The 56,933-nt window shown below is 53.0% G+C and carries 51 protein-coding genes, 4 tRNA genes and 2 pseudogenes (1 of these 57 only partly in view); 20 read left to right on the top strand and 37 right to left on the bottom strand.

Translation table 11 applies throughout. From position 1 onward, the window contains the following. Window positions 1-162 precede the first annotated feature (162 nt). The 15 genes from FDX09_RS07735 to cydA all read right to left on the bottom strand — a co-directional run bounded on the left by FDX09_RS07735 (window position 163) and on the right by cydA (window position 9,956). A tRNA-Lys gene (locus tag FDX09_RS07735) sits at window positions 163-238 on the bottom strand. Window positions 239-384: 146 nt separating this feature from the next. Further along, a tRNA-Lys gene (locus FDX09_RS07730) sits at window positions 385-460 on the bottom strand. A 3-nt stretch (window positions 461-463) separates the two neighbouring features. Further along, window positions 464-539 (bottom strand) — tRNA-Val (locus tag FDX09_RS07725). A 137-nt stretch (window positions 540-676) separates the two neighbouring features. Further along, a tRNA-Lys gene (locus FDX09_RS07720) sits at window positions 677-752 on the bottom strand. 165 nt (window positions 753-917) lie between these two features. Then, window positions 918-1,706, bottom strand: a complete 789-nt coding sequence (gene cpoB / locus FDX09_RS07715) for a cell division protein CpoB (protein WP_038638952.1) — start codon at window positions 1,704-1,706, stop codon at window positions 918-920. A gap of 9 nt (window positions 1,707-1,715) precedes the next feature. After that, entirely contained in the window at window positions 1,716-2,234 is a 519-nt protein-coding gene (gene pal, locus FDX09_RS07710; RefSeq protein ID WP_006685431.1) for a peptidoglycan-associated lipoprotein Pal, read from the bottom strand. Between the two features lie 34 nt (window positions 2,235-2,268). Further along, window positions 2,269-3,561 carry a Tol-Pal system beta propeller repeat protein TolB gene (tolB, locus tag FDX09_RS07705; RefSeq protein WP_038638949.1) on the bottom strand — a complete coding sequence of 431 codons (1,293 nt, stop codon included), beginning with the start codon at window positions 3,559-3,561 and terminating at the stop codon, window positions 2,269-2,271. Between the two features lie 128 nt (window positions 3,562-3,689). Then, the gene (tolA, locus tag FDX09_RS07700) at window positions 3,690-4,946 is read right to left on the bottom strand and encodes a cell envelope integrity protein TolA (protein ID WP_038638946.1); all 1,257 of its coding nucleotides are present in this window, start codon (window positions 4,944-4,946) and stop codon (window positions 3,690-3,692) included. Window positions 4,947-5,010: 64 nt separating this feature from the next. Beyond that, window positions 5,011-5,439 carry a colicin uptake protein TolR gene (tolR, locus tag FDX09_RS07695; RefSeq protein WP_003022978.1) on the bottom strand — a complete coding sequence of 143 codons (429 nt, stop codon included), beginning with the start codon at window positions 5,437-5,439 and terminating at the stop codon, window positions 5,011-5,013. 3 nt (window positions 5,440-5,442) lie between these two features. Continuing rightward, window positions 5,443-6,135, bottom strand: a complete 693-nt coding sequence (tolQ, locus tag FDX09_RS07690; protein WP_003022976.1) for a Tol-Pal system protein TolQ — start codon at window positions 6,133-6,135, stop codon at window positions 5,443-5,445. Further along, window positions 6,132-6,536, bottom strand: coding sequence for a tol-pal system-associated acyl-CoA thioesterase (gene ybgC / locus FDX09_RS07685; RefSeq protein WP_003831439.1), 405 nt, complete (start codon window positions 6,534-6,536; stop codon window positions 6,132-6,134). The genes tolQ and ybgC overlap by 4 nt, the downstream gene beginning before the upstream one ends. Window positions 6,537-6,811: 275 nt before the next feature. Next, on the bottom strand, window positions 6,812-7,102 hold the full coding sequence (gene ybgE / locus FDX09_RS07680) for a cyd operon protein YbgE (RefSeq protein ID WP_160956255.1): 291 nt from the start codon (window positions 7,100-7,102) through the stop codon (window positions 6,812-6,814). Between the two features lie 2 nt (window positions 7,103-7,104). Continuing rightward, window positions 7,105-7,218, bottom strand: a complete 114-nt coding sequence (gene cydX / locus FDX09_RS07675) for a cytochrome bd-I oxidase subunit CydX (RefSeq protein ID WP_061381940.1) — start codon at window positions 7,216-7,218, stop codon at window positions 7,105-7,107. A 14-nt stretch (window positions 7,219-7,232) separates the two neighbouring features. After that, the gene (gene cydB / locus FDX09_RS07670) at window positions 7,233-8,372 is read right to left on the bottom strand and encodes a cytochrome d ubiquinol oxidase subunit II (protein ID WP_042309685.1); all 1,140 of its coding nucleotides are present in this window, start codon (window positions 8,370-8,372) and stop codon (window positions 7,233-7,235) included. A 15-nt stretch (window positions 8,373-8,387) separates the two neighbouring features. Further along, window positions 8,388-9,956, bottom strand: coding sequence for a cytochrome ubiquinol oxidase subunit I (gene cydA, locus FDX09_RS07665; protein ID WP_038638936.1), 1,569 nt, complete (start codon window positions 9,954-9,956; stop codon window positions 8,388-8,390). Between the two features lie 1,219 nt (window positions 9,957-11,175). Here cydA and glmS point away from each other — a divergent pair. The 10 genes from glmS to cobO all read left to right on the top strand — a co-directional run bounded on the left by glmS (window position 11,176) and on the right by cobO (window position 22,281). Beyond that, window positions 11,176-11,625 carry a methylaspartate mutase subunit S gene (glmS, locus tag FDX09_RS07660; protein WP_038638933.1) on the top strand — a complete coding sequence of 150 codons (450 nt, stop codon included), beginning with the start codon at window positions 11,176-11,178 and terminating at the stop codon, window positions 11,623-11,625. Next, window positions 11,625-13,019: a methylaspartate mutase accessory protein GlmL gene (gene glmL, locus FDX09_RS07655; protein ID WP_038638930.1), complete on the top strand. Its 1,395-nt coding sequence runs from the start codon at window positions 11,625-11,627 to the stop codon at window positions 13,017-13,019. The genes glmS and glmL overlap by 1 nt, the downstream gene beginning before the upstream one ends. A 12-nt stretch (window positions 13,020-13,031) precedes the next feature. Further along, window positions 13,032-14,477, top strand: coding sequence for a methylaspartate mutase subunit E (locus FDX09_RS07650; protein ID WP_038638927.1), 1,446 nt, complete (start codon window positions 13,032-13,034; stop codon window positions 14,475-14,477). After that, window positions 14,477-15,718 carry a methylaspartate ammonia-lyase gene (locus FDX09_RS07645; protein ID WP_038638925.1) on the top strand — a complete coding sequence of 414 codons (1,242 nt, stop codon included), beginning with the start codon at window positions 14,477-14,479 and terminating at the stop codon, window positions 15,716-15,718. The genes FDX09_RS07650 and FDX09_RS07645 overlap by 1 nt, the downstream gene beginning before the upstream one ends. Window positions 15,719-15,721: 3 nt before the next feature. Then, window positions 15,722-17,092, top strand: coding sequence for an acyclic terpene utilization AtuA family protein (locus FDX09_RS07640; RefSeq protein ID WP_038638923.1), 1,371 nt, complete (start codon window positions 15,722-15,724; stop codon window positions 17,090-17,092). Then, window positions 17,089-17,406 carry a DUF4387 domain-containing protein gene (locus FDX09_RS07635; RefSeq protein WP_006685446.1) on the top strand — a complete coding sequence of 106 codons (318 nt, stop codon included), beginning with the start codon at window positions 17,089-17,091 and terminating at the stop codon, window positions 17,404-17,406. Before FDX09_RS07640 ends, FDX09_RS07635 begins: the two co-directional genes overlap by 4 nt. A gap of 168 nt (window positions 17,407-17,574) precedes the next feature. Then, window positions 17,575-18,882 (top strand): dicarboxylate/amino acid:cation symporter, encoded by a 1,308-nt coding sequence (locus FDX09_RS07630; RefSeq protein ID WP_038638921.1) that lies wholly within the window; start codon window positions 17,575-17,577, stop codon window positions 18,880-18,882. A 70-nt stretch (window positions 18,883-18,952) separates the two neighbouring features. Then, entirely contained in the window at window positions 18,953-19,954 is a 1,002-nt protein-coding gene (gene glsA, locus FDX09_RS07625) for a glutaminase A (RefSeq protein WP_038638918.1), read from the top strand. A gap of 62 nt (window positions 19,955-20,016) precedes the next feature. Continuing rightward, window positions 20,017-21,669, top strand: coding sequence for a class I fumarate hydratase (locus tag FDX09_RS07620; protein WP_061381689.1), 1,653 nt, complete (start codon window positions 20,017-20,019; stop codon window positions 21,667-21,669). Window positions 21,670-21,678: 9 nt separating this feature from the next. After that, complete coding sequence (gene cobO / locus FDX09_RS07615) at window positions 21,679-22,281, top strand: cob(I)yrinic acid a,c-diamide adenosyltransferase (RefSeq protein WP_137347006.1); 603 nt, start codon at window positions 21,679-21,681, stop codon at window positions 22,279-22,281. A gap of 82 nt (window positions 22,282-22,363) precedes the next feature. Here the strand turns inward: cobO and FDX09_RS07610 are convergent, their stop codons facing one another. After that, window positions 22,364-23,266 carry a LysR family transcriptional regulator gene (locus FDX09_RS07610; RefSeq protein WP_038638907.1) on the bottom strand — a complete coding sequence of 301 codons (903 nt, stop codon included), beginning with the start codon at window positions 23,264-23,266 and terminating at the stop codon, window positions 22,364-22,366. Window positions 23,267-23,671: 405 nt separating this feature from the next. Here FDX09_RS07610 and cobA point away from each other — a divergent pair, with 405 nt between their 5' ends. Further along, window positions 23,672-24,460: a uroporphyrinogen-III C-methyltransferase gene (gene cobA, locus FDX09_RS07605; protein WP_069323181.1), complete on the top strand. Its 789-nt coding sequence runs from the start codon at window positions 23,672-23,674 to the stop codon at window positions 24,458-24,460. Here the strand turns inward: cobA and FDX09_RS07600 are convergent. The 9 genes from FDX09_RS07600 to sdhC all read right to left on the bottom strand — a co-directional run bounded on the left by FDX09_RS07600 (window position 24,439) and on the right by sdhC (window position 35,230). Continuing rightward, window positions 24,439-25,329 (bottom strand): PocR ligand-binding domain-containing protein, encoded by an 891-nt coding sequence (locus tag FDX09_RS07600; RefSeq protein WP_137347005.1) that lies wholly within the window; start codon window positions 25,327-25,329, stop codon window positions 24,439-24,441. The genes cobA and FDX09_RS07600 overlap by 22 nt on opposite strands. A 226-nt stretch (window positions 25,330-25,555) precedes the next feature. After that, on the bottom strand, window positions 25,556-26,425 hold the full coding sequence (sucD, locus tag FDX09_RS07595; RefSeq protein ID WP_137347004.1) for a succinate--CoA ligase subunit alpha: 870 nt from the start codon (window positions 26,423-26,425) through the stop codon (window positions 25,556-25,558). Next, the gene (gene sucC / locus FDX09_RS07590; RefSeq protein ID WP_038638897.1) at window positions 26,425-27,591 is read right to left on the bottom strand and encodes an ADP-forming succinate--CoA ligase subunit beta; all 1,167 of its coding nucleotides are present in this window, start codon (window positions 27,589-27,591) and stop codon (window positions 26,425-26,427) included. The genes sucD and sucC overlap by 1 nt, the downstream gene beginning before the upstream one ends. A gap of 91 nt (window positions 27,592-27,682) precedes the next feature. Beyond that, window positions 27,683-28,906, bottom strand: a complete 1,224-nt coding sequence (odhB, locus tag FDX09_RS07585) for a 2-oxoglutarate dehydrogenase complex dihydrolipoyllysine-residue succinyltransferase (RefSeq protein WP_038638894.1) — start codon at window positions 28,904-28,906, stop codon at window positions 27,683-27,685. A gap of 14 nt (window positions 28,907-28,920) precedes the next feature. Then, window positions 28,921-31,722, bottom strand: coding sequence for a 2-oxoglutarate dehydrogenase E1 component (sucA, locus tag FDX09_RS07580; protein WP_137347003.1), 2,802 nt, complete (start codon window positions 31,720-31,722; stop codon window positions 28,921-28,923). Between the two features lie 264 nt (window positions 31,723-31,986). Further along, window positions 31,987-32,703: a succinate dehydrogenase iron-sulfur subunit SdhB gene (gene sdhB / locus FDX09_RS07575; RefSeq protein ID WP_038638888.1), complete on the bottom strand. Its 717-nt coding sequence runs from the start codon at window positions 32,701-32,703 to the stop codon at window positions 31,987-31,989. Between the two features lie 15 nt (window positions 32,704-32,718). Then, window positions 32,719-34,485: a succinate dehydrogenase flavoprotein subunit gene (gene sdhA / locus FDX09_RS07570; RefSeq protein WP_038638885.1), complete on the bottom strand. Its 1,767-nt coding sequence runs from the start codon at window positions 34,483-34,485 to the stop codon at window positions 32,719-32,721. Then, window positions 34,485-34,832, bottom strand: coding sequence for a succinate dehydrogenase membrane anchor subunit (sdhD, locus tag FDX09_RS07565; RefSeq protein WP_005122550.1), 348 nt, complete (start codon window positions 34,830-34,832; stop codon window positions 34,485-34,487). Before sdhD ends, sdhA begins: the two co-directional genes overlap by 1 nt. After that, entirely contained in the window at window positions 34,826-35,230 is a 405-nt protein-coding gene (gene sdhC / locus FDX09_RS07560; protein ID WP_042309715.1) for a succinate dehydrogenase cytochrome b556 subunit, read from the bottom strand. The genes sdhD and sdhC overlap by 7 nt, the downstream gene beginning before the upstream one ends. Window positions 35,231-35,612: 382 nt before the next feature. Here sdhC and FDX09_RS23765 point away from each other — a divergent pair. The 3 genes and pseudogenes from FDX09_RS23765 (at window position 35,613) to FDX09_RS07550 (ending at window position 38,431) form a co-directional block, all read left to right on the top strand. After that, window positions 35,613-35,723, top strand: a pseudogene (locus FDX09_RS23765) (hypothetical protein). 203 nt (window positions 35,724-35,926) lie between these two features. Further along, window positions 35,927-37,210, top strand: a complete 1,284-nt coding sequence (locus FDX09_RS07555; protein ID WP_006685463.1) for a citrate synthase — start codon at window positions 35,927-35,929, stop codon at window positions 37,208-37,210. Between the two features lie 174 nt (window positions 37,211-37,384). Continuing rightward, window positions 37,385-38,431: an AbrB family transcriptional regulator gene (locus FDX09_RS07550; protein WP_121528774.1), complete on the top strand. Its 1,047-nt coding sequence runs from the start codon at window positions 37,385-37,387 to the stop codon at window positions 38,429-38,431. On the opposite strand, the gene nei is transcribed toward FDX09_RS07550, so the two are convergent. From nei to ybgI, 8 genes are read right to left on the bottom strand one after another with little or no spacing between them, the layout of a single operon-like run. Next, entirely contained in the window at window positions 38,428-39,219 is a 792-nt protein-coding gene (nei, locus tag FDX09_RS07545; protein ID WP_121528773.1) for an endonuclease VIII, read from the bottom strand. The two genes, FDX09_RS07550 and nei, sit on opposite strands and share 4 nt — an antisense overlap. 14 nt (window positions 39,220-39,233) lie before the next feature. After that, window positions 39,234-39,878 (bottom strand): pyroglutamyl-peptidase I, encoded by a 645-nt coding sequence (pcp, locus tag FDX09_RS07540; RefSeq protein WP_038638875.1) that lies wholly within the window; start codon window positions 39,876-39,878, stop codon window positions 39,234-39,236. Window positions 39,879-39,887: 9 nt separating this feature from the next. Further along, window positions 39,888-40,883: a DUF979 domain-containing protein gene (locus tag FDX09_RS07535; protein ID WP_038638872.1), complete on the bottom strand. Its 996-nt coding sequence runs from the start codon at window positions 40,881-40,883 to the stop codon at window positions 39,888-39,890. After that, on the bottom strand, window positions 40,880-41,602 hold the full coding sequence (locus FDX09_RS07530) for a DUF969 domain-containing protein (protein WP_003831395.1): 723 nt from the start codon (window positions 41,600-41,602) through the stop codon (window positions 40,880-40,882). The genes FDX09_RS07535 and FDX09_RS07530 overlap by 4 nt, the downstream gene beginning before the upstream one ends. A 52-nt stretch (window positions 41,603-41,654) precedes the next feature. Beyond that, window positions 41,655-42,389, bottom strand: a complete 735-nt coding sequence (pxpA, locus tag FDX09_RS07525; RefSeq protein ID WP_121528772.1) for a 5-oxoprolinase subunit PxpA — start codon at window positions 42,387-42,389, stop codon at window positions 41,655-41,657. Then, window positions 42,379-43,311: a 5-oxoprolinase subunit PxpC gene (pxpC, locus tag FDX09_RS07520; protein ID WP_038638865.1), complete on the bottom strand. Its 933-nt coding sequence runs from the start codon at window positions 43,309-43,311 to the stop codon at window positions 42,379-42,381. Before pxpC ends, pxpA begins: the two co-directional genes overlap by 11 nt. After that, entirely contained in the window at window positions 43,305-43,961 is a 657-nt protein-coding gene (gene pxpB / locus FDX09_RS07515; protein WP_038638862.1) for a 5-oxoprolinase subunit PxpB, read from the bottom strand. The genes pxpC and pxpB overlap by 7 nt, the downstream gene beginning before the upstream one ends. Before the next feature lie 15 nt (window positions 43,962-43,976). Then, window positions 43,977-44,720 (bottom strand): radiation resistance protein YbgI, encoded by a 744-nt coding sequence (ybgI, locus tag FDX09_RS07510; protein WP_016152273.1) that lies wholly within the window; start codon window positions 44,718-44,720, stop codon window positions 43,977-43,979. Between the two features lie 289 nt (window positions 44,721-45,009). Here ybgI and dtpD point away from each other — a divergent pair, with 289 nt between their 5' ends. Beyond that, entirely contained in the window at window positions 45,010-46,491 is a 1,482-nt protein-coding gene (gene dtpD / locus FDX09_RS07505) for a dipeptide permease DtpD (protein ID WP_137347002.1), read from the top strand. Between the two features lie 50 nt (window positions 46,492-46,541). On the opposite strand, the gene FDX09_RS07500 is transcribed toward dtpD, so the two are convergent. The 4 genes and pseudogenes from FDX09_RS07500 to FDX09_RS07485 all read right to left on the bottom strand — a co-directional run bounded on the left by FDX09_RS07500 (window position 46,542) and on the right by FDX09_RS07485 (window position 49,770). Beyond that, complete coding sequence (locus FDX09_RS07500; protein WP_069323173.1) at window positions 46,542-47,444, bottom strand: Rpn family recombination-promoting nuclease/putative transposase; 903 nt, start codon at window positions 47,442-47,444, stop codon at window positions 46,542-46,544. A 161-nt stretch (window positions 47,445-47,605) separates the two neighbouring features. Next, window positions 47,606-49,024, bottom strand: coding sequence for a deoxyribodipyrimidine photo-lyase (gene phrB / locus FDX09_RS07495; RefSeq protein WP_137347001.1), 1,419 nt, complete (start codon window positions 49,022-49,024; stop codon window positions 47,606-47,608). A 20-nt stretch (window positions 49,025-49,044) separates the two neighbouring features. Next, window positions 49,045-49,476 (bottom strand): annotated as a pseudogene (locus tag FDX09_RS07490) (DUF523 and DUF1722 domain-containing protein). Window positions 49,477-49,563: 87 nt separating this feature from the next. Beyond that, on the bottom strand, window positions 49,564-49,770 hold the full coding sequence (locus FDX09_RS07485) for a YbfA family protein (RefSeq protein ID WP_003022870.1): 207 nt from the start codon (window positions 49,768-49,770) through the stop codon (window positions 49,564-49,566). A 308-nt stretch (window positions 49,771-50,078) separates the two neighbouring features. On the opposite strand from FDX09_RS07485, the gene kdpF reads away from it, so the two are divergent. The 5 genes in view from kdpF to kdpD are tightly spaced (at most 20 nt apart) and all read left to right on the top strand, a layout consistent with a single transcriptional unit that may run on beyond the window. Beyond that, window positions 50,079-50,168: a K(+)-transporting ATPase subunit F gene (kdpF, locus tag FDX09_RS07480; protein ID WP_077949339.1), complete on the top strand. Its 90-nt coding sequence runs from the start codon at window positions 50,079-50,081 to the stop codon at window positions 50,166-50,168. Continuing rightward, the gene (kdpA, locus tag FDX09_RS07475; protein ID WP_137347000.1) at window positions 50,168-51,847 is read left to right on the top strand and encodes a potassium-transporting ATPase subunit KdpA; all 1,680 of its coding nucleotides are present in this window, start codon (window positions 50,168-50,170) and stop codon (window positions 51,845-51,847) included. Before kdpF ends, kdpA begins: the two co-directional genes overlap by 1 nt. A 20-nt stretch (window positions 51,848-51,867) precedes the next feature. Beyond that, window positions 51,868-53,916, top strand: a complete 2,049-nt coding sequence (gene kdpB, locus FDX09_RS07470) for a potassium-transporting ATPase subunit KdpB (protein WP_085047503.1) — start codon at window positions 51,868-51,870, stop codon at window positions 53,914-53,916. Between the two features lie 8 nt (window positions 53,917-53,924). Then, window positions 53,925-54,491, top strand: coding sequence for a potassium-transporting ATPase subunit KdpC (kdpC, locus tag FDX09_RS07465; protein WP_137346999.1), 567 nt, complete (start codon window positions 53,925-53,927; stop codon window positions 54,489-54,491). A 10-nt stretch (window positions 54,492-54,501) separates the two neighbouring features. Next, on the top strand, window positions 54,502-56,933 hold the 5' portion of the coding sequence (gene kdpD, locus FDX09_RS07460) for a two-component system sensor histidine kinase KdpD (RefSeq protein ID WP_137346998.1). Its footprint extends 253 nt past the window's final position; only the first 2,432 of its 2,685 coding nucleotides appear in the window; its start codon is at window positions 54,502-54,504; the stop codon falls past the right edge of the window.

Below are 56,933 nucleotides of genomic sequence, written 5' to 3'. Positions count from 1 at the left end.
AACTGCTCTACCAACTGAGCTAACGCCCCCTTATGGGGTTTACTTCTTTTATACTTTCAGGATGGTGGGTCGTGCAGGATGACTCGGCTTCGCCTCGCCCTACGGGCCGTCGCTTACGCAACGTTATCCTTCACGGCTTACTATCGCTTTCACCAGAAACATTGGTGGGTCGTGCAGGATTCGAACCTGCGACCAATTGATTAAAAGTCAACTGCTCTACCAACTGAGCTAACGACCCGCTCGGATGTCACCTGAAAAAATTTTACTCGGAACCACCAGGAATTGGTGGGGCGTGCAGGATGACTCGACTTAGTCTCGCCCTGGCGGGCCGTTGCTAAAGCAACGTTATCCTTCACGTTTAACATCTGAGTACGATGTTAAAGTTGGTGGGGCGTGCAGGATTCGAACCTGCGACCAATTGATTAAAAGTCAACTGCTCTACCAACTGAGCTAACGCCCCGAGTGGTGGGTGATGACGGGATCGAACCGCCGACCCCCTCCTTGTAAGGGAGGTGCTCTCCCAGCTGAGCTAATCACCCGATACTACGCTGGATACTACTTACTAACTGAGTTAGTGGTGGGTCGTGCAGGATGACTCGACTTCGTCTCGCCCTACGGGCCGTTGCTTACGCAACGTTATCCTTCACGTTTTACTATCGCGTTCCACCAGAACGATTGGTGGGTCGTGCAGGATTCGAACCTGCGACCAATTGATTAAAAGTCAACTGCTCTACCAACTGAGCTAACGACCCACTTTTTTCGCCGCTTTCAGGCTGTTTGATATCCCTTGGCAACGGCGGCATATATTACTGATTTCAGATTTTAGCGCAACAAAAATTTCGAGGTAAATAACTCAACTGCTTAGGAATCACACGACGCGACCAGAAATAACACGATTTCTGGTCGCATGGTGGTCATTACATCGCGTTAAGGCGTTTTTGCGCTTGTTTCGCGCCATCAGTGCCAGGATATTTAGTGATAACCTGCTGATAAACCGCTTTAGCTTTTGCTGTGTCGCCCTTGTCCTGCATGATGACGCCGACTTTATACATCGCGTCTGCAGCCTTAGGTGATTTTGGGAAGTTTTTAACTACCGAAGCGAAATAGAACGCGGCATCATCTTTTTTACCCTTGTTGTAATTCAACTGACCCAGCCAATAATTGGCATTTGGCAGGTAAGTAGAGTCCGGGTACTTTTTGATGAAGTTCTGAAATGCTTCAATCGCGTCATCCTGACGGGATTTATCCTGTACCAGGGCGATTGCTGCATTGTAATCGGTATTCGCATCGCCAGTTTGTGCCGGAGCCCCTGACGTTGCCGCAGCCCCCGCATCAGGCGCAGGGGTCGCCGCCCCGCTCTGATCCCCACCCGCAGACTGCGCCGCAGGCGCGCTACCGCTGCCAAGATTATTCATCTGCAGCAATATCTGTTTCTGACGTTCAACAACCTGATTCAGTTGATACTGATTTTCCTGAATTTGACCACGCAGAGAGTCAATATCGGACTGATTATCGGAGAGTTGTTGCTGGAGTTGGGTTAAAAGCTGACTGTGAGCGTTAGAAATACGCTCGAGTTGAGTGACACGGTCTTCGACCGAGCCTGAGCCGACACTACTGATTGGCGCCTGTGCAAAAGCGGCCCAGGGGGCCGCTATGCCAACCAGTAACGACAGACTCAACAAATGATGTCTGAAGTTACTGCTCATGCAATTCTCTTAGTAAACCAGTACGGCACGACGGTTTTTGGAGTAAGCCGCTTCGTCATGACCCAGTACTGCAGGTTTTTCTTTACCGTAAGAAACGATGGAGATCTGGTCAGCAGAAACGCCTTTACCCTGCAGGTACATCTTAACGGCGTTTGCACGACGCTCACCCAGGGAAATGTTGTACTCAGGAGTACCACGTTCGTCTGCATGACCTTCTACGGTGACTTTGTAAGACGGGTTGCTACGCAGGAAGTTAGCGTGCGCATCCAGCATTGCAGCGAAGTCAGAACGGATATCGTACTTGTCCAGATCGAAGTAAACGATGTTGTTCTGCTGCAGCTGCTGCATCTGAAGACGCGCTTGCTCTTCAGAAGACATGTTGCCGCTGCCGTTTGCATCCATACCAGTGCCGGCACCCAGCATGCCTTCGCTGCCGTCATTGCTGGCGTTCTTGTTAGAAGAACATGCCGCAATAGCCATAACAGGCAGAGCAATCATCAGCCCTTTCAGCACTTTGTTCAGTTGCATTTCAATGATTCCTTTATTAATCAATTATTTATTATCACAGATACGGCGACCAGGCAGGGAATTTAACCTGACCATCAGTTGCCGGAAGACGCGCTTTGAAACGCCCATCTGTAGAAACCAAATTCAGCACGGATCCCATCCCCTGAGAAGAGCTGTAGATTACCATAGTGCCGTTAGGTGCCAGACTTGGCGTTTCATCCAGGAACGTTGACGACAGAACTTGTACGCCACCCGCTACCAGATCTTGTTTGGCAATGTGTTGCTGACCGTTAGCCGAGCTTACCATTACCATAAATTTACCGTCGCTGCTCACATCCGCATCCTGGTTTTGCGAACCTTCCCAGGTAATACGCTGCGGAGCACCGCCGTTGACGTTAACTTTGTATACCTGCGGACGACCGGCCTGGTCAGAAGTAAAGGCCAGATTCTGGCTGTCCGGGAACCAGGTAGGTTCAGTGTTGTTGCTGCGACCATCCGTCACCTGACGGATTTGACCAGAACCAATGTCCATAACATACAAGTTCAGGCTACCGGTTTTAGACAGAGCAAACGCCAGTTTGCTGCCATCCGGAGAAAACGCAGGTGCGCCGTTGTGACGCGGGAAAGAAGCGACCTGACGAACAGCGCCGTTAGACAACGTCTGAATAACCAGCGCAGAACGACCGCTTTCGAAGGTCACGTAAGCCAGTTTTGAACCGTCCGGAGACCACGCCGGAGACATCAGCGGCTGCGGAGAACGGTGTACCACGAACTGGTTGTAACCATCGTAGTCGGACACGCGTAATTCGTACGGGAACTGACCGCCGTTGGTCTGGACAACATACGCGATACGGGTACGGAATGCGCCCTTAATACCGGTCAGTTTTTCAAATACTTCGTCACTGGCAGTATGGCCCGCGTAACGCAGCCATTGCTTGTTCACTTTATAGGTGTTCTGCGCCAGTACGGTACCCGGCGCGCCGCCGGTATCAACCAGTTGATAAGCCACGCTGTAGGAGCCATCCGGATTCGGCGTTACCTGCCCGACCACGACGGCATCAATACCCAGCGCAGACCATGCAGCAGGTTGAACTTCCGCCGCGGTGCCCGGCTGCTGCGGCAGACGAGAACGGTCTAATGGGTTAAATTTACCGCTGTTACGCAGGTCAGCGCCTACGATACCACCGATATCTTCAGGTGCAGCACCCGGCCCTGCCCACTGGAATGGGACAACGCCAATCGGGCGTGCCGAGTCCACCCCCTGGGTGATCTCGATACGTACTTCTGCATGCAGCACTGCTGCCCACAGCATCAGAAAACCAAATGCTACTCGTAATGCCTGCTTCATCATATCTCCCTTATCTGGACGGAACGCCCACGATAATTTAGCAGAATGTTAACAAACTCAAATACACAAAACTACCAGAACTCTGTCTCAACCTTAGACTGTTTCCCCCGATTTCTCAGGGGTTGTTATTACAGTTTAAAGTCCAGTTTGGCATCTTTTACTTTTTCATAAACAGCCTGGCTAGGCGGTTTAGGAATTCTGGCTGTTTTCGCAGCCGTCAGCGCAGCCTGGCACAATGCCGGATCGCCGCCCTCTTCGGTCACATCCAGCAACAGACCATCGGGTGCTAACTTGATATGTAGTACGCAAGATTTGCCCGCATACAAATCAGCACCATACAGACGGCTCTGGATCGCATTACGAATTTGAGAGGCGTAAGCACTGATATCAGCGCCAGATGCGCCGCCATTTGCACCACTTGTACCACTATCTTTCGCCGGCTGACCGTTTCCTTTCGCTCCACCACCTGATTTCGGCGCATTCTTACCAGAGCTTAAGTCACCCAACAGGTCGTCAACGCCCGAGGCCGCAGCGGCCTTCTCAGCAGCCGCTTTTTTCGCTGCAGCGGCTTTATCTGCCGCAGCTTTCTTGTCAGCAGCAGCTTTGTCAGCGGCAGCTTTCTTGTCTGCAGCGGCTTTTTCCGCAGCGGCTTTCTTTTCAGCCGCCGCTTTTTCAGCAGCAGCTGCTTTTGCGGCAGCGGCTTTTTCTGCTTTTTCGGCGGCAGCTTTTTCTGCTGCAGCTTGCTTAGCGGCTTCAGCCTGGGCTTTCTTCGCGGCGTCTGCGGCAGCCTTAGCGGCTTGTGCTTCGGCAACTTTCTTCGCATCAGCGGCGGCTTTAGCGGCTTCAGCCTCAGCTTTTTTCTGTGCGTCCGCAGCGGCTTTCTTCGCGGCATCTGCCGCTTGTTTCGCCTGTGCATCCGCCTTGGCCTTCGCGTCTGCAGCAGCCTTCGCCGCAGCTTCTTCAGCCTGTTTCTGCTGCTCTTGCGCTTTCGCGGCGGCAGCTTCAGCCTGTTTCTGCTGTTCCGCTTGTTCGCGCACTTTTTCCTGCGCGGCTAAACGTTCTTTTTCCAGCTGCTTCAGGCGCTCTTGCTCAGCGGCCTGTTTCTCGCGAAGTTCTTCAGCCTGTTGCTGCGCCTGTTTTTCACGCTGCTCTTCTGCACGTTTCGCACTTGCCTGCTGTTGCTGCTGCCTGTCGTACTGTTGCACAACGGCGCCAGGATCAACCATAACGGCGTCGATGGACGAACCGCCACCGCCGCCGGCTGAAGCATCAATGTGCTCATCGAACGAACTCCAGATCAGCGCTGCAAATAAAATGACATGCAGCACCGCTGAAATAATTATCGCCCTTTTGAGCTTGTCGTTTTGTTCGGTTGCCTTTGACACTCTCGGTTCCCAAAAAACTGTTCGCCTGTTACGCGCTATCTTTCAAGCCAGCAATACGCAGACATCAGATTGGCTGCGTCATCAAGCCAACCGATTTCACGCCTGCACTGTGTAACAAGTTCAGCGCTTTAATTATTTCATCATAAGGCACGTCTTTCGCACCACCGATTAAAAAGACCGTTTTCGGATTGGTCTGCAGGCGGCTTTTCGCTTCCGCAATAACCTGCTCCGGCGGCAGTTGATCCATACGATCTTTTTCAACCACCACGCTGTATTGCCCAATACCGGAAACTTCAATAATGACCGGAGGTTCGTCGTTACTGCTGACGGCTTGCGATTCGGTCGCATCCGGCAGATCGACTTCCACACTCTGGGTAATGATCGGCGCGGTTGCCATAAAGATCAGCAGCAGCACCAACAGTACGTCGAGCAGCGGTACAATATTGATTTCGGACTTAAGTTCGCGACGACCTCGTCCACGCGTTCTGGCCATGGCTTACCCCTTGTTGCTCTCGCTAACGGTAAACGCCTGGCGGTGCAGAATCGCGGTAAACTCTTCCATAAAGTTGTCGTAATTCAGTTCCAGCTTGTTCACGCGCTGATTCAGTCGGTTGTAAGCCATAACCGCCGGGATTGCCGCAAACAGACCGATAGCCGTCGCAATCAACGCTTCCGCGATACCCGGTGCGACCATTTGCAACGTTGCCTGTTTTACCGCGCCCAGCGCGATAAACGCGTGCATGATCCCCCAAACGGTACCGAACAGACCGATATACGGACTGATGGAGCCGACGGTGCCGAGGAATGGAATATGCGTTTCCAGCGTTTCCAGTTCACGGTTCATCGAGATTCGCATCGCACGGGATGCCCCCTCAACGACCGCTTCCGGCGCATGGCTATTGGCCCTGTGCAAACGCGCAAATTCTTTGAATCCGCTATAAAAAATTTGTTCCGATCCCGCCAAATTATCACGACGCCCCTGACTTTCCTGATACAGGCGTGACAACTCAATACCAGACCAGAACTTGTCTTCAAATGCTTCTGCTTCACGTGAAGCGGCATTCAGAATACGGGTCCGCTGGATAATAATGGCCCAGGATGCGATTGAGAAACCAATCAAAATCAACATGATAAGTTTAACCAGAAGGCTTGCCTTCAGGAACAAATCAAGGATATTCATGTCAGTCACTGCTTAAACTCCGCGACAATAGACTTGGGAAGCGCACGAGGCTTCATTTTGAGTGGATCAACGCAAACAATCAGAACTTCGGCTTCATTCAGCACGGTGTTCTCTGCGTTGACAATGCGTTGCGTGAAAACCAATGAGGTGCCACGCATTGACGTAATTTCGGTTTGGACTTCGAGCATATCGTCGAGCCGTGCAGGCGCAAAATACTCAAGAGTCATCTTGCGCACCACAAAGGCTACGCGCTCTGCCAGCAGCACCTGCTGACTGAAGTGATGATGACGCAGCATCTCTGTGCGTGCTCTTTCATAAAAAGCGACGTAGCTGGCGTGGTAAACCACCCCACCGGCATCAGTGTCTTCATAGTAGACACGAACCGGCCATCGAAACATATACTTATTCATTCTTACTGCCTCTTTGTTGGCTTCGTCCACTCACACCCGTTGCTTACCCTGGTAAGCGCCTGGTGACTCGCGTTTTTGCCGCCGCGATGCATCAAGAATGTCGTTGTATATCGCGCTGTCTTCACTGTACATCCCGGTAATGCAACAAAAGGTTAGTGCTTTCAAACTTCGCTACTATACGCGCGGGAATGGTGCTTTGGAATGGGGGAAAGTAAACGGAGAGTAAAAAATTATGGGCTTATGCAAGCCCATAAATATTTAAGGATGTTTCTTATTCAAAAGAAGAAGAAAATCAGACCAACAACGAGGACGATATCCGCGATCAGCGGGCAGAAGATGCCCTGCCAGTGCACCGCGCGAGGACGAAAGCCAACGCCGTGAATGATGCCAGCGCAGACAGCCCACATCAGCAGAAAACCATGCCAGATTTCAAGCTCACTGGTTTTGGCCGCGAAACGTGACGGGTCCCAGAATATGCAGCCAGCCAACACGATTGCCAGCACAAAGGAAAGCGCCCGCAAGGGGCGCTTGTCCATTACCGCATAAACCATCGCGATAAGGTTGATCATCAACTTTCTTCTTGTCCGGCTTTGCCTGATTCAACGTGCTCAAGCGCCAGGGCTGTGATTATCCCAAATGCACAGGCAAGAAGCGTTCCCAGAATCCATGCGAAATACCACATATTTAGCTCCTTACTTAGTACAGAGAATGGGTGTTACGTTCAATATCTTCTTTGGTGATGCGACCAAACATTTTCCAATAACACCAGGTGGTGTAGATGAGAATGATCGGTACAAACACCAGTGCCACATAAGTCATCACGTTCAGCGTCAGCTGACTGGAAGTCGCATCCCACATGGTCAGACTCGCGTTCATCATGGTGCTGGATGGCATCACAAACGGGAACATTGCGATACCGGCAGTCAGGATGATGCAGGCTAACGTCAGTGAGGAGAAGACGAACGCCCATGCCCCTTTCTCCATACGAGAAGTCAGGATGGTCAACAGCGGCAGAACCACGCCCAGTGCAGGAACCAGCCACAGGACAGGTGCATTATTAAAGTTCACCATCCATGCGCCAGCAACACGCGCCACTTCTTTGGTCAGCGGGTTAGAGGCGGCATGATGATCCACTGCAGAGGTCACAACATAACCGTCAATACCGTAAATCACCCACACGCCGGCCAGCGCGAAGCAGACCAGAGTCACCAGCGCCGCTACCTGCGCGGTGGTACGCGTACGCAGGTGCAGTTCACCAACCGTACGCATCTGCAGGTAGGTCGCGCCCTGGGTGATGATCATACCAACACTCACGATACCTGCCAGCAGACCAAACGGATTCAGCAACTGGAAGAAGTTACCGGTGTAGTACAGACGCAGGTACTCATCGATATGGAACGGTACGCCCTGCAACAGGTTACCGAACGCCACGCCAATTACCAGCGGCGGAACAAAGCTACCAATGAAAATGCCCCAGTCCCACATGTTACGCCAACGAGTGTCTTCAATCTTGGAACGGTAATCAAAACCGACCGGACGGAAGAATAAAGACGCCAGTACCAGAACCATCGCCACATAGAAACCAGAGAACGCAGCGGCATACACCATCGGCCAGGCAGCGAACAGAGCGCCACCCGCGGTGATGAGCCAAACCTGGTTACCGTCCCAGTGCGGGGCGATGGAGTTAATCATAATTCGACGCTCGGTATCATTACGACCGAGGAAACGGGTGAGCATGCCCACCCCCATGTCGAAGCCATCAGTGACCGCAAAACCAATCAGCAGAATGCCGACCAACAGCCACCAGACAAAACGCAATACTTCATAATCGATCATTTGACGACTCCTGTCTTAGCGTGCCGGCTGAGAAGTCACATTGGACTGCTCAAAGTGATAGCGACCGGTTTTCAGGCTGCTCGGGCCGAGGCGTGCAAACTTGAACATTAAGAACAATTCTGCCACCAGGAACAGGGTATACAGGCCACAAATCAGGATCATGGAGAACAGCAGATCGCCTACTGTCAACGATGAGTTTGCCACCGCCGTTGGTAATACTTCGCCGATTGCCCATGGTTGTCGGCCATATTCGGCGACAAACCAACCTGCTTCTACAGCAATCCACGGCAGTGGAATACCGTACAGCGCGGCACGCAGCAGCCATTTTTTCTCACCGATGCGGTTACGAATGACGCTCCAGAAGGAAAGCGCAATAATGGCCAGCAGCAAGAAGCCACACGCCACCATGATACGGAAAGCGAAATACAGCGGCGCAACGCGAGGGATAGAATCTTTCGTTGCCTGTTGAATTTGCGCTTCGGTTGCGTCGGTGACGTTGTCCGTATAGCGTTTCAGCAGCAGACCATAACCCAAATCTTTCTTCATGCTGTTGAACTGGTCACGAACAGCCTGATCGGTTGACCCCGCACGCAATTCTTCCAGCAGCTGATACGCCTTCATCCCGTTACGGATACGCTCTTCATGCTGCGCCATGAGGTCTTTCAGACCAATGACCGGTGTATCAACAGAGCGGGTGGCAATGATGCCCAGCGCATAAGGAATTTGAATCGCAAATTTGTTTTCTTGTTTATCCTGGTCGGGAATACCGAACAAGGTAAACGCAGCAGGAGCAGGTTGAGTTTCCCACTCAGCTTCAATAGCGGCGAGTTTAGTTTTCTGTACGTCGCCCATTTCGTAACCGGATTCATCACCCAGCACGATAACAGACAGCACAGCCGCCATACCAAAGCTGGCAGCAATCGCGAAGGAGCGTTTTGCGAACGCAAAGTCACGGCCTTTCAGCATGTAATAAGCACTGATGCCAAGAATGAACATCGCGCCAGTGACATACCCTGATGCCACCGTGTGAACAAATTTCACCTGGGCAACCGGGTTGAGCACCAGTTCGGAGAAGCTCAGCATCTCCATACGCATGGTTTCGAAGTTGAAATCCGCGGCGATTGGGTTTTGCATCCAGCCGTTCGCTACCAGAATCCACAATGCGGACAGGTTAGAACCCAGTGCCACCAGCCAGGTGACGCACATATGCTGGACTTTACCCAAACGGTCCCAACCGAAGAAGAACAGACCTACAAAGGTGGATTCGAGGAAGAAGGCCATCAAACCTTCGATAGCCAGCGGCGCACCGAAAATATCCCCTACATAGTGGGAATAGTAAGACCAGTTAGTCCCGAACTGGAACTCCATGGTCAGACCGGTAGCCACACCCAGAGCGAAGTTGATACCAAACAACTTGCCCCAGAACTTGGTCATATCTTTATAAATCTGTTTGCCGGAAAGGACGTAGACCGTTTCCATAATGGCCAGCAAGAACGCCATACCGAGCGTCAGTGGCACAAACAGGAAGTGGTACATCGCGGTCAAGGCAAACTGTAAGCGCGACAGTTCGACTATATCTAACATCATGACTCCTTGCTCATCGCATGAAGACTCCGAGAGTGAACCCCGTTAGAAAGGGTCACACGCATGCCCCAATACAAATTTATCTGCTTCCTTCCGCCGCCGTTCATTCTTCTCATTTGAAGAAATGACAATGATGAAAGGTTACAAACATGTTAATAAAACACTCAAATTGATCCCGCAATTATATTACGCCGTAAAATCCTTACAATAAACAGGTTTTTATCGAGACAAATTTGCATTTTTCGATAGTGATCAATTTATAGCTAATTTACCACTTTCAGACCAATTTGATCTGCAGCAATTTAACCTCTTTTGACGATGTTTTCCAAGTTTTAAACTTTGATTTAAATCAATTTTCAAATTTGTTGTTAATGGTGTTTAACACTACGATGACTAGTGAACACCATGTTAACAACATGTTTTTCAATGAGTATTTGTCGTTACTATAAATGATAGGATATTTATTTAAATCTACACGGTCTTTTAACCGACCAGGCAAATAAAATTGCCAGCAGATAAAGAGTCACTATTGCTGGGTAGCTCACAGTTTTTTGTTTAGCAAGGCGTGGAATAGTTATTTCATACAAATTATTCATTTTATTTTTACTTATAATTAACACCGTGATGTAACTATCTCAACTGGAAGCGGAAACGCTCCCCATTGGCCAACGCATTGCATTGAGCGTTCTGGCGCAGAAAGTCCGCCTGTCACTTTTGTCATCACCATAAGTTATCGTTCACGTCGCGTCTTCGCTTCTGTGGCAAAGATTAAATATGCCACAAACAATTCATTATCATTTTTATCCTAAATTTAACAAAGGAATAATTGTGACATATAAGATTAATAAATAAAAAACCGTTAGGTTGTTCACAAGTTATTTAGTGAAGGGAATTTTTGAAATTATTAAAATTGTTACCTGAATGACGCGCCCAACAAAATAAGATTTTGATCACAAACATGGCAAGTTATTTATTACTCGATTTTCTAAAAAATTAAAACCAGAACAAAAAACACATAGCAACCACATGATTACAAACACATTTTTATGGGAATAAATATAACAATCATTTTTGTCAGGATATTTTGAAAATAGATCAATTGCTTCCTTTTTCTCTTCCACAGAAACTCCAACCCTATTAAAAGGTTGTCACAATCCAAGCTCTGAATATTAGAAAAGTATTTTCACTTATTGACCATCAGCCCTACAGAGGATTACCCATGAAAAAATCTACACTTGTTATTGGCGTTATCGGTGCTGACTGCCATGCAGTAGGCAATAAAGTTCTGGATCGCGTTTTTACTGCGCATGATTTTCACGTAATCAACCTCGGGGTGATGGTGAGTCAGGATGAATATATCGATGCCGCGATCGAAACAGGCGCCGATGCCATCGTGGTGTCCTCTATTTACGGACATGGTGACATCGACTGCCTCGGGTTACGTGAACGCTGCATCGAACGCGGACTCGGTGACATTCTGCTGTACGTCGGCGGCAACCTGGTTGTAGGCAAACATGACTTCGCCGATGTGGAAGTGAAGTTTAAAGAGATGGGATTTAACCGCGTCTTCGCCCCCAGCCACGATCTGGAAGATGTCTGTGCGCTTATCGCCAATGATATTCACCAACACAATGGCCTCGAACAGCGTTGCCTGGAAGAGGCTATCTGATGCAAACAGTTTCTGTCGATATCGGCTCGACCTGGACCAAGGCAGCCCTCTTCGCCCATGAAGGCGAGGAGTTAACCCTGGTAAACCATGTCCTGACCCCAACCACCACACATCATCTGGCAGACGGTTTTTTTGCCAGCCTGAATCAGGTGCTGAATGTTGCCGATGCTCGCCCGTTACTGAAAAGTGGTGAAGTGCAGTTGAAATACTCCTCCTCGGCTAAAGGTGGGCTCGCCGTTGCAGCGATGGGACTGGTGCCCTCCATTACGCTGGAATCGGCAAAAGTTACCGCCCATTCGGCAGGAGCGAAAATCGCGCAATATTATTCGTACAAGCTGAACCGTCATGACATACAGGAGCTGGAATCATCACCACCGGACATCCTGTTATTTACCGGCGGTACAGACGGTGGAGAAGAAAGCTATGGTCTGGCGAATGCGCGTGCATTGGCTGACTCGAAGCTGGATTGCGCCATTATCTACGCAGGAAACCGGGACATTCAGGATGAAATACAAACGATTCTCGGGCACAAGGATCTGACCACGGTAGACAACATTCTGCCCGATCTCGATCACCCGAATCCGTTTGCCGCACGCCAGGCGATTTGTGATGTGTTTTTGTCACGCATTGTGAAAGGCAAAGGTCTGGATGTCATTGTCGGTGAAACAGGCGAAGAGCCAATGCCGACGCCATGGACGGTATATGAGTTAGTCAAAGCCATTAGCGATTACGACAGCGCATGGAAGGAATTCATGCTGATTGATATGGGCGGAGCCACCACGGATGTCTATTCGGCCAGCGCGAATACCCTCTCCCCCGATACCGTCCTGCATGGCGTTCCAGAACCTTTCGTCAAACGTACCGTTGAAGGCGACCTGGGAATGCGCGTTTCCGCCGTCGTGGTGGGAGAAAGCACACAGGAAATGGTGAAAGTCATCTTCGCCCAACAGCCGCAGCGCGAGGAAGCGTTTTACCGCTACCTGCGTCATTTGGTTGGGCAGCCGGATTACCTGCCACTCAGCGAGGAGGAGAAATATTTCGACACTCTGCTGGCAGGTTTATGCGTGGGCTATGCCGCTGAGCGCCACGCGGGCACTAAAAAGCAGGTTTGCACCTGCGTGGGTAACGTGGATTTACAGATGGGTCGCGATCTCACCACCGTACGCAAAGTCGTCGGTTCAGGTGGATGGCTCTCTCGCGCCAGCCAGTTCGATATCCATAACTGGCTCAAATACCGGGAGCTGGACGACCAGGGTAAAAGAATTCTGTTACCGAACCAGTTTGAGTATTACCGCGATTCAAATGGCCTGCTCCCTCTACTGGCAAATGTCGCCAGGCTGTACCCGCAAGCCGCTGCTCGCACCAGCATTCAGTGTTTAACCCTACAAAACTAAAGGCAGCTACGAATGGAACTTCGAAATAAAAAATTGACCCATGACGAATTCATGACCGAAAGGCATCAGGTGTTGCAAACCTGGGAAACCGGTAAAGACGTTGAGAACTTCGAAGATGGCGTGAAGTACCAGCAATCTATTCCGGATAAAAAGCGCTTCTCCCTTGCCCTGCTGAAGGCCGATCAGGAAGGTAGAACCCTGAGCCAACCGCGCGCAGGCGTGGCGTTAATGGACGAGCATATTGCGCTGCTCAAAACGTTGCAGGAAGAGTGCGACCTCCTGCCAAGTACTATTGATGCCTACACCCGTCTGAACCGCTATGAAGAAGCCGCTGTCGGGATCCAGAAATCCATCGAAGCAGGGACTTCCAAGCTGAATGGTTTACCGGTCGTCAATCACGGGGTTGCTGCCTGCCGCCGTATGACTGAGTCGCTGGAAAAACCGATCCAGGTTCGCCACGGTACGCCGGACGCGCGCCTGCTGGCAGAAATCGCCATGGCCAGTGGCTTTACCAGCTACGAAGGCGGCGGTATCTCTTACAACATCCCTTATGCCAAACGCGTCACCCTGGAAAAATCCATCCGCGACTGGCAGTACTGCGATCGTCTGATGGGTCTGTATGAAGAGAACGGTATTCGCATCAACCGCGAACCGTTTGGTCCGCTGACCGGCACCCTGATCCCACCATTTATGTCCCACTCGGTTGCGATTATTGAAGGTCTGCTGGCGCTGGAACAGGGCGTGAAGTCAATCACCGTCGGCTACGGTCAGGTCGGTAGCCTGACGCAGGATATCGCCGCTATTCAGGCGCTGCGTGAGCTGTCCCACGAGTACTTCCATAACCACGGCTTCGACGATTACGAGCTGAGCACCGTTTTCCATCAGTGGATGGGCGGATTCCCGGAAGATGAAGCGAAAGCCTTCTCCGTTATCGCCTGGGGCGCAGCGGTTGCCGGTATGTCGGGCGCAACAAAAGTGATCACCAAAAGCCCGCACGAAGCGTTCGGTATCCCAACAGCGGCCGCTAACGCTCAGGGTCTTAAAGCATCACGCCAGATGCTCAACATGGTCAGCGACCAGAAATTCCCGCAGTGCGCAGCCGTGGAACAGGAAGTCGAGCTGATCAAGAGCGAAGTCCGCGCGGTGCTGAAAAAAGTCTTTGAACTCGGCAATGGCGATATTGCACGCGGTACGGTGCTGGCCTTTGAAGCAGGCGTGCTGGATGTGCCTTTCGCCCCTGCCGCCTGTAACGCCGGGAAGATTCTGCCGGTACGCGATAACACAGGCGCCATCCGTATTCTCGAAGCCGGCGCTGTTCCGCTGCCGAAAGACATTCTCGCCCTGCACCACGACTACGTCGCAGAGCGCGCGCATTTCGAAGGCCGTAAACCTTCTTTCCAGATGGTCATTGATGACATCAACGCCGTATCCCACAGTAAATTAATAGGAAGACCATAATGAAAATTAAACAGGCCCTTTTCACCGCTGGCTACTCCTCATTTTATTTTGACGATCAGCAGGCCATCAAAAACGGTGCCGGTCATGACGGGTTTATCTATACCGGCTCTCCGGTAACGCCTGGCTTTACCTCTGTCCGCCAGGCGGGTGAATGCGTTTCTGTGCAGTTGGTTCTGGAAAACGGCGCAGTGGCGGTAGGCGATTGTGCTGCGGTGCAATATTCAGGCGCAGGCGGTCGCGACCCGCTGTTCCTGGCTGAAAATTTTATTCCTTTCCTCAACGATCATATCAAGCCGCTGCTGGAAGGCCGTGACGTGGATGCTTTCCTGCCAAACGCCCGCTTCTTTGATCAGTTGCGTATCGATGGCCATCTGCTGCATACCGCCGTCCGTTACGGTCTTTCTCAGGCACTGCTCGACGCGGCGGCGCTGGCGACCGGCCGTCTGAAAACTGAAGTGGTGTGCGACGAGTGGCAACTGCCATGCGTCCCGGAAGCCATTCCATTATTTGGTCAGAGCGGTGATGACCGTTATATCGCCGTCGACAAGATGATCCTCAAAGGCGTGGACGTTCTGCCGCACGCGTTGATCAACAACGTGGAAGAGAAGCTGGGCTTTAAAGGTGAAAAGCTGCGTGAGTATGTGCGCTGGTTGTCTAATCGCATCTTAACCCTGCGCACCAGCGAACGTTATCACCCGACGCTGCACATTGATGTCTATGGCACTATCGGTCTGATCTTCGATATGGATCCGGTGCGCTGCGCTGAATACATCGCCAGCCTGGAAGCGGAAGCTCAGGGCCTGCCGCTGTACATTGAAGGTCCGGTGGATGCCGGTAACAAGCCGGATCAGATCCGCATGTTAACCGCCATTACCAAAGAACTGACCCGTCTGGGTTCCGGCGTGAAAATCGTTGCAGATGAGTGGTGTAACACCTATCAGGACATTGTGGACTTCACCGACGCGGGCAGCTGCCACATGGTGCAGATCAAAACCCCGGATCTGGGCGGTATTCACAACATCGTTGACGCAGTGCTGTATTGCAACAAACACGCGATGGAAGCCTATCAGGGCGGTACCTGTAACGAAACGGAAATCAGTGCTCGCACCTGCGTACACGTCGCGCTGGCTGCGCGTCCTATGCGCATGCTGGTCAAACCAGGTATGGGTTTCGATGAAGGTCTCAACATCGTGTTTAACGAAATGAACCGCACCATCGCGCTGTTGCAAACTAAGGATTAAGAGATGGCACGCACATTTAAGATCTTATCGCCTACGGCTATCCTGGGTTATGGCTTCCCGGAAGAGAGTTTTCGTAAAGCCATGGAAGAGTCACCGGATCTTATTGCTGTTGACGCAGGTTCCTCCGATCCTGGCCCTCACTACCTGGGGGCGGGTAAACCTTTTACCGACAGGGCCGGAGTGAAACGCGATCTGCGCTATATGATCGTGGCAGGCGTTAAGAACAACATCCCGGTAGTGATTGGCACGGCCGGTGGTTCAGGCGCCGCTCCGCATCTGGAGTGGTGTCGCCAAATAATCCATGAGATTGCCCAGGAAGAAAAACTGTCCTTCTCCATGGCGCTCATCCCGTCTGATGTTGACAAAGAAATCGTTCATCAGGCGCTGGATAACGGCAAAATCACCGCGCTCGATTTTGTGCCTGAACTGACTCACGAGGCAATTGAAGACAGCACCTACATTGTCGCGCAGATGGGCGTCGAGCCATTCCAGCGCGCGCTGCAAGCCGGTGCGCAGGTGGTACTGGGCGGACGAGCCTACGATCCGGCCTGCTTCGCCGCGCTGCCGATTATGCAGGGCTTTGATGAAGGTCTGGCGCTTCATTGCGGTAAGATCCTTGAGTGTGCCGCCATTGCCGCCACCCCTGGCTCTGGCTCAGATTGTGCGATGGGGATCATTGACGACAACGGCTTTACGCTGAAAGCGTTCAATCCCAAGCGTAAGTTCACTGAAACTTCCGCGGCGGCGCACACCCTGTATGAGAAGTCCGATCCGTACTTCCTGCCGGGGCCAGGCGGCGTGCTGAACCTGAAAGCGTGCACCTTCACCCAGGTTAACGAGGGCGAAGTGTATGTCAGCGGTTCACGTCATGAAGAAACGCCGTATGCGTTGAAACTGGAAGGCGCACGTCAGGTTGGCTTCCGCTGCCTGACCATCGCCGGAACGCGCGACCCGATCATGATTGCCGGAATTGACACTATTCTCGAAGAGGTACAGGCCAGCGTTAAGCGTAACCTCTCGCTGAATGACGACAGTATCCGTATGACGTTCCACCTGTACGGTAAGAACGGTGTGATGGGCAACCATGAGCCGATGAAAACCGCCGGTCATGAACTGGGGATTTTGCTGGACGTCGTCGCGCCGACGCAGGATATCGCCAACAGCGTTTGCTCGCTGGTGCGCTCTACCCTGCTGCACTACGGTTATGAAAATCGCATTGCGACCGCGGGCAACCTCGCCTTCCCGTTCTCGCCATCCGATATTCAGAGTGGACCGGTGTATGAGTTCTCGATCTATCACCTGATTGAAGCGAGCGATGCGCTGCGTTTTGATTTCCATATTGAACAGGTGACGCCAGAAGGAGTTCAGGCATGAAACACTCAATTTGTTCGCTGGCGCAAGTCATTCGTTCCAAAAACGCCGGGCCGTACGAACTGGTTTTAGATATTTTATTTAAAACCCGTGAAGATTATCAGCGAGTGAAGCGTTCAGAACAATTAACGCCACAACTTATTGCTGGTTTGTATAATGTCAAACCTGACTTTATTCATAATATTGTCTGGTTTGACCCAGCGAATGCCGTAAAAATTGTCATGCCGCGCGATATTATCTCCGGCAACATTGGTGACAATGATGTTTATGGTGCGCAGCAACACGCGCCATTATTAAGTATTGAGTTCGACCTGTAGTAAAAAACACAATAACAGCCATTGGAGCACAGAATTCAGCTGTATCACAGTGCTTCGAATTATTCATGCGGTTGGTCACAACAGGCGTACGTCTGAACTGCTGTCCAGGTTCAGGCGCGCGCCGCCCTACACAATTCCAATTACCAACCTTTATCCGATGGAGTACACATGAAGAAAATAAGTTTAACGAAGATGATCATATTAGGTCTGATACTCGGCATGATTGCCGGGGTGGCCATAAATAATATGGTCGCGGCTGAAACGGCAAAATCTTATGCAGCAGATATTTCCATTTTCACCACCATATTCTTACGCATGGTGAAAATGATTATCGCGCCATTGGTTATTTCAACTCTGGTTGTGGGTATTGCCAAAATGGGCGATGCCAAAACGCTGGGACGTATATTTTCGAAAACCTTCTTCCTGTTTATTTGCGCCTCACTGCTGTCAATCGCGCTGGGCCTGGTTATCGTTAATATTTTCCAGCCAGGCGCTGGCATCAACTTTGTTCCGCATGACGCCGGGGCCGTTGCCGCCGTTAAATCTGAACCGTTCACGCTGAAAGTATTTATCTCGCACGCGGTACCAACCAGTATTGTTGATGCGATGGCACGTAACGAAATTCTGCAGATCGTCGTATTCTCAATTTTCCTCGGTTGCAGCCTGGCTGCGATTGGTGAAAAAGCCGAGCCGATCGTGAAGGTTCTGGACTCACTGGTGCACGTAATGCTGAAGCTGACTGGCTACGTCATGCTGTTTGCGCCACTGACCGTGTTTGCCGCTATCTCGGGTCTGATTGCCGAACGTGGTCTGGGAGTAATGGTCAGCGCCGGGATCTTTATGGGTGAGTTCTACCTGACGCTGGGTATGCTGTGGGCGATCCTGATCGGTCTGTCCACCATGATCGTAGGGCCTTGCATCGCGCGTTTAACGAAATCAATCCTCGAACCGGCACTGTTGGCCTTCACCACCTCCAGCTCTGAAGCCGCCTTCCCAGGCACGCTGGACAAACTGGAAAAATTTGGCGTTTCCTCAAAAATTGCCAGTTTCGTTCTGCCTATCGGTTACTCCTTTAACCTGGTCGGCTCGATGGCGTACTGCTCCTTTGCCACCGTATTTATTGCTCAGGCGTGCAATATCGAACTAAGCATGGGCGAGCAAATCACCATGCTGTTGATCCTGATGCTGACCTCGAAAGGGATGGCGGGCGTACCGCGTGCATCAATGGTTGTTATCGCCGCTACCCTGAACCAGTTCAACATTCCGGAAGCCGGTCTGATCCTGCTAATGGGTGTGGATCCATTCCTCGATATGGGTCGTTCCGCTACCAACGTCATGAGTAACGCCATGGGTGCTGCCATTGTAGGTCGTTGGGAAGGTGAACACTTCGGCCAGGGCTGTCGCGGAACTGCGCCAGTGAAGACACCGGAACAAGAACGTCCGGCGACCGAACCGTCAGAAGTTGCGATGTCCTGATAGCACGCGATTGCCGGATAGCGCTCGCGCTTATCCGGCAAGATGATGAACACACCAACAGGATTACACCATGAATAAAACCCTTATCGGCGTGAGTCTCTTTTCTTTCAGCCTCTTGTTTTGCGCCACCTCATTCGCGCAAACCGCGCCGGATTACGCAAAGATTATCGACCAGGCACATCAGAAATATAAAAGTAACAACGATGGCAAAGTCGCCGACTACATCCCTGCCCTGGCGACCTACAGCCCGAAAAATTTTGCCATCACCATTGCCACGGTGGACGGCAAGATCTATCAGGTGGGTGATGTTAACAAACCCTTCCCTATGGAATCCCTGAGTAAAGTCTTCACCCTGGCGCTCGCCATGGAACAGCATGGCCCACAGGTCGTCCTGGAGAAACTGGGGGCCAATGCCACCGGCATGCCATTCAATTCTGGTTTGGCGGTAGAACTGACTAAAGGCGCACCGGAAAACCCGCTGGTAAACGCCGGGGCGATGAGCACCGTTAGCCTGATCGAAGCCAAAGATAAAACCGATCGCTGGAACAAAATCCTCGACAACCTGAACGTCTGGGCTGATGCCACACTCACCGTGAACGAGCCGGTTTTCAAATCCGAGATGGAAACCAACCAGCACAACCAGGCGCTGGCGAAGCTGATGGAATCCTATAACAGCTTTTATGGCAACACAGACGACGCTGTCGAAATTTATACCCGTCAGTGCTCCGTCGATATCACCGTTGAGCAACTGGCCAAAATGGGCGCGGTACTCGCAAACAAAGGCAAATCACCGTTCAACGGTAAGCAATTGCTGAATGAAAAATATGTCCCGCAGGTACTGGCTGAAATGGCCATTGCCGGATTGTACGACGGTAGTGGTAAGTGGCTGTACACCGTAGGCATCCCGGCGAAAAGCGGCGTCGGCGGTGGGATGGTTGCCGTTGTGCCAGGCGAATATGCGATAGCCGTCTATTCCCCGCCGCTGGATGAAGCCGGTAACAGCGTTCGTGCCCAGAAAACGATCGAATATGTCGCCGAAGCGACCGAAGCGAATGTCTTTTTAGCAAAATAAAACTCTATGCCGGATGGCGCTTCGCTTATCCGGCAAACAACACGAAGAGGTGAGAAGTAAACATGTCTAAACCATTTGTCTGGCAGGAACTCTTTGTTCAGGGTAAAGATAGTACCGAATATGAATTACTGAGTAATCAGCACGTTACAGTTTCGGAGTTAGACGGAGAGGAAGTGATTAAGGTTGCGCCTGAAGCGTTAACCTTATTAGCACAGCAGGCATTTTATGAGGCTTCATTCTTCCTGCGCGCCGGACATTTGAAACAGATCGCCAGCATTCTGCACGATCCACAGGCCAGCGGTAACGATAAGTATGTTGCATTGCAACTGCTGCGCAACGCTGAAGTTTCGGCCAAAGGCGTGCTGCCTAACTGTCAGGATACCGGAACGGCAACGATTGTGGCCTGCAAAGGTCAGCATGTCTGGACCGGCGGCGATGACGCAGAAGCGTTAAGCAAAGGCGTGTATACCACCTTCACCGAAAACAACCTGCGTTATTCGCAAAATGCCCCGCTGGATATGTACACCGAGGTCAATACTCAGACTAACCTGCCGGCACAAATCGATATCAGCGCCACGCCTGGCAATGAATACCGCTTCCTGTTTGTCAACAAAGGCGGCGGCTCGGCCAATAAAGCGGCGCTGTTCCAGGAAACAAAATCCATTCTGCAACCGGAAAAGCTCACCGCCTTTCTGATCGAAAAAATGAAATCACTGGGCACAGCCGCCTGCCCGCCGTATCACATCGCTTTCGTCGTTGGAGGCTTGTCGGCCGACCAGGCGCTGAAAGTCGCCAAGCTGGCTTCAACCAAGTATTACGACAACCTGCCCACCAGCGGGAACGAACTGGGTCAGGCGTTCCGCGATACGGCCCTGGAAGCCGAGTTGCTCAATGCCAGCCGTGAGTTTGGTATCGGCGCGCAGTTTGGCGGCAAGTATTTTGCCCACGATATCCGCGTGATTCGCCTGCCGCGTCACGGTGGTTCCTGCCCTATCGCCATGGCCCTCTCCTGCTCAGCCGACCGCAACATTAAGGCTAAAATTAACAAACACGGTATCTGGCTGGAGAAACTGGAGCATAACCCGGGCAAATTCATTCCTGATTCCCAACGGGTAGAAAATGGCGCCCAAACCGTACAGTTGGATCTCAACCGCCCGCTACGCGAGATTCTGCACGACCTGTCCGCTCTGCCTATCGGTACTCGTTTGTCGTTAAGTGGTCCAATTGTTGTCGCCCGTGATATTGCCCACGCTAACATCAAAGCACGCCTGGATAACGGCGAACCGATGCCGGAATACATGAAAAAGCATATCGTCTATTACGCAGGTCCCGCCAAAACGCCGGAGAATCAGGCCTGTGGTTCAATGGGTCCCACCACTGGCGGGCGCATGGATGGGTATGTCGATGCTTTCCAGGCACAAGGCGGTAGTCTCATTATGCTAACCAAAGGTAACCGCAGCCAACAGGTCACTGATGCCTGCCATAAACACGGTGGATTTAGCCTCGGTAGCATCGGCGGCGCCGCGGCCCTGCTTGCCCAACAGTACGTGAAAAGCCTGCACTGCCTGGAATATCCCGAACTGGGAATGGAAGCGGTCTGGATGATGGAAGTTAAAAATATGCCGGCCTTCGTGTTAGTCGACGACAAAGGTAATAACTTCTTTAGTCAGTTTGAGCAGCAACATCGCTGCGCAACCTGTCCGGCAGGACATTAAGGAGACGTAATGGAAGCGCGAGCCAATAATGACAGACACCGCCAACGTCAGCAGAAACTGAAAGAACAGGTTGATACCCGCGTGGCGGCGGCAACGGAGAAGAAAGGGATCCTGATTGTCTTCACCGGTAACGGTAAAGGGAAATCCACCGCAGCCTTTGGCACGGCAACGCGCGCGGTTGGTCACGGAAAAACCGTTGGCATCGCGCAGTTTATCAAAGGTCAGTGGGATAATGGCGAGTACAACACCCTGCAGCCGCTCGGCGTTGAATTCCATATTATGGGCACCGGATTTACCTGGGAAACCCAAAACCGGCAAGCGGATATCGACGCGGCCACTTTAGTCTGGCAAGAAAGTAAGCGCATGCTGGCTGATGCGCATTACGATCTGGTGGTGCTGGATGAACTGACTTACATGCTGGCTTACCACTACCTGGATACCCAGGAGGTTCTCAGCGCCATCGAAAATCGCCCTGTCGGTCAGAGTGTTATCGTCACCGGGCGCGGATGCCACGCACTGTTGCAGGAACTGGCCGATACGGTCAGCGAAATTCGCCCGGTCAAGCACGCGTTTGACAGCGGTATTCAGGCGCAGGTGGGAATCGACTGGTAGCCATTCTTTTGCCGGATAACGACGCCCTGGCGTCTTATCCGGCCTACCGTTCTTTGCAGGCCTGACAAGGCACACGGTACCATCAGGCAGGCGATACCACAGATTTATTCAACAGCCAGTCCCGGAAGATCTGTAAATGCACAGATTCCGCTTTCTCTTCACGCCACGTCATGATGAAACGGTTCCCGGTTCGCATCGGGACATCGCAAGGAATGACCATATCACCACTGTCCAGATCGTGCTGAATGGCAAAACGAGGAAGCAATGCCACGCCCAGATTAGAGCGAACCGCCGCAATCAGCATCGACAGCAGATCAAATCTTGGACCTTTATTGACCAACGGGCTGCTGACGTCTGACAGCGCAAACCATTCCTGCCAGCCTTTGATACGCGTGCTTTGGTGTAAAAGCGGGAATTCGTTCAGCAACTCCTCGACCGCCAGTTTCCGCTCCGGCTCAGCCAGCAAGCAGCGGCTGCAGACCGGCAGGATTTCCTCTTCAAACAGGTACTCAACGCCCGACCATGGCGAGTAGAAATCTTCACGCATGATTGCCGCGTCATACTCCCGATTGAGAAAATCACCAATATTCGCCAGCGAATGGATATTCACGATAATATCAGGATTGAGTTTGTTGAACTCGCGCAGATTCGGGATCAGCCAATGCGTGCTGAAGGTCGGATTCACTGCCAGCTCAATAACCTGCACCGTCGGCTGCCAGGTCATTATCGTCGTCGTATCTCGCTCAAGTTTATTTAACGTTTCTTTAACGATACTTAAATAATGTTTGCCCGCCGCATTTAAAAAAATGCGTTTCTTGGCATGATTAAATAGCGAGGTATTCAGAAAATCCTCCAGTGCATTCACCTGACGGAAAACAGCACTTTGTGTTAAAGCCAGCTCTTCAGCAGCCCGGGTATAACTTTCGTGACGCGCAACAACTTCAAAAGTTACCAGCAACTCCGTCTTCGGTATTTTTCCTCTCATAACCTCTTCCATATGCAGCGTACAAAAATAGTTTAATTTATAAAAAATAATTCAAGACACCCAGATAAGCATCGAGAGTTATATTTTATTTCATCCATTGATGTCATTGATCCAATCCATGATTTACTCATACAGATGGCGGATAAATATTAACCAATAATACTCAAGCACAACAATAAACACAATTTAAATAAGGTTAAACCTATGCAAATAGTGCCAATAAGTTCTTAATAATTTTTCAAGTTAACTTGTTTATTGCAGAAAAAACTTTGCGAGATTAATCAATATTATCCATGCGATAATTTTAGATAATTTCACGTTATAACTTACGGGCAAACGACTGCTTTTAATCATTCCTTGATGTAGTTTCTGCCTTTTTTTGTTAGACGTGATAAAGGACACAATGTGAAAACTTTCGGAAAGGTCTGGCTCGTTGGAGCAGGTCCCGGTGATATTTCATTGCTCACCCTCAAAGCGATGATGTGCATTAAACAGGCTGATGTCATTATTTACGATCGGCTGGTCAATCCCAAAATTTTGGAATGGGCATTACCTGATTGCCTGCTTATCAATGTCGGCAAAAATCCCGGCTTTCATTGTGTTCCCCAGGATGAAATTAACGCATTACTGGTCCAGTATGCCCAAACACATAACAACATCGTACGCCTGAAAGGGGGCGATCCTTATGTGTTTGGGCGTGGGGCCGAAGAAGTTGAAGATCTTGTTGAAGCGGGTATCCCATTTGAAGTTGTGCCGGGTATCAGTTCTACCATCGGCGGCCTGGCCTATGCCGGGATCCCGGTGACGCATCGCGATTTCGCCTCCGGTTTTCACGTGGTGACGGGCCATACGCGGGAAGGCAACCAGCAGCAGGACTGGCGTCAACTGGCGAAGCTAAATGGTACGCTGGTTATCGTCATGGGAATCGCCAATCTGGCGTTTATTTGCGAAGAACTGTTGATGGGCGGTAAATCAGCAGATACACCCGCAGCGCTAATTATGTCCGCCACCCGAGAGAATCAACGCCGACTAACCTGTACGCTCGGTTCATTACTGAGCAAAGCGCAGGAGGCTAACATTGCTCCACCTGCGCTGATTGTTATTGGCGAGGTGGTGACCCTGAGCGATCGACTCTCTTTTATACCGGAAGCCATCACCATGGCAGAAGATCTTTACTGCGAAAGTCTGGCATGACGAAAAGACTGGGGCGACGTTTGATGCGCCGCCCTGAAAACGCGGCAAAAGTAGCTGGTTTGCGCGTATTGAAGTTTCCGGGCAATACTGTCTATTGAGTGCACGGGATCGTGCAACAACTCCCCCGCTTTTTGCATTTTTTTCTGATTCACCCAGGTTTTAAAATTAACGCCCTGCCGCTTCTTAAAAAATCGGCTGAAATAGTTCGCGCTTAAGCACACATGCGCCGCTACGGATTCCAGGGATAATTCACCATACAAATTTTCATCAATATAACGCAGTGCCGCCAGAAGTTTTTTCTCATGACGAGAAGGTTCAGTGAAATAATGACGAACGTAACGGGTCGGCGGGGCGAATATCTGATCGGATTGTCGCTCTTGCTCAAAGTTATCAACAATAAAACTTAACAAATTAGCCGATGCCACCAGCGTATTATTATCCACTACCGCAACCTGACCCCATTCAGCTTTTATTTTTGGGTCATCCATCCATGAAAATTTATTATTAATTACGATAGTTTTATATTCCTGATACTTTGACCGGACCTGCCCGCAAACAATAAAACCATAAAGATGCCCTTCATTAATTATTGGCATCGAGAACAAACTTAACCCTGCATGACAGGTGAGTATTCTGGGTTTAAGCTGTTTTAGCCCCTCAAAAGCGCACTGCTTATCGCATTTTTCGCAACCTACACGATACCGCTCATCCGCTCGCATTAATGTGCAGAACGAATTAAAATTATGACAATCCGACAGTGCCTTGCCGTGAATATCAATCACGACCGCGGCTAACCCGGTCGCGCGAGAGAATACTTCGGCTATCGAGAAAAAAACGTGTAAATAGTCATTCTGGATTTTCAGCGGCACGCTCTCCTCCGGCACTCATGATATTAAAGCCGGTAATATGCAGAATTTAATCAAGAGAAAGAATGATGCTGACCGCAAAAAATAATCTCATTTATGAATATGATTATGATCGAATCGCAAGAGAATAGACGGCAGAAAACAAAAAAGGCCATCATCAGATGGCCAACCATGTCGAAACGGGACCAGCCCTTGACCATGCAGATAGTCAGGGCTGTTTTTTTACTTCTTACTTAATAACGGTTTTCAGCGCTTCGCCGATATCGGACAGGCTGCGAACGGTTTTCACGCCAGCAGCTTCCAGAGCCGCGAATTTCTCGTCAGCGGTACCTTTACCACCGGCGATGATCGCACCGGCGTGGCCCATACGTTTTCCTTTCGGCGCGGTTACGCCCGCGATGTAGCCGACAACTGGCTTGGTGACGTGATCTTTAATGTACGCCGCCGCTTCTTCTTCCGCGCTACCGCCGATCTCGCCGATCATCACGATCGCTTCAGTCTGCGGATCTTCCTGGAACAGCTTCAGAATGTCGATGAAGTTAGAGCCTGGAATCGGGTCGCCGCCGATACCGACACAGGTGGACTGGCCGAAACCGTAGTCGGTGGTCTGCTTAACCGCTTCATAGGTCAGCGTACCGGAACGGGAAACGATACCCACTTTACCCGGCTTGTGAATGTGACCCGGCATGATGCCGATTTTGCATTCGCCCGGGGTGATCACGCCTGGGCAGTTCGGGCCGATCATGCGCACGCCCGCTTCGTCCAGCTTCACCTTCACGGTCAGCATATCCAGCGTCGGGATACCTTCGGTGATGGTGATAATCAGTTTGATGCCTGCATCAATTGCTTCCAGGATGGAGTCTTTGCAGAACGGCGCCGGAACGTAGATCACAGTGGCGGTTGCGCCAGTCGCTTCTACCGCTTCACGCACGGTGTTAAACACCGGCAGACCCAGGTGAGTGGTGCCGCCTTTGCCTGGCGTTACGCCGCCAACCATCTGCGTACCGTAAGCAATCGCCTGTTCGGAGTGGAATGTCCCCTGGCTACCGGTGAAGCCCTGGCAGATAACCTTGGTATCTTTATTAATTAAAACTGACATTATTTCCCCTCCACTGCGGCAACAACCTGCTGAGCTGCATCCGTCAGACTTTTCGCTGCAATAATATTCAGGCCGCTATCAGCCAGTTTTTTCGCGCCGAGTTCGGCGTTGTTGCCTTCCAGACGAACGACAACCGGAACGTTAACGCCCACTTCCGCTACCGCGCCGATGATACCGTCAGCGATCAGGTCGCAACGTACGATACCGCCGAAGATGTTAACCAGTACGGCTTTTACATTGTCATCGGAGAGGATGATTTTGAACGCTTCGGTCACGCGCTCTTTGGTCGCGCCGCCGCCCACGTCGAGGAAGTTAGCCGGTTCGCCGCCGTGCAGTTTAACGATATCCATGGTGCCCATTGCCAGGCCCGCGCCGTTAACCATACAGCCGATGTTGCCGTCCAGCGCAACGTAGTTCAGTTCCCACTGTGCCGCCTGCGCTTCACGCGGATCTTCCTGAGACTGGTCGCGCATTTCACGCAGGTCAGCCTGGCGGAACAGCGCGTTGCCGTCAGCGCCCAGTTTGCCGTCGAGGCAGATCAGGTCGCCCTGTTTGGTCACTACCAGCGGGTTGATTTCGATCAGCGCCAGGTCACGCTCCAGGAAGATAGTCGCCAGGCCCATGAAGATCTTGGTGAACTGCTGAACCTGTTTACCTTCCAGACCCAGTTTGAACGCCAGCTCGCGTCCCTGGTAAGGCATCGGGCCTGCCAGCGGATCCAGCGCCACTTTGTGGATCAGGTGTGGGGTTTCTTCCGCCACTTTTTCAATTTCCACGCCGCCTTCGGTAGAGGCCATAAAGACCACGCGACGGGAGCTACGGTCAACCACTGCGCCGAGGTAAAGTTCTTTACCGATATCGGTCGCCGCTTCAACCAGGATCTGATTTACCGGTTGGCCATTCGCGTCTGTCTGGTAAGTCACCAGACGTTTCCCCAGCCAGTGCTCAGCAAAAGCGCGAATGTCTTCTTTGCTGTTAACAACCTTCACACCGCCCGCTTTACCACGGCCACCAGCGTGAACCTGACATTTCACTACCCACGGGCCTGCGCCGATTTTAGATGCGGCTTCTTCAGCTTCACGCGGAGTATTACAGGCATAACCCACCGGTGCCGGTAAGCCATAGCGGGCAAAAAGTTGTTTTGCCTGATATTCATGTAAGTTCATGTGTTCTGTCCATCCTTCAGGTAATCGTTATCTTTTACCCGTAGGCCTGATAAGGCGTCCAGACCTACGGGGCAGGTGATACTCTTTTTCGTTACACGTCCAGCAGCAGACGCGTTGGATCTTCCAGCAACTCTTTAATGGTTACCAGGAAGCCTACTGACTCACGACCATCGATCAGACGGTGATCGTAAGACAGCGCCAGATACATCATCGGCAGGATTTCAACCTTGCCGTCTACCGCCATCGGACGATCTTTGATGGCATGCATACCCAGGATGGCGCTCTGCGGTGGGTTGATAATCGGCGTAGACATCAGGGAACCGAACACACCGCCATTAGTGATGGTGAAGTTACCGCCCGTCAGATCTTCAACCGTCAACTTGCCGTCGCGACCTTTTACTGCCAGCTCTTTAATGTTCTTCTCAATGTCAGCCATACCCAGCAGATCCACATCACGCAGGACCGGCGTTACCAGGCCGCGCGGCGTGGAGACCGCCATGCTGACATCAAAGTAGTTGTGGTACACCACGTCATCGCCATCGATAGAGGCGTTGACTTCCGGATAGCGTTTCAGCGCTTCAACCACCGCTTTCACGTAGAAAGACATAAAGCCCAGACGGATACCGTGGCGTTTCTCGAACGCGTCGCCGTACTGCTTACGCAGGTCCATAATCGGCTTCATGTTGACTTCGTTGAACGTCGTCAGCATGGCGGTGGAGTTTTTCGCTTCTAGCAGACGTTCGGCTACGCGTTTGCGCAGACGAGTCATCGGAACACGTTTTTCGCCACGCGCACCCAGTTGAGGCTGAGGCGCAGGCGCGGCGGCTGGTGCTTTGGCTTCGGCTGTTGCTGCCGGCGCTTTGGCCAGATGCTTTTCCACATCTTCGCGGGTGATGCGGCCACCGACGCCGGTGCCTTTGATGGCGCTGGCTTCGAGGTTATGTTCACCGAGCAGGCGACGGATCGCCGGGCTCAGGGCATCGTTGTTCTGCTCAGTAAGCGACGCCTGCTGGCGCTGTGCCGGAGTCGAATCTTTCTCTTCAGACTTGGCGCTGGTCTCTTTACCCGCGCTGTTGCCTTCACGCAGGCGACCGAGGATCTGGCGAGAAGTGACGGTTGTCCCTTCATCTTCCAGAACCGCATCAAGGATACCGTCCGCTGATGCCGGTACTTCCAGTACCACTTTGTCAGTTTCGATTTCTACCAGTACTTCATCACGACGTACTGCATCGCCCGGTTTTTTGTGCCAGGTTGCAACCGTTGCATCCGCTACGGATTCAGGCAGGTCGGGAACAAGAATATCTACGCTACTCATTATTTATCCTTTATTTAATCGACGTTCAGCGCGTCATTAACCAGATCTTGTTGCTGTTTCTGGTGAACGGACATATACCCTACTGCCGGAGAGGCAGAGGCCGGGCGACCTGCATAACGCAGAGCGGACCCAAATGGAATCACTTCACGGAAATGATGCTGACTGCAGTACCATGCGCCCTGGTTGAGCGGCTCTTCCTGGCACCAGACAAAATCATGTACGTGAGCGAACGGTTTCAGCGCTTCCTGTACCGCTTTATGCGGGAACGGATAGAGCTGTTCGATGCGCACAATGGCAACATCTTTTTGATCATTCTTGCGGCGTTGCTCCAGCAGGTCGTAATAAACCTTACCAGAACACATCACGACACGCTTCACGCCTTTCGGATCAAGCTCATCGATTTCGCCAATGGCCGGCAGGAAGGTGCCATTTGCCAGTTCATCCAGCGTAGAGACCGCCAGCGGATGGCGCAGCAGCGACTTCGGCGACATCACCACCAGTGGACGGCGCATACCGCGCAGCGCCTGACGACGCAGCATGTGGTACACCTGTGCCGGGGTAGACGGGACGCAAACCTGCATGTTTTGCTCAGCGCAAAGTTGCAGATAACGTTCCAGACGCGCGGAGGAGTGCTCCGGACCCTGACCTTCGTAGCCGTGCGGCAGCAGCATAACCAGACCGCACATACGACCCCATTTCTGTTCGCCGGAAGAGATGAACTGGTCGATAACGACCTGAGCACCGTTGGCGAAGTCACCGAACTGCGCTTCCCAGATGGTCAGCGTGCGCGGTTCCGCCGTGGCATAGCCGTATTCAAACGCCAGCACTGCTTCTTCAGACAGTACGGAGTCCCATACGCGGAACGTGCCCTGGCCGTTATGCACATGCTGCAGCGGCGTGTAGGTTGAACCGTTCGCCTGGTTATGAATTACCGCGTGACGGTGGAAGAAGGTTCCGCGACCGGAGTCTTCACCCGACAGACGAACCGGAATGCCTTCGTCAACCAGCGTGGCGTAAGCCAGATTCTCTGCGCCACCCCAGTCGAACAGCTTCTCGCCTGCGGCCATGGCCTGACGATCGCCGTAAATTTTGGCAACGCGCGACTGCATTTCAACCGCTTCAGGGACGGTGCTGATGCGTTTGGCCAGCTCCTGCAGACGCTTCATCTCAACTTTGTTCGGGTAGCTTTCGTCCCATTCGTGGTTGAGATATGGCGACCAGGTGAAGGAGTGCATGTTCATTGGACGCCACTCTTTCACTACACACTCGCCAGCATCCAGCGCATCGCGATACAGGTTGACCATTTCGGTCGCATCTTCCAGCGTGGCGACTTTGTCCGCTTCCAGCTTGTCGGCGTAGATTTTGCGCGGCGTCGGATGCTTTTTGATTTTCTGATACATCAGCGGCTGGGTTGCGCTCGGCTCGTCGGCTTCGTTGTGGCCGTGACGGCGGTAGCACACCAGATCGATGAAGACATCGCGTTTGAAGGTATTACGGAAGTCCAGCGCCAGACGCGTGACGAAAGCGACCGCTTCCGGGTCATCCGCATTGACGTGGAAAATCGGCGCCTGAACCATCTTACCGATGTCGGTGCAGTATGGGGTAGAACGCGCATCCAACGGGTTAGAGGTGGTGAAGCCCACCTGGTTGTTGATAACGATGCGAACGGTACCGCCCACTTCGTAACCACGCGCTTTCGACATGTTCAGGGTTTCCTGAACCACGCCCTGCCCGGTGACTGCCGCATCGCCGTGAATGGTGATAGGCAGGACTTTATTGCTGCTCGGCTCATCCAGACGATCCAGACGCGCACGGACGGAACCGATTACCACCGGGCTAACAATTTCCAGGTGCGACGGGTTAAACGCCAGCGCCAGGTGTACCAGACCGCCTTCGGTTTCGATATCCGATGAGAAGCCCATGTGGTACTTCACGTCGCCAGTGCCGAGGTGTTCTTTATGTTTGCCCGCGAATTCGTCGAACAGGTCCTGCGGCTTTTTACCCAGCACGTTGACCAGTACGTTCAGACGACCACGGTGCGCCATGCCCAGCACCACTTCACGCGTACCGCTGTTGCCCGCGTGGCGGATCATCTCTTTGAGCATCGGGATTAACGCATCACCGCCTTCCAGCGAGAAGCGTTTCGCGCCCGGGAACTTCGCGCCCAGGTAGCGTTCCAGGCCTTCCGCAGCGGTCAGTTCGCTGAGGAAGCGTTTTTTCTCTTCGCTACTGAACGCGGCACGGCCAGACTCGATGCGCTGCTGAAGCCAGCGTTTTTCTTCGGTGCTGGTGATGTGCATATACTCGGCACCAATCGGACCGCAGTAGGTTTGTTTCAGCGCAACAACCAGGTCGCTCAGCTTCATAGTGTCTTTGCCGCCGGCAAAAGAACCTACGTTAAAGCTTTCCTGAAAATCCGCATCGGTCAGATCGTGGAAAGATGGATCCAGATCGGCCACTTTCTCTTGCTGCCACAGTCCCAGCGGATCGAGATTCGCATGTTGATGACCGCGGAAACGGTAGGCGTTAATGAGCTGCAGGACTTTAACCTGCTTCACATTGGCATCAGGGTCGGAAATAGAAGAAGAGTAACGTGGGGTAATCAACGCCTGCCGACGGAAATAATCACGTGTTTTTGAGTGGAGTTGATCCGGTTTGACTCCGGTGCCAGGTAACTGCTGGAACGTCGAACGCCAGTTAGCATCTACCGAGTCAGGGTCGGTTAAGAAGTCTTCATAGAGCTGTTCTATCCAGCTCTGGTTCGAGCCAGAGAGGTAAGAAGAGTCCAACCAGGCTTTCAAAGCGCTGTTCTGCATCGTGATCCCTTAAGCATTTGTATGCTTACTTCGCCGTGGATACTACCACGCACACCGATGTGCGTGCCGGGGTTCACTTGTTGCGGACTGTCGTGTCATCTGCGTCCGCTAAGGAACCTTTAAAAACTGTCTAATAATATGGCAGTTTTTAGAGGTTTCCTGCACTTCTATTGCCCGATGGCGCGTAGCTTTCAGGCCTACAAGGTACGTAACCCGTAGGCCGGATAAGACGGTACGTCGCCATCCGGCAACCACTACAACAACTTACGCACTACGCTTGAGCAGCATCGACTTAATATGACCGATAGCGCGCGTCGGGTTCAGCCCCTTAGGACATACGCTGACGCAGTTCATGATGCTGTGACAGCGGAATACGCTGAAAGCATCACTTAAACCTTCCAGGCGGCTGTCAGTCTCGGTATCGCGGCTGTCAATCAGGAAGCGATACGCGGCCAGCAGACCTGCCGGACCGATGAACTTGTCCGGATTCCACCAGAATGATGGGCAGGACGTTGAGCAGCATGCACACAAAATACATTCATACAGCCCATCGAGCTTCTCACGCTGCTCTGGCATTTGTAAATGCTCACGAGCCGGTGGATTTTTCCCATTATTCAACAAGTAAGGCTTAATCTTCTCATACTGTGCGTAGAATTGTCCCATGTCTACCACCAAATCGCGCACAACCGGTAAACCCGGCAGCGGGCGAATGACAATCTTCTTGCCCGGCTGATTCAGCGCAGAAACAGGTGTGATACAGGCCAGTCCATTTTTGCCGTTCATGTTCAGACCGTCAGAGCCGCAGACTCCTTCACGGCAGGAACGACGAAACGACAGCGACGGATCTTTTTCCTTCAGCTGCATTAACGCATCCAGCAGCATCATGTCGCGCCCTTCTTCCGCCTCCAGGGTGTAATCCTGCATACGCGGAGCATCGTCAACATCCGGGTTATAGCGATAAACTGAAAACTCGAGTTTCATTGTCCTGTCTCCGCATTAATAAGTACGAATCTTCGGCGGGAATGCCGGGCGCAGCTTCGGTTCCATATTGACTTGACGTCGCGTCATGGTTTCCGACTCTGGCAGATACAGGGAATGGCACAGCCAGTTTTCATCATCACGTTCCGGGAAGTCGAAGCGGCTATGCGCGCCACGGCTTTCGGTACGGAAGTTTGCAGAGACTGCGGTGGCGTAAGCGGTTTCCATCAGGTTATCCAGCTCCAGACACTCAACGCGCTGAGTGTTAAATTCACTGGAGGTATCATCCAGACGGGCGTTTTTCAGACGCTCACGAATCGCTTTCAGCTCTTCCAGTCCTTTCGCCATCGCATCGCCTTCGCGGAATACCGAGAAGTTATGCTGCATACATTCCTGCAGCGCTTTGCGAATGGCCACTGGATCTTCGCCGTTACGGTTGCCGTTCCAGCGATTCAGACGAGCCAGAGAAGCATCGATCTCATCTTCCGTCGCATCCAGCAGGTCGCCCTGTTCCGCGATAGATTCCTGCAGATGCAGACCTACCGCACGACCAAAGACCACCAGATCCAGCAGCGAGTTGCCGCCCAGACGGTTGGCGCCGTGAACCGATACGCAGGCGATTTCGCCTACCGCAAACAGCCCCGGAATCACCACATCTTCGCCCTGCTCGTTTACGGTCAACGCCTGACCGGTTACTTTGGTCGGGATACCGCCCATCATATAGTGACAGGTAGGAATTACCGGGATCGGCTCTTTCACCGGGTCAACGTGGGCAAACGTACGAGACAGTTCGAGAATACCCGGCAGCCGGGACTCCAGCACTTCTTTACCCAGATGATCGAGTTTCAGCTTGGCGTGCGGACCCCATGGGCCATCACAGCCGCGGCCTTCACGGATTTCGATCATGATGGAACGCGCCACCACGTCACGACCCGCCAGATCTTTCGCATTCGGGGCATAACGCTCCATGAAGCGCTCGCCGTGTTTGTTCAGCAGATAGCCGCCTTCACCGCGGCAGCCTTCTGTGACCAGCACGCCCGCGCCGGCGATACCGGTGGGGTGGAACTGCCACATCTCCATATCCTGCACCGGCACGCCAGCGCGGATAGCCATACCGACGCCGTCACCGGTATTGATGTGGGCGTTAGTAGTGGATTGATAAATACGGCCTGCGCCGCCGGTGGCCAGTACGGTTGCGCGGGCTTTAAAGTAAACCACTTCACCGGTTTCGATACACAGTGCGGTACAACCGACAATCGCGCCGTCAGCGTTCTTTACCAGGTCCAACGCATACCACTCAGAAAAGATGGTGGTGTGGTTTTTCAGGTTCTGCTGATACAGGGTATGCAGTAGCGCGTGGCCGGTACGGTCTGCCGCTGCGGCGGTACGAGCCGCCTGCTCGCCGCCGAAGTTTTTCGACTGACCGCCAAACGGACGTTGATAAATGGTGCCATTATCGAGACGAGAGAACGGCAGGCCCATATGGTCCAGCTCCAGAATCGCTTCCGGGCCGGTTTTACACATATATTCAATTGCGTCCTGATCGCCAATGTAGTCCGACCCTTTGACGGTGTCATACATGTGCCATTCCCAGTTATCTTCATGGGTATTACCGAGCGCCACGGTGATGCCACCCTGCGCGGATACGGTATGGGAACGGGTTGGAAATACTTTGGAGAGCAGCGCACAGGTCTGTCCGCTCTGGGAAATTTGCAGCGCCGCGCGCATACCTGCGCCACCGGCACCAATCACAACAGCATCAAATTCTCTGACTGGCAGTTTCATTACACACCCCACACCACAACAAATCCATAAATGACGTAAACCACCAGCGCAACGACGATAGCCAGTTGCAGAATCAGGCGTACAGCCAGCGGTTTAACGTAGTCGGTCAACACCTGCCACATGCCAATCCAGGCATGAATCAAGATGGAAAAAAGCGCCAGCAGGGTGAAAACTTTGGTGAATGCCGATGAGAAGAAACCGGTCCAGACTTCAAAGGTCAACTCGCCGCTGGTGGCGAAGAAGCCGACCATATAGATGATGTATAACGTCAGAACGATAGCGGTAGCACGGACCAGAATGAAGTCATGTACGCCGTTGCGTCCTAATGCGGAGGCGTTGCTTACCATACGAGGACTCCTGCGAGAAGTGAAAGCACGACAATGATAACGAAACAAATTTTGGCGGAGCGTGTCCCTGCTTCGAGGGTTTCTTCGATATAGCCAAAATCCATCAACAGATGGCGAATGCCCATTACGGCGTGATAGGCCAGCGCAATCAGGATCCCCCACATGATTAACTCCACAAAGAAGTTATTCATAATGGATGACGCCGTGAGGAAACCTTCAGGGGAGGAAAGGCTGGTACCCAATAACCACAACAGAATCCCGACCGCCACGAAGGTGATCACTCCGGAAACGCGATGGAGAATGGACGCTATCGCCGTGATTGGGAACCGGATCGTTTGCAGATCCAGATTGACAGGTCTTTGTTTTTTCACATTTCTTATCATGAATAACGCCCACATGCTGTTCTTATTATTCCCTTTGGACTTCGGGCACAGAAGATAAGACTTCTGTAGTCTGAAAGACGCCGGGATTTCCTTCCTCCGGTCTGCTTGCGGGTCAGACAGCGTCCTTACTATAACTACGCGTCATATAAAACACTGCTTCCAGTTGCTAAAACGACACGTTACAACGCTGGTTGGCTCGGGATTGCAGGGTATTCCGGAGACCTGGCGGCAGTATAGGACGTTCACAAAATCATTACAATTAACCTACATATAGTTTGTCGGGTTTTATCCCGAACAGTGACATAGGTCACGATAACAACATTATTTTAATTTTTAATCATCTGATTTGACAATCATTAAACAAAGTTGTTACAAACGACACCAGAAAAAGCATATAATGCGTAAAAGTTATGGGGTCACTCTTTCACCGGAGATTTAGTTATGTAACAGTGTGGAAGTATTGACCAATACCTTCAGGACAGTTATTAGTGATAGACAGGTTAAATAATTCGGATTGCTAAGTTGTTGATTTGTTACTATTTCACCATGAGTTAACTGATTTACCTGCAAGCGCCCATTGCTCTGTACCCTGGTTTTCGCCTCTATCGCAGAGCGGCGAGCCGAATAAAAAACTGGTAACGGTTGATTGATGTATCGAAAACAAGTCTGACTTCCGCAATCTTAAGTAATAAGGCGCTAAGGAGACCGTAAATGGCTGATACTAAAGCAAAAATCACTCTAAATGGTGACGCTGCTATTGAACTGGATGTGCTGAAAGGTACGCTCGGTCAAGATGTTATTGATATTCGTAGCCTTGGCTCAAAGGGGATGTTTACTTTTGACCCAGGTTTCACCTCTACCGCATCCTGCGAATCCAAAATTACGTTCATCGATGGTGATGAAGGCATTTTGCTGCATCGCGGCTTCCCGATTGACCAGTTGGCGACCGAGTCCAACTATCTGGAAGTGTGTTATATCCTGCTGTACGGCGAAAAACCGACGCAGGAGGAGTACGACGAGTTCAAAACCACGGTCACTCGCCATACCATGATTCACGAGCAGATCACGCGTCTGTTCCACGGTTTCCGCCGTGACTCTCACCCGATGGCCGTTATGTGCGGTGTCACCGGGGCGCTGGCTGCGTTCTATCACGATTCGCTGGACGTAAATAATGCGCGTCACCGTGAAATCGCCGCTTTCCGTCTGCTGTCCAAAATGCCGACCATGGCAGCGATGTGTTACAAATACTCCATCGGCCAGCCGTTCGTTTACCCGCGCAATGATCTCTCCTACGCCGGTAACTTCCTGAACATGATGTTCTCCACGCCGTGCGAAAAATACGAAGTTAATCCAATCCTGGAACGCGCCATGGACCGTATCCTGATCCTGCACGCTGACCACGAACAGAACGCCTCGACCTCTACCGTACGTACCGCAGGTTCTTCTGGCGCGAACCCGTTTGCCTGCATCGCGGCTGGTATTGCTTCCCTGTGGGGACCGGCACACGGCGGCGCCAACGAAGCTGCGCTGAAAATGCTGGAAGAAATCAGCTCAGTTAAACACATTCCGGAATTTGTTCGCCGCGCGAAAGACAAGAATGATTCTTTCCGCCTGATGGGCTTTGGTCACCGTGTTTACAAAAACTATGACCCGCGCGCCACCGTGATGCGTGAAACCTGCCATGAAGTGCTGAAAGAGCTGGGCACCAAAGATGATCTGCTGGAAGTGGCAATGGAGCTTGAGCACATTGCGCTCAACGACCCGTACTTCATCGAGAAGAAACTCTACCCGAACGTCGACTTCTACTCTGGCATCATTCTGAAAGCGATGGGCATTCCGTCCTCCATGTTCACTGTGATCTTCGCCATGGCGCGTACCGTTGGCTGGATTGCACACTGGAACGAAATGCACACCGACGGCATGAAAATCGCTCGTCCACGTCAGCTGTATACCGGCTACGACAAGCGCGACTTTAAGTCTGATATTAAGCGTTAATTGTCTGCCGGATAGCGCTCTCGCCTGTCCGGCCTACTCCCTTGAATCTTCCAGGCCGGACAGGGTGTTAATGCCGCTGTCCGGTCTGTTTATTCTTGACCCACATTATTTTATTCTCATCACGTTTTCTCTATGATTTACTGAGATCTTCCTCATTTCACTCAGGAGCATGGGATGCCTGTTTTGCAGTGGAGCCTGCTATTTCTGCTATCACTCCTTCTTTCCCTGTTCTTTCTGTTGATACATCTTCCAGGCGCATTGCTGCTCGGCTCGATGATTGTCGGTATCATTTTCAGTATGCGCGGGATCTCCCTGCACCCTCCCCGCTGCACATTTCTTGCCGCTCAGGCCATTCTCGGCTGCATGATTGCGCAAAACCTCACCGGATCCATTTTAACGACACTTGCGGCACACTGGCCGATGGTGATTGTCATCCTGCTGGCAACCCTGATTAGCAGCGCGGTGATCGGCTGGCTGCTGGTTCGCTACAGCAATCTACCGGGGAACACCGGCGCGTGGGGGTCATCACCTGGCGGGGCAGCCGCGATGGTTGCGATGGCGCAGGATTATGGCGCTGACATCCGGCTGGTGGCGTTTATGCAGTATTTGCGCGTACTGTTGGTGGTCGGCGCTGCCGCACTGGTCACCCGATTTGTCATGGGCGAACAGGCACAAACGGTCGGCCAGCAAATCGTCTGGTTTCCACCGCTGAGTCTTAATCTGTTAAGTACCATACTGCTGGCCGCAGTTGCTGGTGTGGCCGGGCGCTTACTGCGTATCCCCTCCGGCGTGATGTTACTGCCCATGCTGGCGGGCGCATTGCTAAACGCAGGCGGTATAATGGTCATTGAACTGCCGGAATGGTTACTGGCGATAGCGTATATGGCGATTGGCTGGCAAATCGGTCTTGGCTTTGACAAACAGATTTTTTTAATGGCGCTGCGGCCACTGCCGCAAATATTGTTGTCCATTTTTTCACTGATGGCGATTTGTGCCGTGATGGCCTGGGGGCTGGTGCATTATATGCAAATCGACTTTCTCACCGCCTATCTGGCGACCAGCCCTGGCGGAGTGGATTCCGTCGCGGTAATTGCCGCTGGCAGCCACGCCGATATAGCGCTAATCATGGCGATGCAAACCCTGCGGCTGTTCAGTATTTTATTGACCGGTCCGGCGGTGGCACGTTTTATTTCAGCGCATGCGCCAAGACAGTCCACCTAATGCTGGCAGCCCGGACACCAGTAAAAGGGTCGCGAGGAAAGAGTCGTTTTCTCGATGATGCCGCCACAGCGCTCACAGGCTTCGCCATCCCGATGAAAGACCTTAAAGCGAAACAGCGCGCCGTGGTGCTTATTGTCATCGACCTGGCCGCGAGTGTTATACGACAGGCGAGGAATATCAAGTAGCGCTTGCGCCAGCGCATCCAACTGTTCATCGCTAAGCTGTGACGCTTTATGCTGACCGGTCAACCCCACATGCCAGAGAATTTCTACCCGCAGATAGTTACCTAATCCCGCCAGAAATGCCTGATCCAACAGCAGACCGGAAAACTGGCGATTGCGAAAACGAGATGACAGCAGACGCGTTTTTACCTCTGCGGCCGTTAAACGCAAATCCAGCACGTCCGGTCCAACCCGTTGCAGAAATGGATGGGTGGTGAGCTGCTGTGGCGTCAGCATTTCGATGTCAGACGCGCTATACAGCAAGATAGTTTTATCCTCGGTTTGCAGCCTGACGCGCAGCACCCGCGTGGTTTGCGGAATGTTGCCGGTATCGACCACTCGCCACACGCCGTAAAGCTGATTGTGACTATACAGCGTCAGGCCATTGGAAAAATGGGTCAGTAAGGCTTTACCCCGCGTCTCAAGCTGGGTAACACTCTGCCCGATGAGTTGGGATTGATACGGTTTTAACTGCTCAAAGGCAAACCAGACATCCGTCAGGGGTTTACCTTTGACTGCCGCCTCCAGGGTATCCGCCGCGCGGCGGATCTCCGGGCCTTCAGGCATAATACTGTCCTTTGTTAATGTGTTGCGCCGCCTGTCACCGCGATATCGCTTTCCAACTGCAATGCGGTGGCAATCGCGACCTCCAGCGCCCGACGTACTGTTTCCGCCGCCATACTTGGCGCACCGGGGTGCTGCGCGGCCTGTTGTGGCAGATAAGGAATATGAATAAAACCGCCCTTCACTGCCGGCACGTCGCGTAATTTATGCAGCAGGCCATACATCACGTGGTTACACACGAAGGTACCCGCCGTCTGAGAAACCGAGGCCGGAATTCCCGCGTTGCGCATGGCGACAACCATCGCTTTGATCGGCAATGTGCTGAACCACGCCGCAGGGCCATCGGCCACAATCGGTACATCAATCGGCTGTTGCCCCTGATTATCCGCAATACGCGCATCGTCAACATTGATCGCCACGCGCTCCACGGTGATATCCGTTCTGCCACCCGCCTGCCCCACCGCCAGCACCAGCGATGGCGACAATGCGTCAATCGCGGCATTGAGTACGGAGAGAGACTCGCCAAAGACGCACGGCAACTGGCGGGCAACGACACGGCATCCATCGATGATAGCATTGTCGAGACCCGAGACCACTTCCCAGGAAGGGTTAACTGACTCGCCGCCAAAGGGTTCAAATCCCGTGATGAGTACTGTTTTCATCCTTCCTCCTTACAGGAACATCAGGAAATACATCAGAAAAACGTTAACCAACAGCAGCAGTATGCCGGTTGGCACCTGCGCTTTAATCACCGCGTTTTTGTCTGGTAGCTCCAGCAGCGCCGCAGGCACAATATTGAAGTTCGCCGCCATTGGCGTCATCAATGTTCCGCAATAGCCGGAGAACATACCAATCGCCGCCATCACCGCCGGGTTACCACCGTGTTGCAGTACGAGGATCGGAATACCGATTCCCGCGGTCACGATCGGGAAAGCGGCAAACGCATTGCCCATCACCATCGTCAACAAGGCCATACCAATGGTGTACACCGCCACCGCGATAAAACGGCTATCCACCGCCAGATATTCCTGGGTCAGATATGAAATGCCGCTGCCGACGCCCGCCGCAGTGAACAACAGTCCGAGCGTGGCCAGGATCTGCGGCAGGATGAATGCCCAACCGATGGAGTCCAGCAGTCGGCGCGCTTCCTGAATCGGCTGATGCACCCGCTCATGGGTCATTTTTATCGCCATCGCCAGACCAATCAACGAACCTGCGGTCATCGAAAAGAGCGTCACCAGCGTGGCATGATTACCCGGCCCAAACAGCGCATCCTGTAAACCCGGAATATGGTTGAACATCAGCACGCCGATAACGGTTACCACCGGGATCGCCAGCGCCGGAAAAAACAGGCGATTACCCAGACGACTGGCGCTCTCTTCGCGCTGTTGCTGCGTTCGTTGATGGTAGCTTCCCAGCTTTACGCCGCCGAAACCGGCGATCAGAGCCAGTATGACCACCGCGACGCCGACGGCAATATGCACCGCGCGTTTATCGCCAAACAGCGAGTATGTCCAGTCGCCAAGCAGAAAGAGAACGCCGTACAGGCCCCAAAACAGACCGGTGGTTAAGCGACGCGGGTTAGCCTTATCCCGCCAGGACATCAGCGCCACAATCAGTAATACCGCGCCTGCCAGCCAGTAGAGATAGCTTTGCTGAAAATTCATTTCGCTTCCCCTTTCGCTGCGGCATTCGCTTTCGCCACTTCACGCTGCAAATAGCTATCCAGCCGCCACAGACGCGTACCGTGGATCAGGAAGGCGCAAATTGCCGTCGGGATCCCCCACAGGGCGATATGCAGCGGTTCGGTCTGGATCCCGCCCGATTCCAGCATAAAATTGTGCATGAATATGATGGCACCGAAGGCAACAAAGATATCTTCACCGAAAAACAGCCCAACGTTATCAGTCGCGGCAGACATGGCGCGAAGACGATAACGAACCGCGCCCGGTATCTCACCGTGGTTTTTCTCGGCGGCCCCTTCCGCCATTGGCGCCAGCAGCGGACGCACCATCTGCGGATGTCCCCCCAGGCTGGTCAGTCCTAAGGCGGCGGTCGCTTCACGAATAAACAGATAGACAATAAGCAGACGGCCGCTGGTGGCGCTGCGGATTTTGGCAATCCACGCCTGAGCGCGCTCTTTGAGTCCGTGACGCTCCAGCAGACCAATAACCGCCAGGGGGATCAGCAGGATAAACGGCAGGTTGCGGGTGTTGAGAAATCCCTCACCCAGCTTTTCCAGAATGGTAGCGATTGGCATATGCGCCGCCAGTCCGGTGACGATCCCGGCAATAATGACCACCAATACCGGGTTAAAACGTAAAAGAAATCCGACCACAATGACGGCGATACCCGTCAATGGCCAGAGAGAAATGACCTCTCCCATAATTAAATCCCTTATGTTGTTGTGTAATATATTATTGTTTTGTATGAAAAAATTATGCGCTAATTTGAATATTGCATGCTTCGAATGCGCTGCGCAAGCGACGGGCAAAAGCGAGTGCGTGCTCGCCATCCCCATGAATGCATACCGTTTGGGCTATCACGTTCGCCCATGTTCCGCTCTGGCTTTTTACTCTACCGGATTGCACCATTTCTAGCGTTTGCGCCAGCGCCTGCTCTTCATCCTCAATCAATGCACCAGGCTGGCTACGCGGAACCAGACTGCCGTCAGCCTGGTAACGCCGATCGGCAAAAACCTCCTGACGCGTCACCAGGCCATAATGTTCCCCGGCGCGAATCAGTTCGCTTCCCGCCAGCCCCACCAGAACCAGCGAAGGATCGCAGGCATGCACCGCTTTCGCAATCGCGTTCGCCAACTGTGGATCTTTTGCCGCCTGGTTATAAAGCATACCGTGGGGTTTCACATGGCGCATCACGCCGCCTTCCGCGCGCGTAATGGCTGCCAGCGCGCCAATTTGATACAGCGTCTGCGCATAAACCGTTTCCACAGGCAGAGTCATGGCGCTACGGCCAAAATTCTCCCGATCCGGAAAGCTCGGATGTGCGCCTACCGCCACGCCATTTTTTAGCGCTTCACGCACGCTTAAAAGCATGGTTTGCGCATCACCGGCGTGAAATCCACAGGCGATATTAGCTGACGACACCAGTTGCAGCAGCGCTGCATCGTTAGCACAGCCCTCACCGAGGTCTGCGTTGAGATCAATTTTCATTATTAAGTCGCCATGTTAACTGTTGCAGATAACGCTGCTGATCGTGGCGCGCCTTAAGCGCTTCCTCCAGCGAACACTGCACAAAATGAATCGGCTGACCGAGCGGGATCTGCGCCAGATGGTACATATCCGCTTCGATGATACAGGCGATGCGCGGATAGCCGCCCGTCGTCTGGGCATCGTTCATTAGCACGATCGGTTGACCATTATGCGGAACCTGCACCACGCCGGGGAGTAAGCCATGTGACAGCAACTCGCGATCGGTCATACGCGTCAACGGCTGCCCCTGCAGGCGATAGCCCATCCGGTTGCTTTGCGGGCTAAGCTGCCACGGCGAACGCCAGAAAGACGCCTGCGAGACCTCGTCAAATTCCTGGTATTCAGGCCCGGGCAGCGCACGAATGTGGTTTCCCCACATCAGCTGTTTTACCCCCTGAGGTCCGCTGAATTGCCGGGTAGATGCCCCAATCGCCAGCCGATCGCCATCACGCAGCAGACGCCCCTCCAGCCCGCCAATGCCGACTTTAAGATCGGTGCTGCGCGAGCCCATGACTTCGGGAACATCAAATCCGCCCGCAACCGCCAGATAACTACGCATACCATGATGTGGACGTTTTAGCGTCAGTCGCTGTCCCGCTTTCACCGGCAGTCGCCACCCACTCCACACAGGAGCGCGATCCAGATGCGCTTCGCATCCGGCGCCGGTCAGGGCAAACCAACCATCAGCTTCAAATTCGACTACCAGTTGCCCCAGCGTGATTTCCAGCGCAGCGGCATTCGCATCATTTCCCACCAGCAGGTTAGCAACGTTTAACGCCGGTTTATCCAGCGCGCCGCAGTGGCTGATGCCGGATTGACGAAAATTGTGGCGTCCGCCGTCCTGGACCGAGGTGTACATGCCCGCACGAATGATGTTTAACATACCCCCTCCTTCTGCGGAACAAAACGCACGGTATCCCCAGCGCGCAACAGGATCGGCTCTTCTCGTTTTGGATCAAATAACGACACGGAGGTACGCCCAATCAATTGCCATCCGCCAGGCGTGGCAAGCGGATAGACCCCCGTTTGCGATCCACCAATACCTACAGAACCTGCCGGAACAAGCAGACGTGGTTCTGACCGTCTGGGGGTATGGAGTGGTTCAGGTAAGCTCCCCAGATAGGGGAACCCTGGCTGAAAACCAATAAACCACACCACATAGTCGACTGACGCATGAAGTTCAACAACCTGCTTGTCGCTTAATCCACTGTGCCGGGCGACCTCTGCCAGATCGGGGCCAAACTCACCGCCATAAGTCACGGGAATTTCAATAAAACGCGAATCCGGTTCCAGCGCTTCGCTCTCTTCCCACCAGCGCTGCAGGCGTTCAATCGCATCCAGCGCCAGCGTTTGTGGGTCACGCAAGATCACCGTGATATTGTTCATTCCTGGAATCGCTTCACGTACATTCGGTGCATCAACCAGACGCTGGGCCAGACGCCAGATACGTTTTTGAGTTGCCAGCGTAATGGGCGGTTCCAGTTCCAGAACTACCGCAGTCTCACCTAACAGATAACAACGCGCTCGCTGCACTTTGGTCCCTCTTTATTACGCTGGGTTAGGAATATCAATAAAAGTGACATCCAGATCGGTATTTTCATTCAGCCATTCGCTTAATGCGCGAATCCCGCCGCGTTCGGTCGCATGGTGACCGGCAGCATAAAAATGCAGCCCCTGTTCGCGGGCAGAGTGAATGGTTTGCTCTGAGACTTCACCGGTGATAAAGGCATCGACGCCAAACCGGGCTGCGCTATCAATGAAGCTTTGACCGCCCCCCGTACACCACGCGACGCGTTGCACCTTTTCCGGCCCGGTATCACCGCACCATAACGGTTTACGGCCCAGACGCGCTTCAATCCACGACGCCAGCTCTAGCCCCGGAACCGGCATAGAGAGTTCACCCCACGGTACCAGCGGCTCAATTTCCCCCATCACGGTAATCCCCAATAGCGCGGCAAGCTGCGCGTTATTACCCAGTTCCGGATGGGCATCCAGCGGCAGATGCCAGCCATACAGGTTGATATCATTTTCCAACAGCGTTTTCAGACGATGGCGTTTCATGCCGCGAATCACCGGAGATTCGCCTTTCCAGAAATAACCGTGATGAACGATGACCGCATCGGCCTGCAGGCGCACCGCCTCGTCCAGCAGCGCCTGGCTTGCGGTCACGCCGGTCACGATTTTATGCACCGTCTCTTTGCCCTCAACCTGCAAACCGTTCGGCGCATAGTCGCTAATGGCGGCGCTGTTCAGTTTGTCATTGATCAGTTGTTCCAGTTCGGTGTTTTTCATCATCGTCCTCGTTGTCATAAGTTCTGCTTGCCCAATCAGCAACACAGCTTAGGTTAAAATAGCGTCCTCGCCTACGTTCGTCGATAGTCATTTCACTGACACATTAAGAAACAATCACACCACTGTAGAACGTAATTTGCATACCACCACGCGATCTAATTCATGTATATTTATGCAATCAGACAGCATATTGCAAAAATAATCAGATCTGTATCAAAGTTACAACTTTAAGGAAACACGCCCGCACAGCACATTCAACCTGTTGCGAGACATTTACTTCGAGAAAACAATGAATAAACAAGCATCTCAACCGCGGGCGATTTATTACGTTGTCGCGCTACAAATTTGGGAATATTTCATTTTTTACGGTATGCGTGCGCTGCTGATTCTGTATCTCACTAACCAGCTTAAGTACGACGATAATCACGCCTACGAACTGTTCAGCGCCTACTGCTCGTTGGTCTACGTCACGCCCATTCTCGGAGGGTATCTGGCAGATAAAGTGCTCGGCAACCGGATGGCGGTGATGATCGGCGCATTTTTGATGGCGGTGGGGCATCTGGTGTTGGGCGCCAGCGAAATGGCCCCGGCATTCCTTTATTTATCGCTAGCGATTATCGTCTGTGGCTACGGTCTGTTTAAATCCAACGTCAGTTGCCTGCTGGGTGAACTGTATCAGCCTGAAGATCCCCGCCGCGACGGTGGGTTCTCTCTGCTCTACGCCGCCGGCAACATCGGCTCAATCATTGCCCCGATAGCCTGTGGCTATGTGCAGGAAGAGTACAGCTGGGCGATGGGGTTTGCGCTGGCCGCTATCGGCATGCTGGCAGGGCTGGTGATTTTCTTATGTGGTAATCGCCATTTCGCCCATACCACCGGCGTCAATAAGGCCGTCCTGCGCGCGAAAAAATACATGTTGCCGAACTGGGCCTGGTTGTTAGTTCTGCTGGTTGCCGCCCCACTGCTGATTACTGTCTTGTTCTGGAAAGAGTGGTCCGTGTACGCCCTGATCGTTGCTACTGTTATTGGTCTGGCGGTTCTGGCGAAGATTTACCGCCAGGCGCAAACCCAGAAGCAGCGCAAAGAGCTGGGACTCATCGTCACGCTGACCTTCTTTAGCCTGCTGTTCTGGGCCTTTGCTCAACAGGGCGGTAGCTCAATCAGCCTGTATATCGACCGCTTTGTTAATCGCGACATTATGGGGTATTCCGTACCCACCGCGATGTTCCAGTCGGTTAACGCCTTTGCGGTTATGCTGTGCGGTATCGTGCTGGCATGGGTGGTCAAAGAGAGCGCAGGCGGCAATCGCACCGTACGCATCTGGGGCAAATTTGCCCTTGGTCTCGGTTTAATGAGCGCCGGTTTTTGTATTCTGACCTTAAGTGCCCGCTGGTCCGCCGCTTACGGCCACTCTTCCATGCCGCTGATGGTATTGGGGCTGGCGGTCATGGGCTTTGCGGAACTGTTTATCGACCCGGTGGCAATGTCACAAATTACCCGCATTGAGATCCCCGGAGTAACCGGTGTATTAACCGGCATTTATATGCTGCTTTCCGGCGCAATCGCCAACTACCTGGCTGGGGTGATCGCCGACCAGACGTCACAAGGTTCGTTTGACGCTGCCGGCGCCATCAACTATTCCATCAATGCCTATATCGACGTCTTTAGCGAAATTACTTGGGGCGCACTGGCCTGTGTGGTACTGGTGCTGCTGATTTGGCTGTACCAGTCGCTGAAATTCAGAAACCGTGCGTTAGCGGTAGAGTCCTGAGTGTACAGGCCCGATGATGTGATAAGATTCGGGCCTGTTTTTTCAGGTAATTATGCATGAATTGCTGCGAGTTCCTCTTCAGTAAGACCTGTAACCAGTAGCACCATTGTGCGATCTATACCTTGCTCCAGCATGGTTTGCGCTATACGTAATGCGGCTTCTTGTTTACCCTGCTGTAACCCTTCCTGTAATCCATCTAACCGTAACCGCTCTGCAATAGTCATCAGCCTCTCCTTATGTTGGGGGATCCGTTGCGCTATCTCCTGCATAAATTCATTAAAACGAGATTCGTCGCCAGATTGTAGGATGTAATTAAACATCGCCTGTAATTGCGTGTCATTAGCGCATCCAGTAAGTAGCAGCGTGGCCAGTTGCTCTACCAGCCCCAGCAAATCCCGCTGACGGATATGTTTTTGCATTAATTCCAGCAGCGCCATTCGTCTGTGAGCCATGATCTCATCATCGGGTACCACCGTTATGTCTACCAACGGAAATGCGCTGGAATAAAGCTGTCTTGCCGCCACGGGGTCAGCAAAGGCATCCAGCCAGCACAATGAGTACGGATAGGGGCTTCGGCAGCCATGATAAAAGAGCATCGGTATCACCAGAGGCAGTTCCTTATGCCCTGCGTCCAGATGACGCTGCATCGCCGCCATCGCATAACGCAACAGACGAAAAGCCATATGCGGCTCAGCTGAACTTTGATGCTCTATCACCACATAGACATAACCGTCACCGTTGCGTGTGTGCAAAGACCAGAGCACGTCGGAGTAGCGCGAACGTAAATCCGCTTCAATAAAGCTTTCTGACTCCAGCTTCAGCGAATTCAAATCGCAAAGCATCCGCAGTTCAGCTGGCAGGTGAATGTCGAGAAAATCCCGCGCCGTTTCGGGATGATGTAAAAACGTTTTAAATACCGCGTCGTGCGGTGTGGAGGTTGTTGGCATTGTCATCAAGTTCCATCACCCGAATTAAGATGACGGAACTTTACTGCCAGATAAAAGCATCTGCATCAGGGCATTAACAACCTTGCGCGCACACTTCAGCGCTAAACGCGCCCAACTGCAACAAATTCATTTTGCTGGAAGGCATTACGCAGAAATCCACCCTGCCTTTACCCTTTTCGCGCCGCCTCATATGCCGCCAGCGTAGCCAGTCTGGCGTGCTTATGATCGACAATCGGGCGAGGATAGTTGAGCGTCACCTGCGCTTTTTCCGCCCACGACCACGGCTCATGGATGGCTTTACCCGGCACATCGCGCAATTCCGGCAGCCACTGGCGGATAAACTCACCGTCACGGTCAAATTTTTCGCCCTGCGTCGTGGGGTTAAATATGCGGAAATACGGTGCGGCATCGGTTCCGGTGGATGCGGCCCACTGCCAGCCACCGTTATTGGCCGCCAGGTCGCCATCGATCAATTGCGACATGAAATACTGCTCCCCTTTACGCCAGTCGATCAGCAGGTCTTTTACTAAAAAACTGGCCGTAATCATGCGTAAACGATTATGCATCCAGCCCGTGGCGTTGAGCTGACGCATCGCCGCATCCACAATCGGGTAACCCGTTTGACCCGTTTGCCAGGCCTGCAAATGCGTCGGGTTATTCTGCCATTGCACGCGATCGGTCCAGCGGATAAAGGGTTGATACCGACACAGCGCCGGATGATACGTCATCAGATGACGATAAAATTCACGCCAGATAAGCTCGTTCAGCCAGACGCTGCCCGCCCCGCCCTCAAGCGCCTGCGGCTGCTCTGCGAGCAGTCGATTCAGGCATTGGCGCGGCGATAACCCGCCTGTCGCCAGGCTTGCGGATAATCGACTGGTCCCGTCAATCGCGGGAAAATCACGCTGCTGTTCGTATTTTCCCGCAGCCTGCTGGCAAAACTGGCGTAATTGCGCGATGGCCAATTTTTCATCTGCCACAAACCTTTGGGCATCAAAATCTTGCTGCGGATAGCTCAGCGTTATTGATGTTAACGGTGCGTCAAGAACGCCGCTTTCTCTCATTTTCGGCGCGCTCACACATTCTGGAATACCGTCTTTAATCCGCTTCAGCCAGGCATTTTTAAACGGCGTGAACACTTTATACATCTCATGATTGCCGGTCATCACTGCTCCAGGAGGCAGGATCACGCTGTCATCAAACCCTTCGCACACCACCTGGGGTAATGATTTCTCTACGTTTGCATCACGCTGTCGTTCGTTTATTTCATATTGATAGTTATAAAATAATCGACTGACGTCATGCTGCAGGCAGACACGTTTGACGGTGTCCACGCTGGCCGCAAAATCAGCCACTTCATGAAACAGTAAAGGGATGCCTTTTTCTGCCAGCGCCGTTTGTAACGCATTCAACTGCGCGTTGACAAATGCCACCTGACGCGGGGCCATATCGTGGGCCTTCCACTGCCCGGGGGTAGATATATATAACGCCAGCACCTGCGCAGAACGATCCCGACAAGCCGCCGCCAGCGCGAGGTTGTCGTGCAGACGTAAATCACGCCGAAACCAGACCAAATGGGTGGTCATAACACTCCTGAAGAAAAAAATTAACGCCCGTAGCGCAAACGCAGAGCCTCTGGCCAGGGATTGAAATAGCGCTGCCCGGAGAGATAAGCATCCGGGTATTCCGCCATATAGTGTTTGAGTAATGTTATTGGCGCAAGCAGCGGTTGAGTCGCTCGTCGATAACCGTCAATGAGAGAGGCCAGCTCTTGTCGCTGACGAGAATTTAATTGCGTACGAAAATACCCCTCGCGCTTATCACTAAAACGCAGGGAGACAGCCTCGCCCTCTTTGACCAGATGCAGCGCAGGTCGTGGGACCGGTAACCCGATCCCCATTTAAGGGCATACGGGTTCAAACGCGACCCACGGCGACAGTTCTTCTACAGCAAAGGCCAGGCGCTTATGCCCACCATCATAGCGAACCGCTTCCCCCAACAGACAGGCACTGATACCAACAGGGATTTTCTCGCTCATGATCGCTCCTTTTCATTCCTGAGATAAGTGTAGCTATCATGAGCAAAAAAGCCGCTGATATCAGCGGCTTTTAGGATTCATTAATTATCAGTAGAAATCGCAGGTGGCTTTTTCAGCCTGCTCCATCCACACCGGCTTATCACTGGTTTTAGACCAGACGCGATGCAGGTAGCTGTAAAAACGGGCACGGTCTTTCCAGAACAGCATGACCGGCAGCGCCAGTACGCCCGCCACTACGGCAAAGGTACGGCGTAAGAAAACAATGTGTGCTGGATATTCTTTATAAAAGTCCATAATCCTCTCCCATATAACTGTTCGGTGAATCGCACCGGAAAAATAAAGTTGGTTAACTGATGAAAATAATACCGCCTTGTGTGTAATTTTACTACTCATCCGACCACTTATTTTTATCTATTTATGCCCCGTTTAGCTTAAAACCGTAATTAAGTTACATAAAAGTTAAATTAATACTAACCATTAGTTAAATAATGGTCTTTGCCATTTTTATACTTTTTTTACACCCCGCCCGCCGATTTTTGCGAAATCTTTGCAAGCAAAAACCTACGCTCTGGTTATCACATTTATGCCACTGGAGGTGCACTGTGAGTGCAGGCGTGATAACCGGCATTGGGCTGGTCTTTTTATTATTAGGTTACCTTGTGTATGCCCTGATTAATGCGGAGGCGTTCTGATGGCGGCTCAAGGTTTTTTACTCATTGCCAGTTTCTTGCTGGTGCTGTTTGTCATCGCCAGACCGCTGGGGTTTGGACTGGCCCGACTCATCAATAATACGTCCCTACCGGGCCTCGCTGGCGTGGAGAGTGTGCTCTGGCGTGGTCTGGGCATTTCGCAACAGGAGATGAACTGGCGGCAGTATCTGCTGGCAATCCTCGCGCTCAATGTACTGGGCCTGCTGGTCCTGTTTTCGATGCTGATGGCGCAAAACCTGCTGCCGCTGAATCCTCAGCAGCTTCCAGGACTTTCATGGCATCTGGCGCTCAACACGGCGGTGAGTTTTGTCACCAATACCAACTGGCAATCTTATGCCGGTGAAACCACTTTAAGCTACTTCAGCCAGATGGCTGGGTTGACCGTGCAGAACTTCCTGTCCGCGGCGACCGGAATTGCGGTGATTTTTGCCCTGACGCGTGCCTTTACGCGCCAGAGCCTGGATACGCTGGGTAATGCCTGGGTCGATCTGGTTCGTATTACGCTGTGGATCCTCCTGCCGATTGCGCTGCTCATCGCCCTGTTTTTTATTCAACAAGGCGCGCTGCAAAACGTATTGCCCTATCAGCCCATCACGACGCTTGAAGGGGTGAAACAGTTGCTGCCGATGGGACCTGTCGCTTCGCAGGAAGCGATTAAGATGCTCGGCACCAACGGGGGCGGTTTCTTTAACGCTAACTCAGCACATCCGTTTGAAAACCCAACCGCGCTGACCAACCTGGTACAGATGCTGGCTATTTTCTTAATTCCTACCGCGCTGTGTTTTGCATTTGGCGATGTGGTGGGCGATCGTCGTCAGGGCCGGACCCTGTTATGGGCCATGTCGCTCATTTTTGTCATCTGCGTAGCCGTCGTGATGTGGGCCGAAATTCAGGGCAACCCGCATCTGATGCAGTTAGGTGCAGATAGCAATATCAACATGGAGGGCAAAGAGAGCCGCTTTGGCGTACTGGTCAGCAGTCTGTTTGCGGTCGTCACAACGGCGGCATCCTGTGGCGCAGTGATTGCGATGCATGACTCTTTTACCGCACTCGGTGGAATGGTGCCGATGTGGCTGATGCAAATTGGCGAAGTGGTCTTCGGCGGTGTGGGTTCAGGTCTGTACGGCATGCTGCTGTTCGTATTGCTGGCTGTGTTCATCGCCGGGCTGATGATTGGCCGAACACCGGAATACCTGGGTAAGAAAATCGACGTGCGCGAAATGAAAATGACCGCGCTGGCGATTCTGGTCACCCCTGCGCTGGTCCTGCTTGGCACAGCAATAGCAATGATGACCGATGCCGGGCGCAGCGCCATGCTCAACCCGGGTCCACATGGGTTTAGTGAAGTGCTGTATGCCGTGTCGTCTGCTGCGAACAACAACGGTAGCGCCTTTGCCGGATTAAGCGCCAATAGCCCGTTCTGGAACTGCCTGCTGGCGCTGTGCATGTTCTTTGGTCGCTTCGGCGTGATCGTACCCGTGATGGCTATTGCCGGGTCGCTGGTCAGTAAAAAGATCCAGCCTGCCAGCCCTGGCACGCTACCCACCCACGGCGCGCTGTTTGTCGGGTTGTTAATCGGTACGGTGTTACTGGTTGGCGCTCTCACCTTTGTTCCTGCCCTGGCCCTTGGCCCGGTCGCAGAATACCTGTCATTACACTGAGTGATGCGGAGCACATTACTATGAGTCGCAAGCAACTGGCGCTGTTCGAACCTTCTCTGGTCGCACAGGCGCTGATGGATGCCGTGAAAAAATTAAGCCCACATACCCAATGGCGTAATCCGGTGATGTTTCTCGTCTGGCTGGGCAGCCTGTTGACCACGCTGTTAACGCTGGCGATGGCAACAGGTTATATGCCTGGCAATCCGTGGTTTACCGGCGCGATTAGTCTGTGGCTGTGGGTTACCGTCCTGTTCGCTAACTTTGCCGAAGCGCTGGCTGAGGGGCGCAGTAAAGCACAGGCGAACAGTCTGAAAGGGGTGAAAAAAACCGCCTTTGCACGCAAACTTCGCGAACCAAAATACGGCTCGGCCATGGATCACGTCCCTGCCGATGATCTCCGTAAAGGCGATATTGTGCTGGTGGAAGCTGGCGATATTATCCCGTGTGACGGCGAGGTGATAGAAGGTGGCGCATCGGTAGACGAAAGCGCGATTACCGGTGAGTCTGCGCCGGTCATTCGTGAATCCGGTGGCGATTTTGCCTCGGTCACCGGCGGGACTCGCATCCTCTCCGACTGGCTGGTGATTGAATGCAGCGTAAACCCCGGCGAAACATTCCTCGACCGGATGATCGCCATGGTCGAAGGTGCGCAGCGGCGTAAAACCCCCAATGAAATCGCCCTGACGATCCTGCTGATTGCCCTGACTATCGTCTTTCTGTTAGCGACCGCCACGCTATGGCCGTTTTCCGCCTGGGGCGGCAGCGCGGTCAGCGTCACGGTACTGGTTGCCCTGCTCGTTTGTCTGATCCCCACCACCATCGGCGGTCTGCTTTCTGCCATTGGCGTGGCCGGGATGAGCCGTATGCTGGGCGCGAACGTCATTGCCACCAGCGGACGTGCGGTCGAAGCCGCGGGTGACGTGGACGTCCTGCTGCTGGATAAAACCGGCACTATTACGCTGGGTAACCGTCAGGCTTCAGATTTTCTGCCTGCCCAGGGCGTGGACGAAAAAACGCTGGCCGATGCCGCACAGCTTTCATCGCTGGCCGATGAAACACCGGAAGGCCGCAGCATCGTTATTCTGGCAAAACAGCGCTTTAATCTGCGTATTCGCGACGTGCAATCGCTGCACGCGACCTTTGTGCCGTTTACCGCGCAAAGCCGGATGAGCGGTATCAACATCGACAACCGTATGATCCGCAAAGGTTCGGTCGATGCCATTCGTCGTCACGTTGAAGCCAACGGCGGTCACTTCCCCGCCGATGTCGAGCAGAAGGTCGACAACGTCGCTCGCCTTGGCGCTACGCCGCTGGTGGTAGCCGAAGGCTCCCGCGTACTGGGCGTGATAGCCCTGAAAGATATTGTGAAAGGCGGGATCAAAGAACGTTTTGCCCAACTGCGCAAAATGGGGATCAAAACGGTGATGATAACCGGCGATAACCGCCTGACCGCCGCCGCGATCGCCGCAGAAGCCGGGGTGGATGATTTCTTAGCGGAGGCCACGCCGGAAGCCAAGCTGGCGCTGATTCGTCAGTATCAGGCGGAAGGCCGTCTGGTGGCGATGACCGGCGACGGAACCAACGACGCCCCGGCACTGGCGCAGGCGGATGTCGCGGTCGCCATGAACTCCGGGACCCAGGCGGCGAAGGAAGCTGGCAACATGGTGGATCTCGATTCCAACCCCACCAAACTGATTGAAGTGGTGCACATTGGGAAACAGATGCTGATGACGCGCGGCTCGCTGACCACCTTCAGTATCGCCAATGACGTGGCAAAGTATTTCGCCATTATCCCGGCCGCGTTCGCCGCCACCTATCCGCAGCTCAATGCGCTTAACGTCATGGGACTGCATTCGCCGGATTCAGCGATCCTCAGCGCGGTTATCTTTAATGCGCTAATCATCGTTTTTCTGATCCCACTGGCGCTTAAAGGCGTGAGCTACAAGCCGTTATCCGCATCTGCAATGTTGCGTCGTAATTTGTGGATCTACGGTCTGGGCGGTCTGGTGGTGCCATTTATTGGTATTAAAGCGATTGATTTACTGCTGACCCTGTTGGGTCTGGTGTGAGGTTTCAGATGAGTGGATTACGTCCTGCATTATCAACATTGATTTTCCTGATGCTTATTACCGGCGGGGCTTACCCGCTGCTGACCACCGCGCTGGGGCAGTGGTGGTTTCCCCACCAGGCTAACGGCTCGTTGATCCGCGAAGATCAGGTTGTTCGCGGCTCTGAGCTTATTGGGCAACATTTTACCGCCGCCGGTTATTTTCAGGGGCGTCCGTCTGCGACGGCGGAAATGCCCTATAATCCCATGGCTTCTGGTGGCAGTAACCTGGCCGTCAGCAACCCGGAACTGGATAAACAGTTGCAAAGCCGGATTGCCGCGCTGCGTGCAGCCAATCCACAGGCTAATCCTGCCGTTCCGCTAGAACTGGTAACCGCGTCGGCCAGCGGGCTGGATAACAACCTGTCGCCCGCCGCGGTGGCCTGGCAAATTCCTCGCGTGGCGCAGGCCCGCAACCTCAGCGTTGAAGAGGTGTCGCGCCTGGTTGCACAATACACGCAAAAGCCGCTGGTCAGTTTTATCGGCCAGCCGGTGGTGAACCTGGTGGAACTTAATTTAGCGCTGGATAAGCACTGAGAAAAAGGACATGCATAGCGAACCCTTACGTCCCGATCCCGATCGCCTGTTGGAGCAGACCACCGCGCCACACCGCGGAAAACTAAAAATATTCTTCGGTGCCTGCGCAGGCGTCGGGAAAACCTGGGCCATGCTAACGGAAGCCCAGCGGCTGCGGGCGCAGGGGTTAGATGTGCTGATTGGCGTGGTGGAAACCCACGGACGCAAAGAGACCGCCGCGCTGCTGGACGGTCTCAGTATCCTGCCGCTAAAGCGACACGCGCGTCATGGTCGCCACATCAGCGAGTTCGATCTTGATGCCGCGCTGGCCCGCCGTCCGGCGCTCATTTTAATGGATGAACTGGCGCACAGTAATGCCCCAGGCTCACGCCATCCAAAGCGCTGGCAGGATATTGAAGAGTTGCTGGAAGCCGGTATCGACGTCTTTACCACCGTTAACGTCCAGCATCTGGAAAGTCTCAATGATGTGGTCAGCGGCGTCACTGGTATTCAGGTGCGCGAAACCGTCCCTGATCCTTTCTTCGATGCCGCTGACGATGTGGTGCTGGTCGATCTTCCCCCCGATGATTTGCGCCAGCGCCTGAACGAAGGCAAGGTCTATATCGCTGGTCAGGCGGAAAGAGCCATCGAGCATTTCTTTCGCAAAGGTAATTTGATCGCGCTGCGCGAGCTGGCCTTGCGCCGTACGGCCGATCGGGTGGACGATCAAATGCGCGCCTGGCGCGGGCGTCCAGGGGAAGAAAAAGTCTGGCATACCCGCGACGCCGTTTTGCTGTGCATTGGGCACAACACCGGCAGCGAAAAACTGGTGCGCGCCGCCGCGCGACTGGCGGCGCGTCTCGGCAGCGTCTGGCATGCGGTGTATGTCGAAACGCCGGCGCTGCACCGACTCCCCGAAAAACAGCGGCGCGCGATCTTAAGCGCACTGCGATTAGCCCAGGAGCTGGGCGCGGAAACCGCCACGCTTTCCGATCCTGCTGAAGATAAAGCGGTAATCCGCTACGCCCGCGAGCATAATCTGGGAAAAATTGTGCTCGGGCGTCCGACAACGCGTCGCTGGTGGCGCAGCGATTCCTTTGCCGACAAACTGGCCCATCGCGCACCGGATCTCGATCTGATGATTGTCGCGCTGGACGAACCGCCTTCACGCCCGACGCTACCCACTACGGATAACCGCACCTTTAAAGATAAATGGCGGGTACAAATTCAGGGTTGTGTGGTTGCCGTCGCGCTATGCGCCATCATTACGCTGATCGCGATGCAGTGGCTGATGGCTTTTGATGCCGCTAACCTGGTAATGCTCTATTTACTGGGTGTGGTGGTTATCGCCCTCTTCTACGGACGCTGGCCATCCGTACTGGCAACCTTTATTAACGTCGCCAGCTTCGATCTCTTCTTTATTGCCCCACGTGGGACGCTGGCCGTTTCCGACGTCCAATATCTGCTTACCTTTGCCGTAATGCTAACGGTCGGGCTGGTTATCGGTAATCTGACCGCCGGCGTCCGTTATCAGGCGCGGGTGGCGCGCTATCGGGAACAGCGTACGCGTCATCTGTATGAGATGTCGAAAGCGTTAGCCGTTGGACGGAGCCAGCAGGACATCGCCGCGACCAGCGAACAGTTTATCGCCTCAACGTTTCAGGCCCGCAGTCAGGTTTTATTACCTGATGAACACGGTAAGCTGGCTCCCCTCACCCATCAACAGGGCATGACGCCATGGGACGATGCCATTGCCCAATGGAGTTTTGACAAAGGGCAACCGGCTGGCGCGGGCACGGATACCTTACCGGGCGTACCGTACCAAATCTTACCGCTAAAAAGCGCCGATAAAACGCATGGGCTACTGGTAGTGGAACCGGGAAATCTGCGTCAGTTGATGATTCCCGAGCAGCAGCGCCTGCTGGAAACCTTTACCCTGTTGGTCGCCAGTGCGCTGGAACGTCTGACCCTGACCGCCAGCGAAGAGCAGGCCCGGTTTGCCAGTGAACGCGAAAGTATTCGCAATGCGCTGCTTGCCGCCCTGTCCCACGATTTGCGCACGCCGCTGACGGTGCTGTTCGGTCAGGCAGAGATTTTAACGCTGGATCTGGCCAGTGAAGGTTCGCCGCATGCGCGCCAGGCCAGTGAGATTCGCCAGCACGTGCTGAATACCACCCGACTGGTTAATAATCTGTTGGATATGGCGCGAATTCAGTCTGGCGGCTTTAATCTTAAGAAGGAGTGGTTAACGCTGGAAGAGGTGGTGGGCAGCGCCCTGCAGATGCTGGAGCCAGGACTCTCTGCTCCGATTAACCTGTCGTTACCCGAACCGTTGACGCTGATCCATGTCGATGGCCCGCTTTTTGAACGGGTGTTGATCAACCTGCTGGAGAACGCCGTAAAATACGCGGGTCCGCAGGCACAAATCGGCATTGACGCCAGCGTTGATGGCGAGCACCTGCT

Origin of the sequence: Citrobacter sp. wls717 (assembly GCF_005280955.1) — a bacterium.
In the GTDB taxonomy this organism is placed as follows: domain Bacteria; phylum Pseudomonadota; class Gammaproteobacteria; order Enterobacterales; family Enterobacteriaceae; genus Citrobacter; species Citrobacter werkmanii.
The sequence above is the reverse complement of the archived record's forward strand: the minus strand, read 5'-3'. Positions and strand labels throughout refer to the sequence as shown.

Bases quoted from the DNA above. Each gene is read 5' to 3' on its own strand.
- cpoB (WP_038638952.1), bottom strand. From the start codon at position 1,706: ATGAGCAGTAACTTCAGACATCATTTGTTGAGTCTGTCGTTACTGGTT.
- pal (WP_006685431.1), bottom strand. From the start codon at position 2,234: ATGCAACTGAACAAAGTGCTGAAAGGGCTGATGATTGCTCTGCCTGTT.
- tolB (WP_038638949.1), bottom strand. From the start codon at position 3,561: ATGAAGCAGGCATTACGAGTAGCATTTGGTTTTCTGATGCTGTGGGCA.
- tolR (WP_003022978.1), bottom strand. From the start codon at position 5,439: ATGGCCAGAACGCGTGGACGAGGTCGTCGCGAACTTAAGTCCGAAATC.
- ybgC (WP_003831439.1), bottom strand. From the start codon at position 6,536: ATGAATAAGTATATGTTTCGATGGCCGGTTCGTGTCTACTATGAAGAC.
- cydX (WP_061381940.1), bottom strand. From the start codon at position 7,218: ATGTGGTATTTCGCATGGATTCTGGGAACGCTTCTTGCCTGTGCATTT.
- cydB (WP_042309685.1), bottom strand. From the start codon at position 8,372: ATGATCGATTATGAAGTATTGCGTTTTGTCTGGTGGCTGTTGGTCGGC.
- cydA (WP_038638936.1), bottom strand. From the start codon at position 9,956: ATGTTAGATATAGTCGAACTGTCGCGCTTACAGTTTGCCTTGACCGCG.
- glmS (WP_038638933.1), top strand. From the start codon at position 11,176: ATGAAAAAATCTACACTTGTTATTGGCGTTATCGGTGCTGACTGCCAT.
- glmL (WP_038638930.1), top strand. From the start codon at position 11,625: ATGCAAACAGTTTCTGTCGATATCGGCTCGACCTGGACCAAGGCAGCC.
- FDX09_RS07650 (WP_038638927.1), top strand. From the start codon at position 13,032: ATGGAACTTCGAAATAAAAAATTGACCCATGACGAATTCATGACCGAA.
- FDX09_RS07645 (WP_038638925.1), top strand. From the start codon at position 14,477: ATGAAAATTAAACAGGCCCTTTTCACCGCTGGCTACTCCTCATTTTAT.
- FDX09_RS07640 (WP_038638923.1), top strand. From the start codon at position 15,722: ATGGCACGCACATTTAAGATCTTATCGCCTACGGCTATCCTGGGTTAT.
- FDX09_RS07635 (WP_006685446.1), top strand. From the start codon at position 17,089: ATGAAACACTCAATTTGTTCGCTGGCGCAAGTCATTCGTTCCAAAAAC.
- FDX09_RS07630 (WP_038638921.1), top strand. From the start codon at position 17,575: ATGAAGAAAATAAGTTTAACGAAGATGATCATATTAGGTCTGATACTC.
- glsA (WP_038638918.1), top strand. From the start codon at position 18,953: ATGAATAAAACCCTTATCGGCGTGAGTCTCTTTTCTTTCAGCCTCTTG.
- FDX09_RS07620 (WP_061381689.1), top strand. From the start codon at position 20,017: ATGTCTAAACCATTTGTCTGGCAGGAACTCTTTGTTCAGGGTAAAGAT.
- cobO (WP_137347006.1), top strand. From the start codon at position 21,679: ATGGAAGCGCGAGCCAATAATGACAGACACCGCCAACGTCAGCAGAAA.
- FDX09_RS07610 (WP_038638907.1), bottom strand. From the start codon at position 23,266: ATGAGAGGAAAAATACCGAAGACGGAGTTGCTGGTAACTTTTGAAGTT.
- sucD (WP_137347004.1), bottom strand. From the start codon at position 26,425: ATGTCAGTTTTAATTAATAAAGATACCAAGGTTATCTGCCAGGGCTTC.
- sucC (WP_038638897.1), bottom strand. From the start codon at position 27,591: ATGAACTTACATGAATATCAGGCAAAACAACTTTTTGCCCGCTATGGC.
- odhB (WP_038638894.1), bottom strand. From the start codon at position 28,906: ATGAGTAGCGTAGATATTCTTGTTCCCGACCTGCCTGAATCCGTAGCG.
- sucA (WP_137347003.1), bottom strand. From the start codon at position 31,722: ATGCAGAACAGCGCTTTGAAAGCCTGGTTGGACTCTTCTTACCTCTCT.
- sdhB (WP_038638888.1), bottom strand. From the start codon at position 32,703: ATGAAACTCGAGTTTTCAGTTTATCGCTATAACCCGGATGTTGACGAT.
- sdhA (WP_038638885.1), bottom strand. From the start codon at position 34,485: ATGAAACTGCCAGTCAGAGAATTTGATGCTGTTGTGATTGGTGCCGGT.
- sdhD (WP_005122550.1), bottom strand. From the start codon at position 34,832: ATGGTAAGCAACGCCTCCGCATTAGGACGCAACGGCGTACATGACTTC.
- sdhC (WP_042309715.1), bottom strand. From the start codon at position 35,230: ATGTGGGCGTTATTCATGATAAGAAATGTGAAAAAACAAAGACCTGTC.
- FDX09_RS07555 (WP_006685463.1), top strand. From the start codon at position 35,927: ATGGCTGATACTAAAGCAAAAATCACTCTAAATGGTGACGCTGCTATT.
- FDX09_RS07550 (WP_121528774.1), top strand. From the start codon at position 37,385: ATGCCTGTTTTGCAGTGGAGCCTGCTATTTCTGCTATCACTCCTTCTT.
- nei (WP_121528773.1), bottom strand. From the start codon at position 39,219: ATGCCTGAAGGCCCGGAGATCCGCCGCGCGGCGGATACCCTGGAGGCG.
- pcp (WP_038638875.1), bottom strand. From the start codon at position 39,878: ATGAAAACAGTACTCATCACGGGATTTGAACCCTTTGGCGGCGAGTCA.
- FDX09_RS07535 (WP_038638872.1), bottom strand. From the start codon at position 40,883: ATGAATTTTCAGCAAAGCTATCTCTACTGGCTGGCAGGCGCGGTATTA.
- FDX09_RS07530 (WP_003831395.1), bottom strand. From the start codon at position 41,602: ATGGGAGAGGTCATTTCTCTCTGGCCATTGACGGGTATCGCCGTCATT.
- pxpA (WP_121528772.1), bottom strand. From the start codon at position 42,389: ATGAAAATTGATCTCAACGCAGACCTCGGTGAGGGCTGTGCTAACGAT.
- pxpC (WP_038638865.1), bottom strand. From the start codon at position 43,311: ATGTTAAACATCATTCGTGCGGGCATGTACACCTCGGTCCAGGACGGC.
- ybgI (WP_016152273.1), bottom strand. From the start codon at position 44,720: ATGAAAAACACCGAACTGGAACAACTGATCAATGACAAACTGAACAGC.
- dtpD (WP_137347002.1), top strand. From the start codon at position 45,010: ATGAATAAACAAGCATCTCAACCGCGGGCGATTTATTACGTTGTCGCG.
- FDX09_RS07500 (WP_069323173.1), bottom strand. From the start codon at position 47,444: ATGACAATGCCAACAACCTCCACACCGCACGACGCGGTATTTAAAACG.
- phrB (WP_137347001.1), bottom strand. From the start codon at position 49,024: ATGACCACCCATTTGGTCTGGTTTCGGCGTGATTTACGTCTGCACGAC.
- FDX09_RS07485 (WP_003022870.1), bottom strand. From the start codon at position 49,770: ATGGACTTTTATAAAGAATATCCAGCACACATTGTTTTCTTACGCCGT.
- kdpA (WP_137347000.1), top strand. From the start codon at position 50,168: ATGGCGGCTCAAGGTTTTTTACTCATTGCCAGTTTCTTGCTGGTGCTG.
- kdpB (WP_085047503.1), top strand. From the start codon at position 51,868: ATGAGTCGCAAGCAACTGGCGCTGTTCGAACCTTCTCTGGTCGCACAG.
- kdpC (WP_137346999.1), top strand. From the start codon at position 53,925: ATGAGTGGATTACGTCCTGCATTATCAACATTGATTTTCCTGATGCTT.